The sequence below is a fragment of the Pseudomonas sp. MT3 genome (assembly GCF_054720805.1).
The window spans coordinates 1-54,007 of record NZ_JBTVPY010000030.1 but is presented as its reverse complement, the minus strand read 5'-3'; the positions used below and the strand labels follow the sequence as shown (position 1 = coordinate 54,007).

54 protein-coding genes, 1 tRNA gene and 1 pseudogene (1 of these 56 cut by a window edge) are annotated in these 54,007 nt (G+C 66.2%); 27 read left to right on the top strand and 29 right to left on the bottom strand.

All coding sequences use genetic code 11. The annotated features are described in order from the left end of the window. On the bottom strand, positions 1-100 hold the 5' portion of the coding sequence (locus tag ACYCAX_RS24085) for a DUF2897 family protein (protein WP_015477893.1). The gene continues 71 nt to the left of window position 1, outside the view; only the first 100 of its 171 coding nucleotides appear in the window; the start codon lies at positions 98-100; its stop codon lies off the left edge, out of view. Positions 101-368: 268 nt separating this feature from the next. Here ACYCAX_RS24085 and pyrF point away from each other — a divergent pair, with 268 nt between their 5' ends. Continuing rightward, entirely contained in the window at positions 369-1,067 is a 699-nt protein-coding gene (pyrF, locus tag ACYCAX_RS24080) for an orotidine-5'-phosphate decarboxylase (protein WP_294973576.1), read from the top strand. A gap of 147 nt (positions 1,068-1,214) precedes the next feature. Here pyrF and ACYCAX_RS24075 read toward each other — a convergent pair whose 3' ends face one another. Next, positions 1,215-1,661, bottom strand: coding sequence for a multidrug/biocide efflux PACE transporter (locus ACYCAX_RS24075; RefSeq protein ID WP_294973574.1), 447 nt, complete (start codon positions 1,659-1,661; stop codon positions 1,215-1,217). A 139-nt stretch (positions 1,662-1,800) separates the two neighbouring features. Here ACYCAX_RS24075 and ACYCAX_RS24070 point away from each other — a divergent pair, with 139 nt between their 5' ends. The 6 genes from ACYCAX_RS24070 to ACYCAX_RS24045 all read left to right on the top strand — a co-directional run bounded on the left by ACYCAX_RS24070 (position 1,801) and on the right by ACYCAX_RS24045 (position 8,395). After that, positions 1,801-2,661, top strand: coding sequence for a LysR family transcriptional regulator (locus ACYCAX_RS24070; RefSeq protein ID WP_460248995.1), 861 nt, complete (start codon positions 1,801-1,803; stop codon positions 2,659-2,661). Between the two features lie 112 nt (positions 2,662-2,773). Then, positions 2,774-3,691, top strand: coding sequence for an AAA family ATPase (locus ACYCAX_RS24065; RefSeq protein ID WP_015477889.1), 918 nt, complete (start codon positions 2,774-2,776; stop codon positions 3,689-3,691). A gap of 9 nt (positions 3,692-3,700) precedes the next feature. Beyond that, a complete protein-coding gene (locus ACYCAX_RS24060; RefSeq protein ID WP_460248994.1) occupies positions 3,701-4,654 on the top strand; it encodes a DUF58 domain-containing protein in 954 nt (317 codons plus the stop codon). Then, complete coding sequence (locus tag ACYCAX_RS24055; protein ID WP_460248993.1) at positions 4,651-6,639, top strand: transglutaminase TgpA family protein; 1,989 nt, start codon at positions 4,651-4,653, stop codon at positions 6,637-6,639. The genes ACYCAX_RS24060 and ACYCAX_RS24055 overlap by 4 nt, the downstream gene beginning before the upstream one ends. 75 nt (positions 6,640-6,714) lie before the next feature. Beyond that, positions 6,715-7,476, top strand: coding sequence for a CHAD domain-containing protein (locus ACYCAX_RS24050; RefSeq protein WP_015477886.1), 762 nt, complete (start codon positions 6,715-6,717; stop codon positions 7,474-7,476). A gap of 118 nt (positions 7,477-7,594) precedes the next feature. After that, the gene (locus tag ACYCAX_RS24045) at positions 7,595-8,395 is read left to right on the top strand and encodes an acyl-CoA thioesterase (RefSeq protein ID WP_015477885.1); all 801 of its coding nucleotides are present in this window, start codon (positions 7,595-7,597) and stop codon (positions 8,393-8,395) included. Here the strand turns inward: ACYCAX_RS24045 and ACYCAX_RS24040 are convergent. From ACYCAX_RS24040 to ACYCAX_RS24020, 5 genes are all read right to left on the bottom strand, one after another. Beyond that, entirely contained in the window at positions 8,392-9,957 is a 1,566-nt protein-coding gene (locus ACYCAX_RS24040; protein WP_294973566.1) for a GGDEF domain-containing protein, read from the bottom strand. The two genes, ACYCAX_RS24045 and ACYCAX_RS24040, sit on opposite strands and share 4 nt — an antisense overlap. A 5-nt stretch (positions 9,958-9,962) precedes the next feature. Further along, positions 9,963-10,367 (bottom strand): putative pterin-binding protein, encoded by a 405-nt coding sequence (locus ACYCAX_RS24035; protein WP_015477883.1) that lies wholly within the window; start codon positions 10,365-10,367, stop codon positions 9,963-9,965. Positions 10,368-10,547: 180 nt separating this feature from the next. Continuing rightward, entirely contained in the window at positions 10,548-10,907 is a 360-nt protein-coding gene (locus ACYCAX_RS24030) for an Mpo1-like protein (RefSeq protein WP_460248992.1), read from the bottom strand. Positions 10,908-11,020: 113 nt separating this feature from the next. Beyond that, the gene (locus ACYCAX_RS24025; protein ID WP_015477881.1) at positions 11,021-12,499 is read right to left on the bottom strand and encodes a methyl-accepting chemotaxis protein; all 1,479 of its coding nucleotides are present in this window, start codon (positions 12,497-12,499) and stop codon (positions 11,021-11,023) included. Between the two features lie 137 nt (positions 12,500-12,636). After that, positions 12,637-13,437 carry a TatD family hydrolase gene (locus tag ACYCAX_RS24020; protein WP_460248991.1) on the bottom strand — a complete coding sequence of 267 codons (801 nt, stop codon included), beginning with the start codon at positions 13,435-13,437 and terminating at the stop codon, positions 12,637-12,639. A 225-nt stretch (positions 13,438-13,662) separates the two neighbouring features. Between ACYCAX_RS24020 and ACYCAX_RS24015 the strand changes: the two genes are divergently transcribed. Then, a complete protein-coding gene (locus tag ACYCAX_RS24015; RefSeq protein ID WP_015477879.1) occupies positions 13,663-15,087 on the top strand; it encodes an MltF family protein in 1,425 nt (474 codons plus the stop codon). Between the two features lie 117 nt (positions 15,088-15,204). Further along, a complete protein-coding gene (locus ACYCAX_RS24010) occupies positions 15,205-15,639 on the top strand; it encodes a DoxX family protein (RefSeq protein WP_015477878.1) in 435 nt (144 codons plus the stop codon). A gap of 68 nt (positions 15,640-15,707) precedes the next feature. On the opposite strand, the gene ACYCAX_RS24005 is transcribed toward ACYCAX_RS24010, so the two are convergent. Beyond that, positions 15,708-16,739 carry a YeiH family protein gene (locus ACYCAX_RS24005; protein ID WP_460248989.1) on the bottom strand — a complete coding sequence of 344 codons (1,032 nt, stop codon included), beginning with the start codon at positions 16,737-16,739 and terminating at the stop codon, positions 15,708-15,710. 93 nt (positions 16,740-16,832) lie between these two features. Between ACYCAX_RS24005 and ACYCAX_RS24000 the strand changes: the two genes are divergently transcribed. Further along, positions 16,833-17,717, top strand: coding sequence for a LysR family transcriptional regulator (locus tag ACYCAX_RS24000; protein WP_460248988.1), 885 nt, complete (start codon positions 16,833-16,835; stop codon positions 17,715-17,717). Here ACYCAX_RS24000 and thpR read toward each other — a convergent pair. Continuing rightward, positions 17,703-18,221: an RNA 2',3'-cyclic phosphodiesterase gene (gene thpR, locus ACYCAX_RS23995; RefSeq protein WP_460248987.1), complete on the bottom strand. Its 519-nt coding sequence runs from the start codon at positions 18,219-18,221 to the stop codon at positions 17,703-17,705. The two genes, ACYCAX_RS24000 and thpR, sit on opposite strands and share 15 nt — an antisense overlap. 193 nt (positions 18,222-18,414) lie before the next feature. Here thpR and ACYCAX_RS23990 point away from each other — a divergent pair, with 193 nt between their 5' ends. Continuing rightward, the gene (locus ACYCAX_RS23990; RefSeq protein ID WP_015477874.1) at positions 18,415-18,735 is read left to right on the top strand and encodes a hypothetical protein; all 321 of its coding nucleotides are present in this window, start codon (positions 18,415-18,417) and stop codon (positions 18,733-18,735) included. A 127-nt stretch (positions 18,736-18,862) separates the two neighbouring features. On the opposite strand, the gene greB is transcribed toward ACYCAX_RS23990, so the two are convergent. From greB to ACYCAX_RS23975, 3 genes are read right to left on the bottom strand one after another with little or no spacing between them, the layout of a single operon-like run. Further along, positions 18,863-19,360, bottom strand: a complete 498-nt coding sequence (gene greB / locus ACYCAX_RS23985; RefSeq protein ID WP_015477873.1) for a transcription elongation factor GreB — start codon at positions 19,358-19,360, stop codon at positions 18,863-18,865. A 41-nt stretch (positions 19,361-19,401) separates the two neighbouring features. Continuing rightward, entirely contained in the window at positions 19,402-21,903 is a 2,502-nt protein-coding gene (locus tag ACYCAX_RS23980; protein WP_460248985.1) for an ABC transporter permease, read from the bottom strand. A gap of 13 nt (positions 21,904-21,916) precedes the next feature. Then, positions 21,917-22,600 carry an ABC transporter ATP-binding protein gene (locus tag ACYCAX_RS23975; RefSeq protein WP_015477871.1) on the bottom strand — a complete coding sequence of 228 codons (684 nt, stop codon included), beginning with the start codon at positions 22,598-22,600 and terminating at the stop codon, positions 21,917-21,919. 10 nt (positions 22,601-22,610) lie between these two features. On the opposite strand from ACYCAX_RS23975, the gene ACYCAX_RS23970 reads away from it, so the two are divergent. The 3 genes from ACYCAX_RS23970 (at position 22,611) to ACYCAX_RS23960 (ending at position 24,617) form a co-directional block, all read left to right on the top strand. Further along, positions 22,611-23,216 (top strand): arylesterase, encoded by a 606-nt coding sequence (locus tag ACYCAX_RS23970; RefSeq protein WP_015477870.1) that lies wholly within the window; start codon positions 22,611-22,613, stop codon positions 23,214-23,216. Between the two features lie 71 nt (positions 23,217-23,287). After that, positions 23,288-23,566 (top strand): hypothetical protein, encoded by a 279-nt coding sequence (locus ACYCAX_RS23965; protein ID WP_015477869.1) that lies wholly within the window; start codon positions 23,288-23,290, stop codon positions 23,564-23,566. 73 nt (positions 23,567-23,639) lie between these two features. Next, positions 23,640-24,617, top strand: a complete 978-nt coding sequence (locus ACYCAX_RS23960; protein WP_015477868.1) for a L,D-transpeptidase family protein — start codon at positions 23,640-23,642, stop codon at positions 24,615-24,617. 149 nt (positions 24,618-24,766) lie between these two features. Here the strand turns inward: ACYCAX_RS23960 and oprI are convergent, their stop codons facing one another. Both oprI and ACYCAX_RS23950 read right to left on the bottom strand, forming a co-directional pair. Continuing rightward, positions 24,767-25,018, bottom strand: coding sequence for an outer membrane lipoprotei OprI (gene oprI, locus ACYCAX_RS23955; protein ID WP_015477867.1), 252 nt, complete (start codon positions 25,016-25,018; stop codon positions 24,767-24,769). A gap of 398 nt (positions 25,019-25,416) precedes the next feature. After that, a tRNA-Ser gene (locus ACYCAX_RS23950) sits at positions 25,417-25,506 on the bottom strand. 161 nt (positions 25,507-25,667) lie between these two features. Here ACYCAX_RS23950 and earP point away from each other — a divergent pair. Together earP and efp are read left to right on the top strand one after the other, a co-directional pair. Continuing rightward, a complete protein-coding gene (gene earP / locus ACYCAX_RS23945; protein WP_460248983.1) occupies positions 25,668-26,795 on the top strand; it encodes an elongation factor P maturation arginine rhamnosyltransferase EarP in 1,128 nt (375 codons plus the stop codon). 42 nt (positions 26,796-26,837) lie between these two features. Continuing rightward, positions 26,838-27,404 carry an elongation factor P gene (gene efp, locus ACYCAX_RS23940; RefSeq protein WP_015477865.1) on the top strand — a complete coding sequence of 189 codons (567 nt, stop codon included), beginning with the start codon at positions 26,838-26,840 and terminating at the stop codon, positions 27,402-27,404. Positions 27,405-27,471: 67 nt separating this feature from the next. Here the strand turns inward: efp and ACYCAX_RS23935 are convergent, their stop codons facing one another. From ACYCAX_RS23935 to ACYCAX_RS23925, 3 genes are all read right to left on the bottom strand, one after another. Beyond that, on the bottom strand, positions 27,472-27,900 hold the full coding sequence (locus tag ACYCAX_RS23935) for an organic hydroperoxide resistance protein (RefSeq protein ID WP_015477864.1): 429 nt from the start codon (positions 27,898-27,900) through the stop codon (positions 27,472-27,474). Between the two features lie 147 nt (positions 27,901-28,047). Further along, positions 28,048-28,497, bottom strand: a complete 450-nt coding sequence (locus ACYCAX_RS23930) for a MarR family winged helix-turn-helix transcriptional regulator (protein WP_294973531.1) — start codon at positions 28,495-28,497, stop codon at positions 28,048-28,050. Between the two features lie 146 nt (positions 28,498-28,643). Then, on the bottom strand, positions 28,644-29,495 hold the full coding sequence (locus tag ACYCAX_RS23925) for a LysR substrate-binding domain-containing protein (RefSeq protein WP_460248982.1): 852 nt from the start codon (positions 29,493-29,495) through the stop codon (positions 28,644-28,646). Positions 29,496-29,592: 97 nt separating this feature from the next. Here ACYCAX_RS23925 and ACYCAX_RS23920 point away from each other — a divergent pair, with 97 nt between their 5' ends. The 3 genes from ACYCAX_RS23920 to ACYCAX_RS23910 all read left to right on the top strand — a co-directional run bounded on the left by ACYCAX_RS23920 (position 29,593) and on the right by ACYCAX_RS23910 (position 31,656). After that, entirely contained in the window at positions 29,593-29,823 is a 231-nt protein-coding gene (locus tag ACYCAX_RS23920; protein ID WP_015477861.1) for a DUF1127 domain-containing protein, read from the top strand. Between the two features lie 75 nt (positions 29,824-29,898). Next, a complete protein-coding gene (locus ACYCAX_RS23915; RefSeq protein ID WP_460248981.1) occupies positions 29,899-30,369 on the top strand; it encodes a DUF3291 domain-containing protein in 471 nt (156 codons plus the stop codon). 69 nt (positions 30,370-30,438) lie between these two features. Further along, on the top strand, positions 30,439-31,656 hold the full coding sequence (locus ACYCAX_RS23910; RefSeq protein ID WP_460248980.1) for a winged helix-turn-helix domain-containing protein: 1,218 nt from the start codon (positions 30,439-30,441) through the stop codon (positions 31,654-31,656). 35 nt (positions 31,657-31,691) lie between these two features. Here the strand turns inward: ACYCAX_RS23910 and ACYCAX_RS23905 are convergent, their stop codons facing one another. Both ACYCAX_RS23905 and ACYCAX_RS23900 read right to left on the bottom strand, forming a co-directional pair. Then, on the bottom strand, positions 31,692-33,038 hold the full coding sequence (locus ACYCAX_RS23905; protein ID WP_015477858.1) for a class II 3-deoxy-7-phosphoheptulonate synthase: 1,347 nt from the start codon (positions 33,036-33,038) through the stop codon (positions 31,692-31,694). A 69-nt stretch (positions 33,039-33,107) separates the two neighbouring features. Beyond that, complete coding sequence (locus ACYCAX_RS23900) at positions 33,108-34,439, bottom strand: flavin-containing monooxygenase (protein WP_015477857.1); 1,332 nt, start codon at positions 34,437-34,439, stop codon at positions 33,108-33,110. 194 nt (positions 34,440-34,633) lie between these two features. Between ACYCAX_RS23900 and ACYCAX_RS23895 the strand changes: the two genes are divergently transcribed. Further along, positions 34,634-35,380 (top strand): spermidine synthase, encoded by a 747-nt coding sequence (locus ACYCAX_RS23895; RefSeq protein ID WP_294980549.1) that lies wholly within the window; start codon positions 34,634-34,636, stop codon positions 35,378-35,380. A gap of 15 nt (positions 35,381-35,395) precedes the next feature. On the opposite strand, the gene ACYCAX_RS23890 is transcribed toward ACYCAX_RS23895, so the two are convergent. From ACYCAX_RS23890 to ACYCAX_RS23880, 3 genes are all read right to left on the bottom strand, one after another. Beyond that, positions 35,396-37,063: a ShlB/FhaC/HecB family hemolysin secretion/activation protein gene (locus tag ACYCAX_RS23890; protein WP_294980551.1), complete on the bottom strand. Its 1,668-nt coding sequence runs from the start codon at positions 37,061-37,063 to the stop codon at positions 35,396-35,398. Positions 37,064-37,146: 83 nt separating this feature from the next. After that, positions 37,147-38,757, bottom strand: coding sequence for a collagen-like triple helix repeat-containing protein (locus ACYCAX_RS23885; RefSeq protein WP_460248979.1), 1,611 nt, complete (start codon positions 38,755-38,757; stop codon positions 37,147-37,149). A gap of 256 nt (positions 38,758-39,013) precedes the next feature. After that, positions 39,014-39,805, bottom strand: coding sequence for a crotonase/enoyl-CoA hydratase family protein (locus tag ACYCAX_RS23880; protein WP_294980798.1), 792 nt, complete (start codon positions 39,803-39,805; stop codon positions 39,014-39,016). Positions 39,806-40,110: 305 nt separating this feature from the next. Between ACYCAX_RS23880 and ACYCAX_RS23875 the strand changes: the two are divergent. Further along, positions 40,111-41,834, top strand: a pseudogene (locus ACYCAX_RS23875) (DEAD/DEAH box helicase). Positions 41,835-42,012: 178 nt separating this feature from the next. Here the strand turns inward: ACYCAX_RS23875 and ACYCAX_RS23870 are convergent. After that, positions 42,013-42,783, bottom strand: a complete 771-nt coding sequence (locus tag ACYCAX_RS23870) for a DODA-type extradiol aromatic ring-opening family dioxygenase (protein WP_460248978.1) — start codon at positions 42,781-42,783, stop codon at positions 42,013-42,015. Between the two features lie 172 nt (positions 42,784-42,955). On the opposite strand from ACYCAX_RS23870, the gene ACYCAX_RS23865 reads away from it, so the two are divergent. After that, positions 42,956-43,612, top strand: a complete 657-nt coding sequence (locus tag ACYCAX_RS23865) for a thiopurine S-methyltransferase (RefSeq protein ID WP_460248977.1) — start codon at positions 42,956-42,958, stop codon at positions 43,610-43,612. Positions 43,613-43,666: 54 nt separating this feature from the next. Here ACYCAX_RS23865 and htpX read toward each other — a convergent pair whose 3' ends face one another. From htpX to ACYCAX_RS23850, 3 genes are all read right to left on the bottom strand, one after another. Continuing rightward, on the bottom strand, positions 43,667-44,542 hold the full coding sequence (gene htpX / locus ACYCAX_RS23860; protein ID WP_015477848.1) for a protease HtpX: 876 nt from the start codon (positions 44,540-44,542) through the stop codon (positions 43,667-43,669). A 150-nt stretch (positions 44,543-44,692) separates the two neighbouring features. Further along, positions 44,693-45,145, bottom strand: a complete 453-nt coding sequence (locus tag ACYCAX_RS23855; RefSeq protein ID WP_015477847.1) for a hypothetical protein — start codon at positions 45,143-45,145, stop codon at positions 44,693-44,695. Positions 45,146-45,173: 28 nt separating this feature from the next. Further along, positions 45,174-46,385 (bottom strand): pyridoxal phosphate-dependent aminotransferase, encoded by a 1,212-nt coding sequence (locus tag ACYCAX_RS23850; RefSeq protein WP_015477846.1) that lies wholly within the window; start codon positions 46,383-46,385, stop codon positions 45,174-45,176. A 291-nt stretch (positions 46,386-46,676) separates the two neighbouring features. Between ACYCAX_RS23850 and msrB the strand changes: the two genes are divergently transcribed. From msrB to ACYCAX_RS23835, 3 genes are all read left to right on the top strand, one after another. Continuing rightward, positions 46,677-47,072, top strand: a complete 396-nt coding sequence (gene msrB / locus ACYCAX_RS23845) for a peptide-methionine (R)-S-oxide reductase MsrB (protein WP_015477845.1) — start codon at positions 46,677-46,679, stop codon at positions 47,070-47,072. Positions 47,073-47,305: 233 nt separating this feature from the next. Beyond that, positions 47,306-47,788, top strand: coding sequence for a glutathione peroxidase (locus ACYCAX_RS23840; protein ID WP_015477844.1), 483 nt, complete (start codon positions 47,306-47,308; stop codon positions 47,786-47,788). Next, entirely contained in the window at positions 47,788-48,258 is a 471-nt protein-coding gene (locus ACYCAX_RS23835; RefSeq protein WP_294981080.1) for a MarR family winged helix-turn-helix transcriptional regulator, read from the top strand. Before ACYCAX_RS23840 ends, ACYCAX_RS23835 begins: the two co-directional genes overlap by 1 nt. A 2-nt stretch (positions 48,259-48,260) precedes the next feature. Here the strand turns inward: ACYCAX_RS23835 and ACYCAX_RS23830 are convergent, their stop codons facing one another. Further along, positions 48,261-50,582 carry an ATP-binding protein gene (locus ACYCAX_RS23830; protein ID WP_015477842.1) on the bottom strand — a complete coding sequence of 774 codons (2,322 nt, stop codon included), beginning with the start codon at positions 50,580-50,582 and terminating at the stop codon, positions 48,261-48,263. Positions 50,583-50,693: 111 nt separating this feature from the next. Between ACYCAX_RS23830 and ACYCAX_RS23825 the strand changes: the two genes are divergently transcribed. Both ACYCAX_RS23825 and ACYCAX_RS23820 read left to right on the top strand, forming a co-directional pair. Next, complete coding sequence (locus ACYCAX_RS23825) at positions 50,694-51,590, top strand: ATP-binding protein (RefSeq protein ID WP_460248976.1); 897 nt, start codon at positions 50,694-50,696, stop codon at positions 51,588-51,590. Beyond that, positions 51,587-52,069 (top strand): GAF domain-containing protein, encoded by a 483-nt coding sequence (locus tag ACYCAX_RS23820; protein ID WP_015477840.1) that lies wholly within the window; start codon positions 51,587-51,589, stop codon positions 52,067-52,069. Before ACYCAX_RS23825 ends, ACYCAX_RS23820 begins: the two co-directional genes overlap by 4 nt. Positions 52,070-52,274: 205 nt before the next feature. On the opposite strand, the gene ACYCAX_RS23815 is transcribed toward ACYCAX_RS23820, so the two are convergent. Together ACYCAX_RS23815 and ACYCAX_RS23810 are read right to left on the bottom strand one after the other, a co-directional pair. Then, complete coding sequence (locus tag ACYCAX_RS23815; protein ID WP_460248975.1) at positions 52,275-52,937, bottom strand: glutathione S-transferase family protein; 663 nt, start codon at positions 52,935-52,937, stop codon at positions 52,275-52,277. 37 nt (positions 52,938-52,974) lie between these two features. After that, a complete protein-coding gene (locus ACYCAX_RS23810; protein WP_015477838.1) occupies positions 52,975-53,748 on the bottom strand; it encodes a hypothetical protein in 774 nt (257 codons plus the stop codon). Positions 53,749-54,007 lie beyond the last annotated feature (259 nt).

Below are 54,007 nucleotides of genomic sequence, written 5' to 3'. Positions count from 1 at the left end.
CGGTGAGCGGGAGCTTCTTCGCCGTATCGCGCAGCAGCATCAGCGCCCCGACAATCGAGCCCAGGGCGAGGGCCATGATCAACCAGGCATACCAGGGCATGATCCCGTCTCCGACAGTGGCAGTGGCCTTTAACGATACGCCGCGAGGGCGGAGTTGTCAGGCGCGCACAGCCCGAGCCGAAGGTCGCGCGCCGCGCCGAGGGGCCGTGTGAGCAGCGCGAGCGGGAGAGGGGCGGCGGCCTGCTGAGATGCTCGCTCGCCTGTGCGAGCGCCTGAGCCGGCAGGGCATTCCTGCCGGGCGGGCTACGGAAGTCGGCGCGTTTCTGCGACAATACGCGCCGATTTTTTCGCAACCTCCGAGAGAGCCCATGTCCGCCTGCCAGTCCCCGATCATCGTCGCCCTGGATTTCCCCACCCGCGAAGCCGCGCTGGCGCTGGCCGACCAGCTCGATCCGAAGCTGTGCCGGGTGAAGGTGGGCAAGGAGCTGTTCACCAGTTGCGCCGCCGGTATCGTCGAGACCCTGAACAGCCGCGGCTTCGAAGTCTTCCTCGACCTGAAGTTCCACGATATCCCCAACACCACCGCGATGGCCGTGCGCGCTGCCGCCGAGATGGGCGTATGGATGGTCAACGTGCACTGTTCCGGCGGCCTGCGCATGATGAGTGCCTGCCGTGAGACCCTCGAAGCCTTCAACGGCCCCAAGCCGCTGCTGATCGGCGTGACCGTGCTGACCAGCATGGAGCGCGAGGACCTGGCCGGCATCGGCCTGGACGTCGAGCCCCAGGAGCAGGTGCTGCGGCTTGCCAGTCTCGCCCAAAGGGCGGGCATGGACGGCCTGGTCTGCTCGGCCCAGGAAGCGCCGGCGCTGAAAGCCGCGCACCCGTCGCTGCAACTGGTCACCCCTGGCATCCGCCCGGCCGGCAGCGCCCAGGACGACCAGCGGCGCATCCTCACCCCGCGCCAGGCGCTGGACAACGGCTCCGACTACCTGGTGATCGGCCGCCCGATCAGCCAGGCCGCCGATCCGGCCAAGGCGCTGCGGGATATCGTCGCCAGCCTGGCCTGAATCTTTCTCCAGGCATGAAAAAGCCCGCGCATCAGCGCGGGCTTTTTCGTTTCTGGCGGCCCGCTTTTCGTAGGAGCGAGCTTGCTCGCGAACCGCCCCCGTAGCGAAGCTCGTTCGCGAGCAAGCTCGCTCCTACAACAACGGCAGTCAGCCATTGGCCTGTGCCATCTGCGCCCGACCAACCCAGCGCTCGCGCACCACGTCGTACACCCAGTTGAAGACGATGGCGTAGGGCAGGAAGAACAGGATCAGGCCGATATCCAGGATGAAGGCTTCCAGCAGGCTCACCGACAGCCACCAGGCGGCCAGCGGCACCAGCAGGAAGATCAGCCCCAGTTCGAACAGCGAGGCGTGCAGCACGCGCACTGGCAGGGTGCGGGTGAAGCCCATGCGCTGCTGGGCACGGTCGAAGCCGGCGTTGAACAGCATGTTCCACAGGGTGGCGATGGCCGAGAACATCAGGGTCATGGCGCCCATGTGGCCCAAGGGACGGTCCATCAGCCAGGCCAGGGTCGGCGCACAGATGGCGACCGCCAGCAGTTCGAAAAGGACGGCATGGAACATCCGCTCTTTCAGGGTTTTGTTCGGGCTCATGGGATTCTCCAGTAAACAATTCTCTAGACAGCGATTCTCTAGATAGCGACAGGGCCGACTCCGCCCGCATTATCATCGGTCGACCGGTTGGATATAAGTTGGATACCATCGGTTAAACCGATGGAAGAGGGCGCCACCGATGCAATACTCCCCCGAATCCCTGCAGGCCTTCGCCGAGGCGGCCTGCCTCGGCTCCTTCAGCGCCGCCGCGCGCAAACTGGGCAAGAGCCAGTCCACCGTCAGCGAAGCCATCGCCCGCCTGGAGATCGACCTGGGCCTGCCCCTGTTCGACCGTGGCACCCGCCAACCACAACTGACCGAGGCCGGCTACGCGCTGCTCGGGCGGGTGGAGGAGGTGCTGATGGCCAACGACCGTCTCGGCCAGCTCGCCCAGCAGCTCGCCGGCGGGCTGGAGTCGCGGGTGACGCTGGCGATGTCCGATACCTACCCCTCGGCGCAGTTCGAGGCGCGGCTGGCGGAGATCGATGCGCGCTACCCGGACCTGGAGTTCGAATGGCTGATCGCCGAGCACGGCGATGTGCTCGACCTGGTCGTCCAGGGGCGCGCCAGCCTGGGCCTGCTGGCGGCGCAGCGGGAGTATCCGCCGGACATCGGCTCGGCCACCCTGAGCGAACAGGCCGAGTTCGGCCTGTTCGTCAGCCGCGACCATCCGCTAGCCAGCCGTGAGCGAGTGGAGCAGGAGGACCTGCTGGCCTTCCGCGCCCTGCGCCTGAATACCTACCTGGACGATGCCGCGCCCTCGCTCGGCGGACGCTGCTGGAGCGCGCCGAACTACCTGCTGTTGCTGGACATGGCCGTGCTGGGTTTCGGCTGGATCGAATTGCCCCGTTGGATGGTGGGACGTTTCGCCAGCGGCCGTATGCATGAGCTGAAGGTCGCCGGTTGGCCGCGGCGGGTGGCGGTGGACGTGATCTGGTCGCGGCAGCGTCCGACCGGGCCGGCGGCCAGTTGGCTGGTGGATCGGCTGCTGGGGCGCTAGCGTCAGTGGAAGCAAGCGCTGGGTCACAGGAATCGGGACGAAATGTGTCCGGACCTATGACGGCTGGCGCGGGGCCAGTAGGATCGGAGTTTTCCTATAGCGAGAGGTCAGGATGCGCGCCAAGTTGGAGAGCTGTCTGAAGGCGGTGGATCAGGTTCTGCTGGGCAAGGAGGTGCAGGTGCGCCTGGCCCTGACCTGTCTGTTGGCGCGCGGCCATCTGCTGATCGAAGACCTTCCCGGCATGGGCAAGACCACCTTGAGCCATGCCCTGGCGCGGGTACTGGGGCTGAGCTTCCAGCGCATCCAGTTCACCTCCGACCTGCTGCCCGGCGATGTGCTGGGGACCTCGGTGTTCGACCGGGACACCGGGCAGTTCGTCTTCCATCCGGGGCCGATCTTCGCCGAACTGGTGCTGGCCGACGAGATCAACCGCGCCACCCCCAAGAGCCAGAGCGCGCTGCTGGAAGCGATGGAGGAGGGCCAGGTGACCATCGAGGGCGCGACCCGTCCGCTGCCCGAGCCGTTCTTCGTCATTGCCACGCAGAACCCGGTGACCCAGGGCGGCACCTTTGCCTTGCCGGAGTCCCAGTTGGATCGCTTCCTCATGCGCCTGTCGCTGGGCTACCCCGGCCGCGCGGCGGAGAAGGCGCTGTTGCTGGGCGAGGCGCGCCGTGACCTGCTGCCGCGCCTGGAGCCGATGCTCGACCCGAAGGAGCTGCTGGCGCTGCAGGGCGAGGTGCTGGAGGTGCGCGCCAGCGACGCGCTGGTGGATTACGTGCTGCGCCTGGTCGAGGCCACCCGCAGCCAGCCGGCGTTCGCCCTCGGCCTGTCGCCGCGCGGCAGCCTGGGACTGCTCGCCGCCGCGCGCGCCTGGGCGCTGCTGGCCGGTCGCGATTATGCGATCCCCGAGGATGTGCAGGCGGTGTTGCCGTCGGTGGCGGGGCACCGTCTGCGCGACCAGGCCGACCCCACCGGGCACGGCGGTGGCGCGCTGGTGCAGTGGTTGCTGCGCGAAGTACCGGCGCTCTGAGGGCTCGCCATGCTGGTCAAGGTCAGGCCGTTGTGGCAGAGCTGGATCGCCCGGCGGATTCCGCCGTCACCGACGCTGCAACTCAACCAGCGGCGCATTTTCATCGTCCCCACCCGCCAGGGCGCGGCCTTCGGCGTTGCGCTGACACTGATGCTGCTGACGGCGATCAACTACCAGAACAGCCTGGCCTACGGGCTGACCTTCCTGCTGCTGTCGCTGTTCATCGTCGCCATCCTGCACACCTACCGGAACCTGGGCGGCCTGCGCCTGACCGCACTGGGCGCGACGCCGGTATTCGTTGGCGAGCAGGTGGGCTTTGGTGTGCGGCTGGACGCGGAAGGGCGTGCACGCCAGGCCATCGGAATCGGCTGGACGGCGGAGCAGTTGCACTTCGCCGACGTGCCGGCCGAGGGTGCCGAGGCGCTGCGGCTGGACATACCGGCGCAGCGGCGCGGCTGGCTGCGCCCGGGGCGCCTGCGGGTGGAGAGCCGTTTTCCGCTCGGTCTGCTGGTGGCCTGGAGCTGGCTGGATCTGTATCAGGCCGGCCTGGTCTACCCGAACCCGCTCGCCAGCGATCTGCCGCTGGACAGCGGTGCGGCGGCCGCTGACGAGGACGGCGTGCGACCCAGCGGCCGGGGCGTCGATGACTTCCAGGGATTGCGTGCCTACCAACCCGGCGATTCGCGCCGGCGCCTGCACTGGAAGGCCTATTCCCGCGGCCAGGGGCTGCTGGTGAAGGATTTCTCCGCGTTGGCCGGACGCAATCTCTGGCTGGACTTCGCGCTGCTCGGCGGCGATCTCGAGGGCCGCCTGTCGCGCCTGTGCTACTGGGTGCTGCAACTGTCGCTGCGCCAGCAGCCGTTCGGCTTGCGCCTGCCGGGTGTGCAACTGCCGGTCGCCACCGGCGACGCGCATCGCGAGGCCTGCCTGCGGGCGCTGGCGCTGTTCGGGGAGCGTCCATGAGCACGGCGCAGTCCATTCCCCGGGTGGCGCTGACCTGGTTGCTGGTGGCCCAGGCGGTGGTGATCCTCCCGCACCTGGGGCACCTGCCGCTGTGGATCGTCGGCCTCTGGCTGGGCTGCGCGTTCTGGCGCATCCAGGTGTTCCGCATGCGCGCCAACTATCCCAGTGGCCTGGCCAAGCTGGCGCTGGTGGGGGCCGCCGGGCTGGGCGTGTGGTTGTCGCGCGGCTCGCTGATCGGCCTGGACGCCGGCGTGGTGCTGCTGATCGCCGCCTTCGTCATCAAGCTGGTGGAGCTCAAGACCCGACGCGACGCCTGGGTGCTGATCCTGCTGGGGTTCTTCGCGGTGGTGACCAGCTACCTGTTCCAGGATGACATCCTCGCCGCCGCCTTCAGCGTGTTGCCAGTGGCGGCGCTGCTGGCGGCACTGATCGGCCTGCAGCAGAGCAACTTCGCCGCCCGTCCCGGCTCGACCCTGCGCCTGGCCGGCGGCCTACTGCTGCAGGCGTTGCCGCTGATGCTCCTGTTGTTCGTGCTGTTCCCGCGCCTGGGGCCGCTGTGGTCGCTGCCGATGCCGGGCAGCAAGGCCAGCACGGGCCTGAGCGACTCGATGATGCCGGGCGACATGGTGGAACTCAGCCAGTCGCCCGAGCTGGCGTTCCGCGTCCGTTTCGAGGGGACGCCGCCGCCGCGCTCGCAGCTGTACTGGCGGGCGCTGACCCTGGAGAACTTCGACGGCGAGCGTTGGACCCAGGCCGGCCAGAACCCCGGGGCGCCGCCCCCGCAGTGGCAGCGACAGGGCGCGGCGCTGGAGTATCAGGTGGTCATGGAGCCGAGCGGGCACCGCTGGCTGTTCGTGCTCGACGTGGCACAGAACGAGCTGAACGATGCCCGGCTGATGCGCGATTTTCGCCTCCAGCGCCGTTCTCCGGTGCGCCAGAGCCTGCTCTACAACGCGACATCGTGGCCGGGCGCGCTGCTCGAACCCACGGACAACCGCCGCGCCCTCCGCCTCAACCTGAACCTGCCGGCCGCCGGCAACCCGCGTGCGCGGGCCTGGGCGCGGGTGTTGCACGAGCAGTACCGGCAACCTCGGGAACTGGTGCAGGCCATGCTGCGGCACTTCCGCGAACAGCCCTTCGCCTACACGCTCAAGCCGCCGGCGACCGGACCGCAGCGGATCGACGGCTTCCTCTTCGACACCCGCGCCGGTTTCTGCGAGCACTACGCCGGCGCCATGACCTTCGTCCTGCGCGCGGCGGGAATCCCCGCGCGGGTGGTGACGGGCTACCAGGGCGGCGAACTGAACCCGGCCGGCAACTACCTGCTGGTGCACCAGTTCGACGCCCATGCCTGGGTGGAGTACTGGCAGGCGGGCAGCGGCTGGACGCGGGTCGATCCAACCGGGGCGGTGTCGCCCGAGCGTATCGAGCAGGGCCTGGAGCAGGCGATGAGCGACGAGGGCAGTTTCCTCGCCGGCGATCCGTTCTCGCCGCTGCGTTACCGGGGCTTCAGCCTGCTCAACGGCCTGCGCCTGACCTGGGACCAGGTCAACTACGGTTGGCAGCGCTGGGTACTGGGCTATCAGGGCGAGCAGCAGGGCGACCTGATCCGCCGCTGGTTCGGCTCGCCCGACAGCCCCTGGCTGGCGCTGTTGACGGTGGGCGGCGGAGCCTCGCTGCTTGCCGCGCTGGCATTGTGGCTGTTCAAGCCCTGGCGGCGTCGGCGAGATGTCCAGCTGCGCAGTTTCGAGCGCTTCGAGCAGTTGCTGACGCCGCACGGCCTGCGCCGTGACGCGGGGGAGGGGCATCGCGAGTTCAGTGGCCGGGCGATGCGCGCGCTGCCCGCGCAGGCGGAGGCGATCCGCGCCTACAGCGAGGCGTTCGAGGCGCAGCGCTATGGCGGCGGCGCAGCCGATCCTTCGGTGCTGCGCGCGCACCTGGCGCGGTTGCGGCGCGAATTGCCGTGGCGCTGGCGCCGGCGTTGAGGCATGACGCCGGTCACTTGCCGGCGGCCGCACGCCAACTAACCTGATAGCTCATCCCACTGTGCGGAGCCTGCCGTGTCCTCCTTCAGCGACTATCTGGTGACTCATCTGATCGAGCAGGAGGTCGCGCTGTTTTCCGCCTCCGCCCGTCTGAGCGCCGGCTCCGACCCCGAAGCCCTGCATGACCTGCGCATCGCCGTGCGGCGCTTGCGCAGCCTGCTGCACCCGGTGCGCGGGATGCCGGGCATCGATGAGCTGGAAGAGTCGCTGGGCGACGTGGGCCGGCTGAGCGGGCCGCTGCGCGACCTGGAGGTGCTGTTGCCGGTCCTGCAGGCCGAAGGCTACGAGCAGGCTGCGGCGCTACGCCGTCCGGCCTTGCTGTCGGGCTACATCGCGCTGCTCGCCAGTCCGCAGTGGGATCGCCTGCTGATGCGCCTGGATGGCTGGCCGCAATTGTGGCGCACGGCGCAACGCCATGCCGTGCTGGGCGGCCTGCACGGCAAGGTGCGCAAGCGCCTGGCCAAGGAGTGGCAGAAGCTGCGGCTGGCGCTGAAGGACCCCGCGCACGACCGTCACCGCCTGCGCCTGCTGATCAAGCGGGTGCGCTATTCGCTGGAGGCCTATCCCGAGGAGTCGGCGGTGCCGCAGCGCCTGCTCGTACCGCTGAAGAATGCCCAGACGGCCCTGGGCGATTGGCACGACTACGAGCAGTGGCTGATCCGCAGCGAGCGCGAGCTGGACCTGATGCCGCTGCAGCCACACTGGAGTGCCCTCCACGACCTCGCCGAGCGCGATGCCGACGACAGCCTCGAGGTCCTGCAGAAAGCCCTGGGCTGACACCATAGAAGGCGTTGATGACGCGTCATTTTTTCTGGAGCGAACAGCGCTTTGGAGGGTGTGCGCATGCCGGCCTTCGGCCTAAGATCGCTGCCCGAACCCACACTGGAAGCGATCCATGACTTTCACCGAAATGCTTCAGGCGGTGCGCGCCGCACCGCGTTCCGTGGTGATCCCGACGACCTGGGCGCAGGGCCGGGCGAGCTTCGGCGGGCTGGTGGCCGCGGCGGCCTACGAGGCGATGCGCGCGGTGACCCAGGCGGGGCGGCCGGTCCGCTCGCTGGCGATCACCTTCGTCGGCCCGGTCGAGGTGGAAACACCGGTGAGCTTCGAGGCCGAGGCGTTGCGCGAGGGCAAGTCGGTGAGCCAGGTGTTCTGCCGCGCGGTGCAGAACGGCCAGGTGGTGGCGCTGGTACAGGGCAGTTTCGGCGAGTCGCGCAGCTCCAGCGTCGAGGTGGAGAATCTGCCGGCGCCCGGCTTCCAGGAGCCCGAGCATTGCCAGGAACTGCCGTTCATCCGCAAGCTGATGCCGGCCTTCACCCAGCACATCGCCATGCGCTGGGCGCGTGGGCACATGCCGTTCTCCTCCAGCCGCGAGGTCGAAATGGGCGGCTGGATGCGTTTTCGCGGTGACGGCGTGGGCGCTGCGTCGATGGAGGTGTCGCACCTGCTGGCGCTGATCGACGCCTGGCCGCCGGCGACGCTGCCGCACCTCAAGAGCCCGGCGCCGTCCAGTTCGCTGACCTGGACCATCGAGTTCATCCAGCCACAGCCGGACATGCCCGTCGACGGCTGGTGCCAGTACCGGGCGACCATCGAACACGCACGCGATGGCTATGGCCACATCGCCGCGCATTGCTGGGCGTCCGACGGCCGTCTGCTGGCGATCAGCCGGCAGACGGCGACCATCTTCGGCTAGCCCGGCGCCCGCTCGGTGCGGTTACGGCCGCTGGCCTTGGCGCGATAGAGGGCGCGGTCGGCGCGGGCCAGCAGGTCCTCCAGGCGCACCTCGCCGGGCAGGCGCTCGGCCACGCCGATGCTCAGGGTCAGGCGCAGCTCGCTGCCGTCCTGGTCATTGAAGGACAGTGCCTGCACGGCGCGGCGCAGCCGTTCGGCGACCCGCAGTGCCTGTTGCGGATCGGTTTCCGGGAGGATCGCAGCGAACTCCTCGCCGCCCAGCCGGCCGAGCAGATCGATCTCGCGCAGGCCGTGGTTCAACTCCCTGGCCACGGCCTTGAGCACCGTGTCGCCGAAGGCATGGCCGTGGTTGTCGTTGATCCGCTTGAAGTGGTCGATGTCGAACATCAGCGCCGAGCATTGGCGCTGATAGCGCTGGGCGGCTTTGAGCAGGCTGACGCCGCGTTTGACGAAGGCGTGGCGATTCTGCAGGCCGGTCAGCGGATCGGTGCTGGCGAGCAGGCGCAGTTCCTGTTCCAGCGCCTTGCGCTGCTGGATGTCGAAGCTCCACACCAGGGACGCGGGTTGCCCTTCGACGTTCAACTGGCGTGCCCAGACCACCGCCCAGTACGGCGGATCGCCGGCCAGCCGGGTTTCCCAGCCATCCAGCCGACCGAGCTCGCCGAGCGCCTGGCGGAAGCGGCTTTCTTCATCGGGGTCGTCGAACAGGCGGGCGAGGTTGAAGCTGTCGTCGTCCGCGCCGGTGCGTTGCAGCAGGCTCGGGCTGACGTAATGGGCGTGGCTGTCGTGGTCGTTGAGCAGCGCCACGTCGCTGGGGCTGGTGTCGAGGATGTAGCGCAGCAGCGCCTTGCGTTCGCTCAGTTCCTGGGTGCGCTGCTCCACGCGCTTTTCCAGGGACTGGTTGAGGTCGTTCAGGCGTTGGGTGAGCCGCCGCTTGCGCCGCGAGTTGGCGATGACCCGCCGGATCAGCAGCACGCAGCACAGGCCCAGGCCGACGAGTACCCAGGCGAGCAGGATGAAGGCGTGCTGCAGGTCCTGGCGCTCCTCGTCGAGCTGGTTGGTCAGGGCGATGTGGGTGGCGACGATGAGGTCGTGGGTGGGTTTGAGCAGCGCTGGCAGCCGGCCGAGCATCTCCTGGGCGATCGTCCGTGCCGCTGCGGGCTGGCCCCAGGGCGCGCGTCCGGCCCAGTCCGCGCTGAGCCGGTCGAGCTGCTCCAGCGTTTCGCGGGTTTCCGGCCGTGGTTCGGCAAGATGGCTGAAGACCGTTGAGGTCCGCAGTGGCGCCAGCAGGCTGACCAGGACTTCGATGCGGGTGGCCAGGGCGTCGCTGTCGCTGCGGCCATCCAGCACGGCCTGGGCGGTGTCCAGCGAGCGCTCCAGTTCGGCGCGCACCTGATACGCCTGCCACAGCTCGCCGTGCGCGTTGGGATGCGCCAATTGGCGGGCATGCTGGTTGACCAGCAGCAGGGCGGCGCAGGCGCCCAGGGCGAGCCCCGCGATCAGCACGCAGAGCACGATGAAGGTCAAGCGGCGCCAGCGACGCCCGGAAGGCTGAGGGGGCAAGGCGATCACTCCAGGGTAATGCGGTTGACCTGCCAGACGGTCCGGTTGAAATAAAGCTGGGTGCGCAACTCGGGGTGGCGTACCAGCGGATAGATGATGAACAGCGGGCCGCGCTCGCTGATGCCGATGTAACGGTCATCGCGGCGATAGGCGAGGATCGGCTCGTAGGCGTTCAGGTCGCTCAGGGGGATCAGCGCGGAGTAGTCGTTCAGGGCGTCGATGCGCAGGCGTTGGGATGTCTCAAGATGGGCCTCATCGAACAGCAGGCTCAGGGGAACGCCCTGCCAGTGGGAGATGTGGCTTTCCTCCGGGAGCATGGCGGCATAGGTGCGGTGGGACAGACGCTCCAGCGCCGGCAGGGACAGGTGCCGGGTCGCCTCGGGGTGGCTGGCGATTTCCAGTGTGAGCACCTTACGTTCGGCGGGGCGGGGAGTGTGCTGGCTCGCCGATACCTGGCTGCCAATAATCAGGCAGACTGAAAAGCCAAAAAAATGACGAAAAACCGACATCTCGACAGCTCGTGACGTAATTTCGACGATTATATCGGCGAATGCCCGGCTGTCTTGAATGGCCGAAATGCCGCGCCCCCGTCAGCGCTTGCGATTTCGCCAGGCGCGCCACCAGGCGCCGCTGAGCACGAAGCGGGGGAAGGTGATGAATTGCTCGGCGAGCAGCCGGCCGATGGCGTCCTGGCGATTCGCGAAAGGCTCCGGCGGCTGTTCCTCGAGCTTATGCCCGCGCCCCTGGATCGCCAGCGAAGCGACGATACCGATCACGCCCAGGGCGACGCCGCTCAGGTGCAGGCGCAGCAGTCTGCTGACCAGGATCACGCTGGCGAGGATGAACAGCGGCACGGCGAGGATGTGCAGCGCCAGGTTGGTGGGGTTGCGGTGGTTGGCGGCATAGCCCCGCCATTGCCAGGCGAGCAGGTTGGGATGACGTTTGGCCATGAGCGCGCTCCTGTACGAAGACGGACCCGCCGCGGGCGGCGGGCACCTGTTCGAAGTCTAGGTCCAGGCTGGGAAGCGGCGCCAATCGGCGCTGGCTATGCGGTCGATAGGGATTACAGGCGCAGTTGGCGGATCGCGCGGCTGAGTTCGCCGGCGAGGTCCGCCAGTTGATGGCTGGTGCCGGCCGAATCCACGGTCTGCTGCACGGTGAGCTCGGTGACGTCGCGGATGCCGACCACCGAGCGGGTCATCTCCTCGGCGACCTGGCTCTGCTGTTCGGCGGCCACGGCGATCTGCGTGTTGCTCTCGCGCATCAGCGCCACGGCCGAAGCGATGGCTGCCAGGGCCTCGCCGGCCTCGCGGGCTTCCTCGACGCAACCGTCGGCCTTGATCGAGCTCTCCTGCATGAACTCCACGGCGTCGCGGGTGCCGGATTGCAGGGCGTTGATCATCTGGGTGATCTCGTCGGTGGAGTCCTGCACGCGCTTGGCGAGGTTGCGCACCTCGTCGGCGACCACGGCGAAGCCGCGGCCCATCTCGCCGGCGCGGGCGGCCTCGATGGCGGCATTGAGGGCGAGCAGGTTGGTCTGTTCGGCGATGCCGTGGATCACGCTGACCACGCTGCTGATCTTGTGGCTGTCCTGGGCCAGTTGCTGGATCATCTCGGCGGTCTGCTGCACGCCCTGGGACAGCCCGGCGATGGACTGGCCGACGCGACCGACCACTTGCTGGCCGTTGCCGGCGAGGCGGTCGGCTTCCTGTGACTGGTCACGGGTGTCGGCGGCGTGCTGGGCGATGTGGTGCACGGTGGTGGACATCTCGTTGATGGCGGTGGCGGCCTGGTCGGTCTCGCTCTGCTGGCCGAGCATGCCCTGGCGCACCTGGCCCATGCTGGCAGCGAGGCTGCGAGCGCCTTCGTCGAGGCGGCCGGCGGCCTGGGCGACGGTACTGACGACCCGCTGGTAGCCCGCCTGCATGGCATTGAAGGCGGTGGCCATCTGACCGACTTCGTCGCGGCTTTCCAGCGGCACGCGGGCGGAGAGGTCGCCGCTCTTTTCCACGTGCAGCATCACGTCGCGCAGGGTCAGCAGGTGGGTCAGGATGAAGCGGATCAGCAACTGCGAGGCGGCGAGCAGCGCGAGCATCAGCACCAGCACGGCGACCGCGTAGGCCGGCGCGCGGTCCTCGAATACGCTCCAGAGGCTGGCGCCGGGTGCCAGCACGGCGACGCGCTGGCCGTCGTTCAGGTTCTGGACGTAGGCGCCGGCCAGCGGGCCGAGGCGGCTTTCGGCGCCTTGCAGGTCGACCCAGCCGTTGGCGCGGGCGAGGGCGGAGGCGTCCAGGCCGGGAACCTGCGGTGCGCTGCCGGCGGCGAAGCCCACCAGCGTTGCGCTGCCGGGCAGCGGCGTGGCGGCAGGCCAGTCCTGCAGCAGACGAGCCTGGGCTTCGGCGCCCTGGCGCGCCTGCTGGTTACGGGCATCGAGCTCCTGGTGCATGGCGAACAGCACCAGCAGCAGGGTGGTGAAAAAGGTGACCGCGTTTACGGCCCAGAATTTGTATTTGAGGGAAATGTCGCGGATCCAGGCGGCCATGATGGTCTTCTTGTCGGTCGAATGGTGGCAATGCGCCGCCATTGTCGTGAAAAGGATGAAGGCTGGCTACTGATGGGGATCAAGCCACCTTCCACACCGGGGTTAACGGCCGCTGGGCGGTAATCTTGAGAGCGGCATCACACCTTTGGAAGATCGAAGAAGCGCCGTGCGCAATCGGTGGTGTGGGCGGCCACCTGCTCGGGGCTTTCGCCGCGATGTTGGGCCACGCAGGCCAGCACTTCCGGCAGGTAGGCCGGTTCGTTGCGGCCGTGCTTGGGCTTGGGCCGCAGCGTGCGCGGCATGAGATAGGGCGCATCGCTTTCCAGCATCAGCCGGCCAACGGGGATTTCCCTGACCAGCTCCTGCAGGTGGGTGCCGCGGCGTTCGTCGCAGATCCAGCCGGTGATGCCGATGTGCAGGTCCAGGTCGAGGTAGCGGTAGAGCGCGCGGCGCTCGCCGGTGAAGCAATGCACCACGGCGGCGGGCAACGTGTCGCGGAAATCCTTGAGGATCGCCAGCAGGCGTTCGGCGGCGTCGCGTTCATGGATGAACACGGGCTTCTGCAACTCGACGGCCAGCGCCAGTTGTTCCTCGAAGGTTTTCTCTTGTTGCGGACGTGGCGAAAAGTCGCGATTGAAGTCCAGTCCGCACTCGCCGACGGCGCGCACCCGGTCTTCCTTCAACAGGCCGCGCAGGGTGCGGGCGCTGTCGCCGTTCCAGTGGCTGGCCTCGTGCGGGTGGACGCCCGCGGTGCAGTAAAGGCGCTGGTTTTCGTCCAGTCGCCGGCACAGCTCCAGGGCTTGCTCGCTGTCGTCCAGGCTGGTACCGGTGAGCACCAGTTGGGCGACTCCGGCGTCGAACGCGCGGGCGAGGAGAGCTTCACGTTCCGGCGCAAAGCTCGGGTGCGTGAGGTTGACGCCGATGTCGATCAGTTGCATGGTGCTTCCCTTGGTTCGGGCGAGCAGCATAGCAGAACCTCTGTTTTTCCATAAAAACCCTTGAAAACAGATAGTTGAAGCCACTTCTGAAAGTGCTTCCGGAATTTCGGGTTGGCATACGGCCCTTGCTATGAGACCCTCGCGCGCCCTCGGCGGCCGGGAACTTGTGGCCAACGCCGCGCTCTGATTGGGCCGGTGCCGTGTGCAACCCCCCTGGAGAGCTGGATGACGCGACTGTTGCTGCTGATGCTGTGCCTGGTGGCCCTGATGCCACTGCCGGCGACTGCACGCCTGACGACCCAGCCGGAAAACTGGGAGCAGGACAGTGGCAGCAGCCATGATCTTGCCTCCATCCGTTCCGGTGGCGTTCTCCGCGTCCTGGTCAACCAGAGTCGCAACAGCTCCGGGGAGATCAAGGGCGAGCCCATCGGCATTGAATATCGCCGCCTGCGCGCCTTCGAGCAGTACCTGAACGACTCGGCCGCGGGCCGCAAACCGCTCACCATCAAATTCATTCCCAAGGCCAAGGATCAACTGCTCGGCGCGCTGCAGCGTGGCGAGGGCGATCTGGTCGCCCCCGGCGAGATCCTGCTGGCCCGCGATGGGCAGAATGTCAGCGCCAGCCTGCCGTGGAAGCAGGACGTACCGCTGGTGCTGGTGACCAAGCAGGGCAACCGCCGCTTCGTACGGCTGGAGCAGCTCGCCGGCCGCACCATCACCCTGCCGGCCGGCAGCGCGGCCGGGGAGGCCATACAGCGGGTCAACGAGCGTCTGGCCCAGCGCCGGATGGCGCCGCTGGTGCTGGAATGGACCGACTCCTCGCTGGCTGTGGAAGACGTGCTGGAGATGGTCCAGGCCGGTATCTTCAACTACACCGTGGTCGAGCAGCCCATCGCCGAGCGCTGGGCCAAGGTCTTCACCAAGCTGCGCGTCGACCGGCACCTGGTGCTGGACAACACCGAAAGCATGACCTGGTACGTGCGCCGCGATGCGCCGATGCTGCGCGCCAGCGTCAACGGCTTCCTCAAGGAATACCGTCCGCCGGCGGACCAGGACAGCGCCTTCCGGCGTCTCTATCGGCGCGCCTACCAGGTGCGCAACCCGCTGGTGGCCACCGATCGCAAGCGTCTGGAAGCGGTGCGCCCGACCCTGCAACGCTACGCCGAGCAGAACAAGGTCGACTGGCTGGCCCTGGCCGCGGTGGCGTTCAAGGAATCCAACCTCAATGCCAGCGCGCGCGGGGCCGGTGGCGCGACCGGCCTGATGCAGATCACCCCGGCGGCGGCGCGTGCCGTGGGAGTGGGCTCCGTGCACCAGAAGGAAAGCAATGTGCAGGCCGCCAGCCGCTATGTGGCGATGCTGCGCAAGCGCTTCTTCTCCAGTCCGCGGATCAACGAGCGCGATCGCATGGCCTTCGTGCTGGCGGCGTACAACGCCGGCCCTGAGCGGATCCAGAGCCTGCGCGCGGAGGCGCGGCGGCAAGGGCTCGACCCGAACCGCTGGTTCTTCCAGGTCGAGCGGGTGGCGGCCGAGCAGCTGGGCATGGGCGTGGTGAACTATGTCAGCAGCGTCAACAAGTACTATCTTGCATATCAGCGTGAACGTGATGGCCTGGAGCCACGGGAGAGCGTGGCAACGATCAAAAAATGATTGATTATTTCGATTGATTAAAGGGAATTTTTGCGCTTTTTGTATCGAGATAATTGTCTATATTGATCCCCAAGCAACCACGGTTGCGGCCCACTCCCTTCTGCACAAGGACTCACCATGAACCCGCTGATCAAATCCATCCTGTCCACCAACGCCGGCGCAGGCATCGCTGTCCTGCGCATCACCACTGGCCTGACCTTCATGGCACACGGCTCGCAGAAGCTCTTCGGCGCCTTCGGCGGCCCGGGGCTGCAGGGCATGGCGGGATGGCTGGAGTCCCTGGGTGTGACCCCGGGCTACCTGATGGCTGTCCTGGCCGGCAGTGCGGAGTTCTTCGGTGGCCTTGCGCTGGTGCTGGGGCTGCTGGTGCGCCTGGCGAGCATTCCGCTGATCGTCGCCATGCTGGTGGCCGTGTTCAGCGTGCACCTGGTCAATGGCTTCTTCATCACCGCCAACGGTTTCGAATATGCCTTCACTCTGATCATGATCAGCGTCGCGTTGCTGATCAGCGGCGCCGGTCCGTTCTCCCTGGATCGCAAGCTGTCCAGCTGATCGCCGCTGGGAAATGCAAAAAAAGGGCGGACACCGATGGTGTCCGCCCTTTTTCCTTGCTCGCCGGATCAGTGGAAGAGGTACTGCACGCCGCCATTGATCAGGCCGCCGCCGACCAGCAGGAAGACGAACAGCCCAGCACCCAGCAGCAGCGGCTTGGGTCCTTCCTTGCGCAGGTCGCCCAGGCAGGTCGCCAGTCCCAGGGCGGCCATCGCCATGCCCAGCATCACGTCGTCCATCTGTTGCAGCGGCGCCAGCCAGCTGTGCGGAACCCAGCCCAGCGAACGCAGCCCGGTGACCAGCAGGAAGGCCACGGCGAAACCGGGAACGTGCAGCTTGCGGCGTTGGCCCGGCTCGGCGACTTCGCTGCTGCCGACGCGGCCAAGGATCAGCAGCGCCGGGGCCAGCAGCAGGACGCGCAGCATCTTGCTGATCAGCGCCGCGTCGGCGGCGGCCGGGTCCATAGCCCGTCCGGCGGCGACCACCTGGGCGACTTCATGGATGGTCGAGCCGCTGAACACGCCGAAGGCCTGATCGCTGCCGAACAGGTTGGGCAGCGCGGCATAGATCATCGGGTGCAACAGCATCGCCAGGGTGCCGAACAGCACCACGGTGGCCACGGCGACGGCGGTGTGCTCGGCGCGCGCCTTGAGCACCGGGCTGCTCGCCATCACCGCCGCGGCACCGCAGATGGCGCTGCCGGCGCCGATCAGCAGGGCGCTTTCGCGCGGCAGCTTGAGCCAGCGCTCGCCGATCCACCAGGCGACGGTCAGGGTGCTGGCGACCATCAGCACGTCGATGATCAGGACGGCCGGGCCGAGGGCGGCGATGTCCTGGAAGGTCAGGCGCAGGCCATAGAGCACGACGCCCAGACGCAGCAGTTGTTGGCGGGACAGGTCCACGCCGGGACGAATGCCGCCGAAGCGGGCGAGCCCGAGATTGCCCGCCAGCAGGCCGATCAGGATGGCCAGGGTCAGGCTGCCGAGGCCCAGGTGTTGCAGTGCGGGAATTTCCATCAGTTGGCGCGAGCCGAAAGCGATGGCGAGGCAGAGCAGGGCGCCGGGCAGGTAGTAGGGCAGGCGGCGTAGGGCGGCGTTCATGAAGGGCTCCTTGTGTAAGGTGTCGTCATGGTGCCGTGGCGCCACTTAGTGTAAAAACGGATTGTTCTTATTGAGTTGAACGGTTTTATCGATATGGCTCCTCGCATCACCCTTCGCCAGTTGGCGACCTTCACCGCGATTGCCGAACTGGGCAATGTCACCCAGGCGGCCACGCGCATCGCGCTCTCGCAGTCGGCGGCAAGCCAGGCGTTGCAGGAACTGGAACGGGCGCTGGGGACACGTCTGTTCGATCGCAGTGGCAAGCGCCTGGCGCTGAACGACAACGGTCGCGCCTTCTATCCGAAGGCCAGCGCGTTGCTGGCCCAGGGCGAGGAGCTGGAGAACCTGTTCGGGGGCACGCCGGTGCAGCTCAGCCTGGGGGCGAGCCGCAGCATCGGCGGCTACCTGTTGCCACAAGTGATGGCGGGCTTTCTCGCTGAGTTGCCGGACAGCCGGCTGCAATTGCAGGTGGCCAACAGCCGCGATGTGATCGAGGCGCTGGCCGAGTTTCGTCTGGACGTGGCCTTCATCGAGGCGCCGATCCAGCATCCGCAGATCCAGCTCACGCCCTGGACCGACGATGAGCTGCTGCTGGTGGCCGCGCCGGACCATCCGCTGGCGCTGGCGCGGCAGGTCAGCCTGGAGGACCTGGCGGCGGCACGCTGGGTCTTGCGCGAGTCCGGATCGGGCACCCGCGTCACGTTCGAGCAGCAGGTGCTGCCGCGCCTGGGTAGCCTGAACGCGCCGCTGGAAATCAGCAACGCCGAGGCGATCAAGCATCTGGTGGGCCGTGGGGCGGGGATCACCTGCCTGTCGCAGCGCGTGGTCCACGCGGAGCTGGCGCGGGGAGAGCTGGTGCGCCTGGACAATCCACTGGGGCCGCTGCGGCGCACCTTCTTCCGCGCGTTGCACATCGACAAATTCCCCACGGCGGCGTTGCGTCGCTTCCTCGACTACGCGCAGTCAGGGGTGGTCTAGCGGCCATTCGCCGAGAGGGCGATAGCGCACGCCCGTCGGGCTGTTTTCCGAGCTGTACAGGGTGATCGCGCGGGCCGGCCATTCGAAGGACGGTTGCGCGGGCGGCAGGGTGTGGGCGTGGCGCGCCAGGGTCAGGTGTGGATGGAACGGCCGCTGCTCGACCTCGAAGGCATTGGCCTGCAGCGCTTCGCGCAGGGCCTGCGCCAGCTCGTGGAGTTCGTCGGGCACCGTGCTTGGCGCCAGGTGCAGGATGCCGTTCCGCCAGCGGGCCAGGCGGTCCAGTTGCAGGGTGAACGTGCGGCGCGGCAGGCTCGCGCCGATGGCCAGCAGGTCCGCCTTGCGGCCACGGGGGATGGCGCCGAGGAAGGCCAGGGTCAGGTGCAGATTGGCCTGCGCGACGCCCTGGCCATCCAGGTGCAGGCCGGTGCGCCAGGTGCAGATCGCTTCCGCCAGCTCCGGTGGACAGGGCAGGGCGAAGAACAGCCGCAGCGGGGGTGTGCTCATTGTGTTTCCCTCGACAGAAGTCGCCTTGACAGTATCGCCGGGGCTTATCTAGGATGCCGAACAGCGCCGATTTAAGTAGCAACTTGCGGGGCGCGGATGCGGCGAAGCCGACATCGAAATACCGCTAAAGCGCTGGTTTCGGTGTGCCTCTCGCCGCGTCCAGCAGGACTCAAGAGGCGGAAGACTAGAGACCATGACCTGCCCCAACCCGCATGTGCGCCTGGCCCCCATCACCACCAGCCTGGTGCGTCGCAACCCGAAGATCCTCCTGGGCGGCAATCACCAGCCCACTCTCGTTCGTTATCTCGATGGCTGGCCCAAGCGCTGGAACGGTTCGCGTACGTTCCTGGTCCAGTTCGCCGAAACCGTCGCCGACATCGCCCGTTTCCCATCCGACCGCTTCGACTTCGCCGTGGTCCAGGCGCCCAGTGCCGGGCAGTTGGAGTCCACGGTTCGCGAACTCACCCGTGTCGCCCGGCAGGGGCTGATCACCCGGCGGCCGCAGCCGTTCTGATCCCGGTTTATTCCTGTAGAAGCGAGCTTGCTCGCGAACGGATTCACCGGCAGCGCCGGAGCCGAGGCGGGTTCGCGAGCAAGTTCGCTTCTGCAAGGGCATATCCCTTCATCGTGCCGATGATGGTTCAGGGATACTCGATCTCGATCACGAACCACATCTTTTCACCGGCCGGGCTGCGCACCATCACCTCGGCGTCCAGCTCCTTGCCCACCAGGGCGCGGGCGAGTGGCGAGTCGATGCTGATGTGATTGTTGCGCAGGTCGAGTTCGTCCGGGCCGACGATGCGATAGCGTGCCTGCTCCCCGTCCTCGTCCTCCAGTGTGACCCAGGCACCGAAGTAGACCTTGTTCGGGTCGGCCGGACGCTCGCTCACCACCTTGCAGTTCTCCAGGCGCTTGCGCAGGAAGCGCACGCGGCTGTCGATCTCCCGCAGCATCTTCTTGCCATAGGTGTACTCGGCGTTCTCCGAACGATCACCCTGGGCCGCCGCCTCGCTGACCGACTGGGTCACTTGCGGACGGCGCACGTTCCACAGTTCGTGCAGCTCGGCGCGCAGGCGCGCTTCGCCTTCGGGGGTGATCAGCGGGGTACCGGCGGGGCGGGGAGGGCGATAACGGCTCATGGCTTCCGAGGTGACAGGAATGATGACCGGAGTCTACCCGATCAGCCTTCGCGCAGCAGGCGCAACGGGCTCACGCTCAACGCCCGCCGCGTGCCGAGCAGCCCGGCGCCGCCCACCAGCAGTGCGCCCAGCACGGGCAGTGCGAGCAGCCAGGGATGCGGGCTCCACGGCAGCTCGAAGACCATCCGGTAGAGCAGGTAGCTGATCAGTTCGCAGCCCAGCGCCGCGAGCAGTCCGCTGACCGCCCCGAGCAGGGCGAACTCGCTGCGCCGGGTGCGCATCAGCAGTTGGCGTTCCGCGCCCAGGGCGCGGAGCAGGGCGCCCTGGCGCAGGCGTTCGTCGAGGGTGGCCTGCAGGCCGGCGAAGAGCACCACGAAGCCGGCGGCGAGGACGAACACCAGCACGTACTCCACCGCCAGCGTCACCTGGTCGAGGATGCTGCGCAACTGTGCGAGCAACGCATCCACCGGCAGCAGCGTGACGGTGGGGAAGGCGCGCGCCAGTTCGATCAGGTCGCGCTCCTGGCTGATCGGCAGGTAGAAGCTGGTCAGGTAGGTTACCGGCAGGTCGGTGAGGGTGCCGGGTTCGAAGACCATGAAGAAGTTCGGCTGGAAGTTGTCCCATTTCACCGAGCGCAGGCTGCGCACCTGTGCCTCGCGGGTCTGGCCGGCAACGCTGAAGCTCAGGCGGTCGCCGACGTTCAGGCCGAGGTTGCCGGCGAGTTTTTCCTCCACCGATACACCGGGGAGCCCGTTGTTCTCGCCCGCCTGCCACCACTGCCCGGCGACGATCTGATTGCCCGCCGGCAGGCGCGCCGACCAGGTCAGCCCGAGATCGCGCTGCAGGGCGCGTTCGCTGCGGACGTCCTCGTTCAGCGCATGGACCGGCTGGCCATTCACCGCCACCAGGCGGCCGGGCACCATCGGGTAGAGGTCTTCGGCATTGGGCGAGAGTTTCTTCACCCGCTGCTCGAAGCTGTCCTTCTCGGCGGGCAGGATGTTCAGCGCGAAGTGATTGGGTGCGTTCGCCGGCAGTTGTGCGTGCCAGGTGTCCAGCAGCTCGCCGCGCAGCAGCGCGATGAGCGCCATCGCCAGCAGGATCAGGCCGAAGGCCAGGCTCTGTCCGGCGGCCGCCAGCGGGTGGCGCAGCAGTTGTCCGAGGCCGAGGCGCCAGGACAGGCTGGCGCCCTGCAGCGCGCTGCGAAGTCCGCGCAGGGCGAGCAGCATGATGAAGCCGAGGATCACCGCGGCGATGGCGCCGCCGCCGAGCAGGGCGAGGGTGAGCTTCAGGTCCAGGCTCAGGCGCCACATGATCAGGCCCAAGGCGAGCAGCGCGCAGGCATAGGCCATCCAGGTACGCATGGGCACGGGCAGCAGGTCGCTGCGCAGTACCCGCAGCGGCGGCACGCGGCCGAGGGCGGCCAGCGGCGGCAGGGCGAAGCCGACGAGGGCGACGAAGCCGGTGGCCATGCCGGCCAGTGCGGGGAAGATTCCGGCTTCGGGGATCTGCGGCGGCAGCAGGTTGCCCAGCAGGTGCATCAGGCCAAGCTGGGCGAGCCAGCCGAGGAAGGCGCCGCAGAGGCTGGCGAGCAGTCCCAGCGTGAACAGTTGCGTGCCGTACAGCAGCAGGGCTTCCCGGTGCGACAGACCGAGGCAGCGCAGCAGCGCGCTGGCGTCGAAGCGGCGGCTGGCGAAGCGGTTGGCCGACAGCGCCACGGCGACGCCTGCGAGCAGCACGGCGGCGAGGCTGGCGAGGTTCAGGTAGCGTTCGGCGCGACCCAGGGCGTCGCCGATCTGCCGGTTGCCGTGGTGGGCGTCCTGCAGTTGCTGGTTGGCGGCGAGGCTGTTCTTCGTCGCCTGGCGATAAGCCTGCAGCGCCTCGGGCGGGCCGCCCCAGAGGTCGCGGTAGCGCACGCGGCTGCCGGGCTGCACCACGCCGGTGGCATCCAGGTCCTGCAGGTTCATCAGCACCCGTGGCGTCAGGCTGTAGAAGTCGCCGGCGCGATCCGGCTCGTAGGTCAACACGCGAGCGATGCGCAGGGGCGTGCGGCCGATGTCGACACTGTCGCCGACCTTCAGCTCGAGGCTTGCCAGCAGTCGCGATTCGACCCAGATTTCCCCCGGCTGCGGGCGGCCGCCTTCGATCTCGGGCTGCAGGGGTTCCGGCGCGCTCTTGAGTTCGCCGCGCAAGGGGTAGCTGTCGCCCACCGCCTTGACGCTGCTGAGCTGGATGCCCTGGTCGGTGGCCACCACGCTGGAAAACTCGACGCTGCGTGCGTGCTGCAGGCCGAGCCTGAGGCCGCTGTCGACCTGCTCGCCGGTGGCGGGCCGGGTGCCGCTGAGCACCAGGTCGGCGCCGAGAAATTCGGCGGCGCGCACCAGCATCGCGGCGTTCAGCCTGGCGCTGAAGTAGCCGATGGCGGAGCTGGCCGCCACGGCGACCAGCAGGGCGAAGAACAACACCCGCAACTCGCCGCTGCGCCCTTCGCGCCACAGTTGGCGCAGGGCGAGGCGGAACAGGTTGGGCAGCGACAGTGACTTCATCGGTTCTCGTCCGTCAGGGTTCGGCGTGGTCGATCAGGTGGCCGCTTTCCAGGCGGATCAGACGTTGGCAGCGATGGGCCAGGCGTTCGTCGTGGGTCACCAGCACCAGGGTGGTGCCACGCTCGCGGTTGAGCTCGAACAGCAGGTCGCTGATGCGCTCGCCGGTGGTGGTGTCGAGGTTGCCGGTGGGTTCGTCGGCGAACAGCACGTCCGGCTCGGCGGCAAAGGCGCGGGCGATGGCGACTCGTTGCTGCTCGCCGCCGGAGAGCTGGCGGGGGTAGTGGGTCAGGCGCTGGCCGAGGCCGACGCGCTCCAGTAGCTCGCGAGCGCGTTGCCGGGCGTCCGCCCGGCCGTCGAGCTCCAGCGGCAGCATGACGTTTTCCAGAGCGTTGAGGCTGTCGAGCAGTTGGAACGACTGGAATACGAAGCCGACATGGGCGGCGCGGACGCGCGCGCGCTGGTCTTCATCCAGGCTGCCCAGCGAATGGCCGAGCAGGAGGATGTCGCCGCCCGACGGCAAGTCCAGCCCGGCGAGCAGGCCCAGGAGGGTGGACTTGCCCGAGCCCGAGCTGCCGACGATGGCCAGGCTGTCGCCGCGGGAAAGATCGAGGGAGAGGTCGTGGAGGATGGTCAGCTTGCCTTCCGCGCTGGAAACAACCTTGCTAAGGTTCCGCGCGGTGAGAATGCGTTCGCTCATGGAGAATCCGATGCGTGCATGGCTAATGGGCGGCTGCCTGGCGTTGCTTCTGATTGCGCAGCAGGCCGCGGCGCAGACGCTGTTGATCGTCGGCGATAGTATCAGCGCCGGTTTGGGGCTGGATACCAGCCAGGGGTGGGTGAGCCTGCTGGACAAGCGCCTGAAGGCGCAGGGTTTCGACTACCGGGTGGTCAATGCCTCGATCAGCGGTGACACCAGCGCGGGTGGCCTCGCGCGCCTGCCGGCGCTGCTTTCGGAGCAAAAGCCCGCGCTGGTGGTGATCGAGCTGGGTGGCAATGACGGGCTGCGCGGAATGGCCCCGGCGCAATTGCAACAGAATCTTAGCGACATGGTTCAGCAGTCGCGGAAGGCGGGGGCCAAGGTGCTGTTGCTGGGCATGAAGCTGCCGCCGAACTACGGCCCGCGCTACACCGATGCCTTCGCCCGGGTGTTCGAGAGCGTGGCCCGGGAGCAGCAGATCGCGCTGGTGCCGTTCTTCCTCGACGGGGTCGGCGGCGTGCCGTCGATGATGCAGGCGGACGGAATCCATCCGGCCACCGTCGCGCAACCTAAACTGCTCGACAACGTCTGGCCGACGCTCAAGCCATTGCTCTGAGAAACCGCAGTATCAAGGCTTCCCCGCGAACGGCCTTTCGGCTATGTTTGCGCACCCTTCTGGAACCCCCTATGCCGCGCCCCGCCTGGACCCACTTCGCCTACCAGTTGATCGAACCCGACGAGCAGCTGGATCTGTTCGCCTGCCGCGAGGTCCGGGTGCACCTCGTTGCGCGTCAGCTGGAGCTGGGGACGCCGGCCGACCGCACGCTCTGCGGCAGCCTGCTGCCGGCCCAGCCGCTCTGGCGCGGACTTGAGAAGCCGCTGCTGCGCGACCGGCGCATCTGCAGCGCCTGCCTGAAACAACTGGAACAGGAAAAGCGCGGCGCGCGGACCTCCTGGCTCGTCTGATATCTCCCAGTGACGTGGTTCGCAATGGTAAACTGTTACCCCTTTGCCCATTGCCCTTGTCAAGGATTCCCGGATGTTGTCGCGCGTTATTGCCGCCTGCTCGCTGTCCTTAGCCGCGCTGCTCTCGGCCGGCCCCGTTTCCGCCATTGAATTGCCATTGCCGGCTCAGGGCGACGATATCGTCGGCCAGGTCCAGGTGATCAAGGCCAAGTACGAAGACACTTTTGCCGACCTCGGCGAGAAGTACGGCCTCGGCTACTCCGAAATGCTGGCTGCCAACCCGGGCGTCGATGCCTGGCTGCCGGGCGTGGGCACCGAAGTCATCATTCCGACCCGCTTCATCCTCCCGGCGGGGCCGCGCGAAGGCGTGGTGATCAACCTGGCCGAGTACCGCCTGTACTATTTCCCCAAGGACAAGAACGTCGTCTACACCTACGCCCTGGGTATCGGTCGCGAGGGTTGGGGTTCGCCGGTCGGCAGTACCAGCGTGATCGCCAAGACCAAGGACCCGGCCTGGTATCCGCCGGCTTCGATTCGTGCCGAGCACGCTGCCGATGGCGATCCGCTGCCGTCCGTGGTGCCGCCGGGGCCGGACAATCCGCTGGGTCCGTACAAGATGAGCCTGGGCTTCCACGGTTACCTGATCCACGGCTCGAACAAGAAGTTCGGTATCGGTACCCGTACCAGTCACGGCTGCTTCCGTATGTACAACTGGGACGTGACCCAGTTGTTCTCGATGATTCCGGTGGGCACCAAGGTGCGCATCATCAACGAGCCCTACAAGTTCGGCCGCAGCGAAGGCAAGATCTATCTCGAGGCCCATGCGCCGATCGACGACAACGGCAATCCGTCGGTGGTCGACAAGCACACTGCGGTGATCAATGCGCTGCTCAAGCGTGAAGACATCGCCAGTCAGATGCAGATGGACTGGAACGTGGTCCGTGAAGTGGTGGCTGCCGAAGATGGCCTGCCGGTCGCCATTGCCCAGCCGCAAGCGGAGGGCGCTCCGGTGGCGGCCACTGTCGATCAGGACGCCATGTCGCTGCAGTAACTCGTACTGCTATGAAAGAGCCCGCTTCGAGCGGGCTTTTTCTTGCCCGTCATTTCCCGTGGGCATGCTTTCTGTCGGCGCAAGAGAAATCGCAGGCATAAAAAAACCGACCCCGGGGGGTCGGTTTTTCGAACAGATCCGAAGATCTATTACTTGCGGCTGGCTTTGTCCAGCATACGCAGGGCGCGCTCGTTAGCCTCGTCAGCGGTCTGCTGGGCTTTCTGAGCGGCGGCCAGAGCTTCGTCAGCCTTGCGATAGGCTTCGTCAGCACGGGCTTGAGCGCGAGCAGCAGCGTCTTCAGTAGCAGTCAGACGAGCTTCGGTTTCTTTGGAGTTGCTGCTGCAACCGGTGGCCAGAACAGCGGCCAGAGCCAGAGCAGAGAATTTCAGAACGTTGTTCATCGTGTTCCCCTTAAGGTGGACATTTCCATTAAAAGCAATCTCCCAGGACTGGGAAATTAGCCGGACTACATAGTACTCATTACTTGTAGTAAGTAAACTGACCGGACGCAAGTACGGCACTTTTTTTTCATGTTAGGACGGTCTTTGCAGTTGCCCGAGGCGGATTTGGGCAAAAACTGTCCAATCTGGCAAAGGAGTGTTTCCAATGGGTGTCAGCAGGGAGGATAGCCTGTTTCCGGTGGTGGGGAACCAAGCTGTCAGATGATTGTCACTAATCATCGAGCAACTGTTTAATCGCCGTAATGAGTTGTCCGAGTGACAACTTGCAGGGCGTGAAGAAAGTGTGATGGCATAACGAAAAAGCCCGGCTAATTGCTTAGCCGGGCTTTTTCATGATCTGGCGGTGAGGGAGGGATTCGAACCCTCGATACGATTTCTCGTATACACACTTTCCAGGCGTGCTCCTTCAACCGCTCGGACACCTCACCAGATTTCTCGACAGCGCTGTGTCTGTCGAGGCGCGCACTTTACTCAAAGGTTTGTCCGAACGCAAATGTTTTTTGCATGCTTTTTTCAACGGATTCATCGGCTTAAGGAGAATAGGCCGGATCGCGGGTACACTGGCGCCTTCTGATACCAGGGAAAGCGCATGGCGAGCTGGGACATCTTCTGCAGTGTGGTCGACAACTATGGCGACATCGGTGTCACCTGGCGCCTGGCGCGCCAATTGGCGGTCGAGCACGGGCAGGCGGTACGCCTGTGGGTGGATGACCTGGCGGCTTTCGTGCGCATCTGCCCCCAGGCCGATGTGCAGGCGCAATCACAGCGGCTGTCCGGCGTGGAGATTCGGCATTGGCCGCAGGCCTGGCGCGATACCGATGCGGCGGATGTGGTGATCGAAGCCTTCGCCTGTGCCATGCCGCCTGCCTATATAGAAGCGATGACCCGGCGGCCGAAGCCTTCGCTGTGGCTGAACCTCGAATATCTCAGCGCCGAGCCCTGGGTGGAGTCCTGCCACGGCCTCCCATCCATGCAGCCCAACGGCCTGCAGAAATACTTCTATTTCCCCGGCTTCACACCGCTCACCGGCGGGTTGCTGCGTGAAGGCGATCTGATCCGGCGCCGGGATGCTTTCCAGTCCGATCCCGATAGCGGCGCTCGTTTCCTCGAAAGCCTCGGCGTGCAGGTACGCTACGGGGAGCGGCGCATTTCCCTGTTCGCCTATGAAAACCCCGGGCTCGCCGGCTGGCTGGACGCCTTGGCCGAGGGGGCGACGCCAACCCTGCTGCTGGTGCCCGAAGGGCGGGTGCTGGGTGATGTCCGGCGCTGGGCGCAGCGGCCGCTGGGGGTAGGGCAGGGCTGCGAGCGTGGCGCTCTTCGCGTGCAGGTGCTGCCGTTCGTCCGCCAGGAAGACTACGACCCGTTGCTGTGGAGCTGCGACATCAACGCGGTGCGTGGCGAGGACTCCTTCGTCCGCGCGCAGTGGGCCGGGCGCCCCTTCGTCTGGCACATCTACCAGCAGGAGGACGACCTCCATCTGGAAAAGCTGGAGGCCTTCCTGGCGCTGTTCGCCGAGGGCATGGATGCGTCGCTGCGGGAGGCGTTGAGCGATTTCTGGCTGGCCTGGAACGGGCGGGGGGAGGCCGGTGAGGCCTGGCGAAGACTGGACGGGCGGCTGCCGGAATGGTCCGCGTGGGTTGGCAATTGGCAGCGGCGTTTGACCGAACCAACCGATCTTGCCGCGGGGCTGGTGCGTTTTTATACAAATTGGCTATGATATGGCCCCTGATTTTTGTCTCCAATCCAATCGGATAATCGTATGAAAACCGCACAAGAGTTCCGCGCTGGCCAGGTTGCCAACATCAATGGCGCCCCCTGGGTCATCCAGAAGGCCGAGTTCAACAAGTCCGGCCGTAACTCCGCGGTCGTCAAGATGAAGCTGAAGAACCTGCTGACCGGTGCCGGCACCGAGACCGTGTTCAAGGCCGACGACAAGCTGGAGCCGATCATCCTCGATCGCAAGGAAGTCACCTATTCCTACTTCGCGGACCCGCTGTATGTCTTCATGGACACCGAGTTCAACCAGTACGAAATCGAGAAAGACGATCTGGAAGGCGTGCTGACCTTCATCGAAGACGGCATGGCCGACGTCTGCGAAGCGGTCTTCTACAACGAGAAAGTCATCTCCGTTGAACTGCCGACCACCATCGTTCGCGAAATCGTCTACACCGAGCCGGCTGTCCGTGGCGACACCTCCGGTAAAGTGATGAAGACCGCTCGCCTGAAGAACGGTGCCGAGCTGCAGGTTTCCGCGTTCTGCGAAATCGGCGACTCGATCGAAATCGATACCCGCACCGGCGAGTACAAGTCCCGCGTCAAGGCCTGAGCCTGAACCGAGACAAGAAAAAGCCCGGCTGATGCCGGGCTTTTTCGTTTCTGCCGTCTGGCTTTTCTCAGACGCTCACGTTCAGGCGTACGTCGATGTTACCGCGGGTGGCGTTGGAGTAGGGGCAGACCTGGTGAGCCTTGGCGACCAGGTCCTGGGCATCGGCCAGATCCAGTCCCGGCAGGTTGATGTTCAGTTCCACTTCCAGGCCGAACCCGCCGGGGATCTGGCCGATGCCGACCTTGCCGGTGATCGAAGCGTCCGCCGGGATTTGTTTCTTGCTCTGGCTGGCGACGAACTTGATGGCGCCGATGAAGCAGGCCGAGTAGCCGGCGGCGAACAGCTGTTCCGGGTTGGTGGCTTCGCCGCCCGCACCGCCCAGTTCGCGCGGCGTGCTCAGTTTCACGTCGAGGATGCCGTCCGAGGAAACGGCGCGGCCGTCGCGGCCTCCGGTGGCGGTAGCGGTGGCGGTGTAGAGAGCTTTGATGGTTTGCATGGTGGTGTCTCCGATTGTCTTGCTGGTTAATATCTTGTGCGCTAAGCAGTGCGTGGGGATAAAGTTAGTTCGATTTAATTTAGTGCGCAAGATAAATGCTGGAAGATTTCGGACTAAAGAACGGTGCGCTCAGGCATAAGCCCCGGATCATGGGGCTTGCAGCTGTTCGCGCAGCTCCACCAATTCCTGTTGAAGTTGCTGGAGCTTTTCCAACGTTAGACGGCTGCTGGCGAGGATGCAGCCTGGAATGCTCTCCGCCTGTCGGCGCAGTTCGCGACCCTTGTCGGTCAGGCGCAGCTGCACCACGCGCTCGTCGGCCTGGCTGCGGGTGCGGGTGATCAGGCCTTCGGCTTCCAGGCGCTTGAGCAGAGGGGTGAGGGAGCCGGGGTCGGTGAGCATCCGCGCGCTGATTTCGCCGACGGTGATGCCGTCGCCTTCCCACAGCACCAGCATGGCGATGTATTGCGGGTAGGTGAGCCCCAGTGCCTGCAGCAGCGGCTTGTAGACTTTGGTCATCTGCAGGGAGGTGGAGTAGAGGGCGAAGCACAACTGGTTGTCGAGTTTGAGTGCTTCGCAGGTCGGGTCTGGCCGGGCCATCGCACGTCTCCTGGATAGAGAGCCTGGGGAGACGCCCTGGGGGAGCGTCCGGAGTGAGCAGATAATTGCGCATTAATTTAGCGCGATGGCTATTTGTTGAACAGCTGTCTCATCGATTCCCGCCGCGGACGCGCCCCGGTCTCCCGTCAGGCGCGGAAGCCTTCGACGATGTACTCCGCCAGCTTGTCGGTGACCGGCGTCATCTTTGCCCCGCGCAGCAGTACGATGCTGGCGTTGGGCAGCAGCGGCAGCCCCTCCTCCTCGCCGAGGATGCGCAGGTTGCCGGTCAGCAGGCTGCGCAGTTGCGCGGTCACCGCCAGGCCGGCGCTGGCCACCGCGAACAGCGCCGACAGGCTTGGGCTGCTGTAGGCGATGCGGTAGTCGATTTCCAGTGCTTCCAGGGCGTTGCAGGCCCAGGCGCGGCAGAAGCAGGTGGTATTGAACATCGCCAGCGGCAGAGGGCGCTGGTCCTGCGGGCAGAAGCCTTCGGCGGCCATCCAGACGAAGGGTTCCTGGCGCAGCAACTGGCCGATCTCGGTGCCGGGTTCGCGGGTCACGATGGACAGGTCGAGGTCGTTGCGCATCAGCAATTGGGCTGACGAGTCGCAGTGCACTTCCACCTGCACGAGCGGATAGGCCTGGGCGAAGCGCGAAAGAATCTCCGGCAGGAAGCGCATCACGTAGTCGTCCGGCGTGCCGATCTTCACCGCGCCGACCATGTGCGGCTGGCGCAGGGTGTTGAACACCTCGCCCTGCAGGCGCAGGATGCGCCGCGCAAAGCCCAGCAGTACCTGGCCCTCCGGCGTCAGGCGCACCTGCCGTCCATCACGCTCGAACAGCGCGCGTTCCAGCACGTCCTCTTCCAGGCGTTTCATCTGCATGCTCACCGCCGACTGGGTGCGGTTGACCACCTCGGCGGCGCGGGTGAAGCCGCCGTGATCGGCAATGGCGACGAAGGTGCGCAGCAGTTCGCTGTCGATGCTGGGGAAGCTGCCCATTCATCAATCTCCGAGATGGAATGCATAAGAATGATTCGTTGGATTGATCTTAGCGCCGAGGCGAGACTGCATCCAGGCCCACATGGAGGGATGCACGATGAAAGGTCAACCGGGTTTCGTATCGATGTTCCATCATGCTCACGAGGCGCCGGCCGCGCCGCTGTGGAAACGTGCCCTGAAGCGGTTGCTGCAATGGCACGAACTGGCTCGTCAGCGCCGCCTGCTGGCTGGCTTGAGCGATGAGGCGCTCAAGGATATCGGCCTGAGCCGTGCCGATATCCAGGAGGAAATCGAGCGTCCATTCTGGATCGATGCCCTGAAACGCTGAGCTGTACGGGCGGCACGCGAGATCGTCGTGCCGCCCGCTGTCGTGCTGGATCAAACACTTTGCCAGGGAATGCTCATGTCTTCGAACTACCACCTCGCCCAAGTCAATATCGCCAAGGCCCGCGCACCGCTGGACCAGCCCCTGATGAAAGGCTTCGTCGATCAACTGGACGCCATCAACCGGCTGGCCGAGGCGAGCCCCGGGTTCATCTGGCGCCTGCAGACCGATGAGGGCGATGCCACTTCGATCCGTGCCTTCGACGACCCGCTGATCATCGTCAACCTGTCGCTCTGGACGTCCGTCGAGGCGCTGCGTGAGTACGTCTACGGCGGTGAGCATCTCGCCGTGCTGCGCAACAAGCGCGACTGGATGGAGAAGCTGCCGACGCCGAGCCTGGCGCTGTGGTGGCTGCCGGCCGGAGAGTTGCCCGATGTATGGATGGCGCGGCGCAAGCTGGAGCTGTTGCAGGCGCAGGGAGCTTGCGATGAGGTGTTCACCTTCGCCAGGCCCTACCCGATGCCGGGACGTGTCGCGGTACCGTCCTGAGCGATCGGCGCGCCGGGACGTAGGGTTTGGCGCTAGGCTCTAGGGCCTGTCCGGTCGTGGAGTGTGTCGATGCCGATTGCCGAGTCGCTGTCCGTCAAACAGGCCCGCCGCCTGGCGCTGGCCGCCCAAGGGTTCACGCAGCGGCGGCCGGCCGAGGTCCAGCGCCGCCACGTCCGGGCGATGCTGGAGCGCCTGGGCGTGTTACAGATCGACTCGGTGAACGCGCTGGTGCGATCCCATTATCTTCCGCTGTTCTCGCGGCTGGGCACCTATCCCCTGGCGATGCTGGAGGAGGCCGCCTGGAGTTCGGGGCGCCAGCGGCGTCTGTTCGAATACTGGGGGCACGAGGCCTCGCTGCTGTCGCTGGAGCTCTATCCGCTGATGCGTTGGCGCATGCGCCGGGCGTCGGAGGGGCGCGGCATCTACCAACAGCTCGCCCGCTTCGGCCGCGAGCAGCAACCGGTAATCCGCCGGGTGCTGGACGCCGTGCGTGACCAGGGTGCCTTGGGCGCCGGCAGCCTGAGCAGCCGTGAGGAGCGCGCCGGCCCCTGGTGGGATTGGAGCGCGGAAAAACATGCGCTGGAGTGGCTGTTCGCCGCCGGCGAGGTGACGGTCGCCGGCCGACGCGGATTCGAACGTCTCTACGACCTGCCCGAACGGGTGTTGCCGCCGTCGATGCTGGCCGGAGCCGAGCCGGACGAGCCCGAGGCCCAGCGCCGGTTGCTGCTGCATTCGGCGCGCGCCCTTGGCGTGGCGACGGAAAAGGACTTGCGCGATTACTTCCGTCTCGAGCCCGGCGACAGCAAGGCACGCCTTGCCGAGCTGGTGGAGGAGGGTGCGCTGTTGCCGGTGCGGGTACAGGGCTGGCAGGCGCAGGCCTATTGCCCCGCGGATGCGGTGATCCCACGCAAGGTCGCGGCCAGTGCGTTGTTGTCGCCGTTCGACTCGCTGGTGTGGGAGCGCGCCCGTACCGAGCGGTTGTTCGACTTCCGTTACCGCCTGGAGATCTACACGCCGCAGCACAAGCGCGTCTATGGCTACTACGTGCTGCCGTTCCTCTTCGGCGAGCGCCTGGTGGCGCGGGTGGACCTGCGCGCCGAGCGGGCCAGGGGGCAACTGGTGGTGCATGCGGTGCATGACGAAACGCCGGGACCGGACGAGGCCGCCTGGAGCATGTTGGCCGAACGACTGGGCGAGATGGCTGACTGGCTGGGCTTGCAGCGGGTGACGGTGCATTGCCGGCGGCCGTCGGGCGTGCGTCTGAAGGCGTTGCTGCGGGCGCGTTGAGGAAGGGCGAGCGGAGGCCGCTCGCCGATATCGCTCTAGCGGCGCACCTGCTTCAGGGTTTCCGCGATGAGGAAGGCCAGTTCCAGGGATTGGTCGGCATTCAGGCGCGGATCGCAGTGGGTGTGGTAGCGATCGCTCAGCCCGGCCTCGGTGATGGGGCGGGCACCGCCGATGCACTCGGTGACGTTCTGCCCGGTCATCTCGATGTGGATGCCGCCGGCGTAGCTGCCTTCGGCCCGATGCACCTCGAAGAACTGCCGCACCTCGGTGAGCACGCGCGCGAAGTCGCGGGTCTTGTAGCCGCTGGAAGCCTTGATGGTGTTGCCGTGCATGGGGTCGGAACTCCACAGCACCTGCCTGCCTTCGCGCTGTACGGTCTGGATCAGGCGCGGCAGGCCGTCGCCGACCCTGTCGGCGCCCATCCGTACGATGAGGTTGAGGCGGCCGGGCTCGTTGTCCGGGTTGAGGAGGTCGATCAGGCGGATCAGCTCCTCGCTGTCCATGCTCGGGCCGATCTTCACGCCGATGGGGTTGCCAACGCCGCGCAGCATTTCCACATGGGCGCCATCGAGCTGGCGGGTGCGGTCGCCGATCCACAGCATGTGCGCCGAGCAGTCGTACCAGTCGCCGGTCAGGCTATCGCGGCGGATGAAGGCTTCCTCGTAGTTCAGCAGCAGCGCTTCGTGGGCGGTGAAGAAACTGGTTTCGCGCAACTGTGGCGCGGTGTCCAGGCCGCAGGCGCGCATGAAGGCGAGGGTTTCGTCGATGCGGTCGGCGAGCTGCTGGTAGCGCTCGGACAGCGCCGAGTTGGCGATGAAATCCAGGTTCCACTGGTGCACCTGGTGCAGGTCGGCGAAGCCGCCGCCAGCGAAGGCGCGCAGCAGGTTCAGCGAGGCGGTGGACTGGTGGTAGGCCTGCAACAGGCGCTCGGGGTCCGGCACGCGGCTTTTCTCGTCGAAGCCGATGCCGTTGACGATGTCGCCGCGGTAGGCCGGCAGCGTCACGCCGTCGACGGTTTCCTCGCCGGAAGAGCGCGGCTTGGCGAACTGCCCGGCCATGCGCCCGACCTTCACCACCGGGCAGCCGGCGGCGAAGGTCATCACCACGGCCATCTGCAACAGCACCTTGAAGGTGTCGCGAATCTTCGCCGCGGAGAACTCGGCGAAGCTCTCGGCGCAGTCGCCGCCCTGCAGCAGGAAGGCGCGGCCGGCGGTGACTTCGGCGAACTGCCGGCGCAGCTCGCGGGCCTCACCGGCGAACACCAGCGGGGGAAAGCCGGCCAGGGCGCGTTCGACGTCGCTCAGGCGCGCGCTGTCGGGGTAGGTGGGTTGTTGCTGGATCGGCTTGCTTCTCCAGCTGTCGGGACTCCAGGGCAGGCTCATCGGTGGCTCGTTCGCGGCTAGGGGCGGTGATCGCTCATGGTATCAGCTCGCCCCGTGCGCAGCGCGCCTTCAGTGTACCGGCAGCGGTGCGAGCGGCGCGGTGCCGGGCAGGTCGCGGCGCAGTTCGGCGATGTGCTCGCGTACGGTGCGGCGATAGCTGTCCTTGTCCACGTAATAGGCCATGCGTTCGAGCGGCAGGTACTGGTAGCCGCCGTCGATGCGTTGGCCGGCAAGCATCCGTTTCAATTGGCGGAAACGCTCGGCGACCGGGTTGCCCGCGGCCAACTGGCGGATGTAGAGCGCGACCAGTTCGGCCTGCTCGGCGCGCCCCTGCCAGCCAAGGCCCGAGGCCTCCAGCATGCCGAGCATGAACAGGTCGTCGTACTGCGGGTGGAAGGCGTTGAGGTACAGCTGCGGCGCGGCGCAGTCGTTGGGCCAGTTGAGCTGCGCGCGGTCGATGAAGGGGTAGTCCAGGCGGTAGCCGGTGGCGAGCAGGATCAGGTCGTAGTCCTGGCGTTCGCCATCGCTGAACACTACGCGTTGACCTTCCAGGCTGCGCACGTCGCGGCGCGCGCGGATGTCGCCGTGGGCGAGGTGGTGCAGCACCAGCGAGTTCACCACCGGGTGCGATTCGTACAGGCGGTGGTCGGGATCGGGCAGTCCGTAGTCCGACGGACGACCGATCAGCAGGCGCAGCAGTGCCGCGTCGAGCCGTTGCTTGAGCGGGCGCGGCAGGCGGACCAGGTTGCCGAAGGTGTCGATTGGCCGGCCCAGGCAGAACTTGGGCAGGAAGTGGTAGCCGCGACGCACCGAAAGGTCCACGGAGCGTGCGCGGTGCACGGCGTCCACTGCGATGTCGCAGGCGGAGTTGCCGCAGCCGACGATCAGCACGCGCTTGTCGGCGAAGCAGTCGGCGTTGCGGTACTGGCTGGCATGGAGGATTTCGCCGCTGAAGTCGCCCGGCAGCTCTGGCTGGTTGGGTGTATGCAGGGCGCCGTTGGCGATCAGCACGCCGTCGAACAGTCCTTCGTGCACCGTGCCGTCGCGCTCGCAGCGCAGCCGCCAGCCGCGCTCCTGGCGGAGCAGGGCGGTGACCCGTGTATTGAAGCGGTAGTGGCTGCGCAGGCCGTAGTGCCGCGCGTAGGCATGGAAGTAGTGGAGCACCTGCGTGTGGTGCGGATAAGGGGGGACGTCCATGTCCATTGGAAACTCGTCGAACTGGGTCGTGCCCTTGGAGGAAATCAGGTGGGCGGAGTGGTACAGGGTACTGTGGGGATTGCCGATGTCCCACAGGCCACCGACATCGCCGTGCAGTTCGAAGCCGGTGAAGGGGATACCGTACTTCTGCAACTGGCGGGCGGCGGCGAGGCCGGCCGGACCCGCGCCGATAATGGCATACATGCTGGGTTGTGCCTCTTGGGCTGTTATTCTTGCGGCTTTCGGGCCTGGCAGTCGGTTCCTGGCTGCTCGGGTTGTTCATGCCTGTTTTTGAAGGATTATCACGTGCTTCAGCCCTCGCTGTTCAATGGCAAACCGCGCCGTCTGTGCATCCTGGCGGACCGCAATGTCACAGTCGCCTTCCGGGAGGAACGCGCATGAGCGAGGAACGCCTGATCGTCGAGGAGCGCGATGCGTTCGGGGTGATCCGGGTCGTGGAGAGCGGCGACTTCCGCTACCTGGAGTTCGGCGACGAGGTCGAGCAGAGCTGTGTGCTGATGCAGGATCCCTGCTGGCTGGAGTACGACTACTCGCGGGCCATGCTGCTCGGCGGGTTGTGCCATGCGCACCCGCGCCGTGCCCTGTTCCTGGGCTTCGGTGCCGGTAGCCTGACCCAGGCCTGCCTGAAGTACCTGCCGCTGGAGGAGGTGGAGGCCGTCGAGCTGCGGCCGGCGATTCCCCGGCTGGCCCGCGAGCACCTGGGGCTGGGCGATGATCCGCGCCTGGACCTGCGCGTGGGGGACGCGGTGGAGGAGCTGGCGAACTGCGAGCCGGCGGACCTGATCTTCCTCGACCTCTATACCGACACCGGTCCCGCGCCTGCGCACATCGCCTGGGACTTCCTCGGCGCCTGCCGCGAGCGCCTGCGTCCCGGCGGCTGGCTGGTGATCAACCAGTGGAGCACCGACGATGGCCGTCCGCTGGGCGCCGCGCTGTTGCGCGGGCGCTTCCACCGTCATTACTGGGAGTGTCCGGTGCCGGAGGGCAACGTGATCGTCTTCGTGCCCGCCGAGCTGGACCAGGAGCTCAACCTGAGGGCCCTGAAGAAGCGCGTTGCGAGCCTGGAACCCAGGCTCGGTTATTCGCTGCGCGGTTACATCGACTCGCTGTGCCCGGCGCAGTGAACCGGGTGCGACTGCCTAGGGGATCTGGTAGCTGAAGGCGAAGTTGAGGCGCGGACTGCGCTGGTTGTTGTCCAGTGCGCGATCGCCGAACGGCTTGGCCACCTCCATCGACACCAGGTAGTGCTTGCGGTTGGACAGGCGTATGCCGACGGCCGCCGAGCCGAGCCGGGCATTGGGCAGGCCATCCTGGGTGTAGTGGGTGCGGGCGGTGTCCACCACCAGGTAGGGCTGGATCTGGTTGAGCACCGCGCTCTGGCGCAGGAAGGAGTAGTTCACCTCGTAGGCGGCGCCCCAGCCCTTGTCGCCGCTGGCCTGGTCGTCGGGGTAGCCGCGACCGAAGTTGTTGCCGCCATAGGTGACCTGTTCCGAGTCGGGCAGCACGTCGTCGGTCCACTGGAAGCCGGCGCTGACGACGCCTTGCCAGCGTTCGCCGAACTGGTCCTGCTGGGCGCCGTAGCCGAGCACGCGGGTGAAGTCCTTGCGGATGGGCTTCTCGGTTTCCGCGCCCATTCCGTTCAATCCCTGGTAGACCGCCAGGCTCCCGGCGCGCACGCGCTTGCTGGCGAACTGCTGGACCACCGTGTCCACGCCGACGACTCGCAGCTTGCTCTTCTGTTCGACGCGGTAGGGGATGTTCGGGTAGACCAGGTCGTAGCGGCTGGTGTCGTTCACCGTGTAGCCCCGCACGTTCACGTCCCAGGTCAGGTCGCGGCGCAGCAGCACGGGAATCCCGAGGCCGGCGCTGATCCGCTCGTTCTGCCGCTTGCGCGCGAACTCCAGGCCGTTGGCCAGGCGCAGGTTGTCGTCCGGGCGCGAGTTGTACTTGCTGTAGCCGGCCTGCAATTGCAGGCCGTTGTCGCCCAGCAGTTGGCTGTAGTTCCAGGCGCGGTAGTGCTCCTCGTCGTCGCCCGGCGGGTAGAGGTAGTTGAATTGCAGTTGCTCGCCCCAGCCGAGCAGGGACATCACTTGTGCGTTGAACAGGCCGCGCTGTTCGCCACGGCGCGAGTCGAGGTTCATGCCGGTGTTGAAGCGCTTGCTCTGGCCGGCCAGTTCCAGCACCGCGCCGCCGTCATTGGTGGTGGGCGGTTTGAGTGCCATTGCCAGTTGCAGGCCCGGTACGCGGTTCATTAGTACGCTGAAGCGCTCGAAGCTCGCGCGGGTCAGCGGTCGCTCGCTTTTCAGGCGGGCGATCCAGCGGTCCACGCGGGCCTGGTGCGCGCCCAGGTCGCCATTGCCGCGCACTTCCCTGATGTGGCCCTCCACCAGCACGATGCGCGCGCCGCCGCCACGAAAGTCCTGGTTGGGCACGTAGGCGAAGGAAATGAAGAAGCCGTCGTTCTGGTAGCGCTGGGTGATGGCCTTGGCCGCCGCTACCAGTTCGCTGACCTGGATCGGCCGCTGGGTCAGGGGCTCCAGCAGCGGGCGCCAGGTGTTCAGCGGGTAGTGGCCGCCGCCGGCGATCTCGATGCGCTTGAGCTGGATGCGTTGCTGCAGTATCTGGCCGGGTTGCCGGGCCGACGGCGCGGGTGCGCTGACCTTGGGCGCCGTCGGGCGAAGTTCGCCGCCTGGCACGTTGGGGCGGGGCAGGGTCTGTTCGATATCGGACCCCGGGAGCTGGATCGGACGCTCCGCCCACGCGAAAGGACTGGCCAGCAACAGGGTGAGGGTGGCGAGTGTGCGCATCTGGCTCCTCCGTGAGTCCGACTTCAGCGATGGCCAGGAGCCGCTCGTGGCTCCTGGCTACTGCGGTGTGGGTGAGATCAGGGTTATTGCCGGGGAGCCCCGATGCCAACTCCAAGACCCGCGCCCAGGCCGCCGAGCGCGCCGCCAACCGTGCCGAGCAGACCGCCCTGGGTCGTGCCGCCGCTGGTGGTGCCGACACCTGCGCCAACCGCAACGCCCGCGCCCTGCTCGGAGGTGCCTGCGCCGACGCCGGCCCCCGCCACCAGACCGCCCGTACCGAGCGCGCTGGTGACGCCACCCACCGCGCCGGTCACGCCGTTGAGCAGCCCGCCCACCGGGTTGCTGCTGCCCGTCGCGCCGCCCAGGCTACCGGTGACACTGCCGACCGCGCCGACCAGCCCGCCTACCGGGTTGCTGCCGCCCGTCGCGCCGCCCAGGCTGCCGGTGACACTGCCGACCGCACCGGTCACGCCGCCGACCAGCCCGCCCACCGGGTTGCTGCCGCCTGTCGCACCGCCCAGGGCGCCAGTGACAGTACCCACGGTGCTGGTGACGCCGCCGATGAGCCCGCCGACCGGGTTGCTGCCTGTCGTGCTGCCGCTGACCAGGCCGCCCGCATCGGTGACCACCTGCCCCGTATTGCTGACGATTCCGCCGACCGGGGCCAGCGCCGGGCTCTGGGCGGAGAGCTGATCGCCAGTCTGGGTCACCGCCGTGCCGACAGTGGTCAGCAGGTTGTTCACTGGCGCGCCCAGGCCGGTGGTTGTGCCGATGGTCTTGGTAGTGTTCTCCACGGCGCCCAACAGGTTCGTGGTGGTGCCGCTGAGCTGAGTGGTCAACTGGCTCAGCGGACCGGTGGTGACTGCTCCGGTGAGGGAGTCGCCGAGCATGGTGATCTTGCCGCCGACGCCGTCTACTACGCCACCCAGTTGCCCGGTGACGCCGTTGAGCGGGGTATTGGTCAGCAACGGGCCGTCGCCGATGGCGGCCACGGTATCTCCGAGGCTGCTGACAGCCTCGCCGGTGTGGCTGACCAGGTTGGTTGGGCCGGCCAGGGTGGTGCCGATGGCGTTGGGATTGTTGGCCAGGTTGCCCAGGCCGTCGGTGATGCCGTCGCCGACGTGATCCACGCCTGCGGCAAGCTGCTGGATGACGCCGCCGGTACCGTCGGTTACGCCGCTGCCGAGCAGCGGGACGTCGACGTTCTGGACCACGCCGCCGACGGTGCCGAGGGTGCCGCCGACGCTGGACACCACCTCGCCGGTTTCGCTCAGGATATTGCTGGTGGTGAGGTTAGGGGTGGTAGTGCCGCCGCCGGTGCCGCCGTCTCCACCGCCGGTGCCTCCAGTGCCACCGCCCGTGCCGCCAGTTCCACCGGTACCACCGCCGGTACCGCCCGTGCCGCCAGTCCCACCGGTACCGCCGCCGGTGCCACCGCCCGTGCCGCCAGTTCCACCGGTACCGCCGCCAGTTCCACCCGTGCCTCCCGTGCCACCGCCCGTGCCACCGGTACCGCCGTCAGTACCGCCGTCGCCGCTGCCTCCCGAGCCGCCGTCGCCGGAGCCCGCGCCGCCGTCCTGGCCGCTGTCGCTCGCGGAGCGATGATGACTACTGCCGCCGTGACTGCTGCATCCCTGCAGCGACAGGGCAACGACCAGAAGAGAAAGTGCGAAGACGCGAATCGGGCCTGACATGCGAGTTCCTCCATGAAGGATTAGATCCAGCGGAGGCTCGAACGGTACTTCCGACGAGTCACTGCGCTGCGCTCGATGTCAGTTGTAGAGATTTGTTTTCAATCGCGTAATTGGAACTTGTATATAGTCGTTTTGTTGTTATCAACTTATTGATTGGAAAGGATAATGTTTGAACTTGAATGCTTGCTTCGAGTGTTCTTAATACCTTGGATATAGTGCTTTTGATGCGGGCTCTGGAGTGAACTTACACGTTCATTCATTTTGCGTTGAAGCGGGCCTCGCGCTTTTCCTGCATGGCCCTGAAGCCTTCCTGGGCGTCTTCGCTGGAGAGCAGGCGGCTGGCCGTTGCCGGCAACTCGCGCGCGGCGGCCAGTTCTCCCTCGTCCAGGCACTGGCGGGCCGATGCCAGGGTGGCGCGGATGCCCAGTGGCGCCTGGGCAGCGACCCGCTGGGCCATCCACAAGGCGCGGGGCATCAGTTCCTCGGGCGCGGTGACTTCCTGCACCAGCCCCAGACGGCAGGCTTCGTGTGCATCGAACTGGTCGCCGGTGAGCAGCCAGCGCATGGCGTTGCCCCAACCGGCCACCTGGGGCAGGCGCAAGGTCGCGCCGCCGAAGGGGAAGATGCCGCGCTGTACTTCCAGTTGGGCGAAGCGTGCGTTGCTGGCGCACAGGTTGATATCGGCGGCGAGCATCAACTCGATGCCGAGGGTGAAGCAGTAGCCTTGGGCGGCGACCAGCAACGGCTTGCTCAGTCGGGGCCCGCCGAAGGTGCCCCAGGGATCCACGGCGCCGCTGGGCAATTGCCAGCCCGCCCGGAAGGTGTCGCTGACATCGGCCAGGTCGAGCCCGGCGGTGAAGTGCTCGCCGTGGGCGAACACCAGGGCGCAGCGCAGCCGGTCGTCACGCTCGTATTCGCCCAGGGCGAGCACCAGTTGATTGAGCATGTCCAGGTCGAATGCGTTGCGCTTTTCTACCCGGTTCAGGCCGAGCAGCAGAACGTGGTCGCGGTGCTCTCGGGTGATGCGGGGCTCGCGGCTGGGCTTCATCGATGGCCTCCGACGGGAAGGGGCCTGCTCGGTATAGTCGGCCTTGCCGAGCTCGTCCAGGTGGCGACCGTTCGCCGGGGCTTGTCTGAAAAGACGCACATGGCACAGGATTTTCCGGTATGATGCGCGCCGGCCAAGCTAAGGCCTCGTTTCGGACCCCGCATTTTTCCGCAGCTTTCACGCTCGGTCTGTGCGTCCGCTGTGCGGACTTCCTTGACGTATTCTTCCAATCTTCATTTCGCAAATCCCCGCTTCCAGCTGCCTGGGTGACTTCATTGTCGTACAGGGCATGCGCAGCTCGGCTCTTGGGTCTTTGCGGATGTATTTAGAGGCAAAACCCATGACCCAGGAAACCGGCGGCTTCGCCGCGCTCGGCATTCATCCCAATATCCTCGCGGCCATCGCCGCCGTCGGCTATGAAGAGCCGTCCCCGATCCAGGCCCAGTCGATCCCGGTGATCCTCGAAGGCCACGACATGATCGGCCAGGCCCAGACCGGTACCGGCAAGACCGCCGCCTTCGCGCTGCCGCTGCTGTCGAAGATCGACCCGAGCCGCCGCGTTCCGCAGGTGCTGGTACTGGTACCGACTCGCGAGTTGGCCCTGCAGGTCGCTACCGCGTGCGAAACCTACTCCAAGCAGATGCCGGGCGTTGGCGTCGTTGCCGTCTACGGTGGCGCGCCGATGGGCCCGCAGCTCAAGGCCCTGCGCCAGGGCGCCCAGGTCCTGGTAGCCACTCCGGGCCGCCTGTGCGACCACCTGCGTCGCGACGAGAACCTGCTCTCCACCGTCGAGCGCCTGGTCCTCGACGAAGCGGACGAAATGCTCAAGCTCGGCTTCATGGATGACCTCGAAGTGATCTTCGAGGCCATGCCGGCCAGCCGCCAGACCGTACTGTTCTCCGCGACCCTGCCGGCTTCGATCCGCAGCATTGCCGAACGTCACCTGAAAGAGCCCAAGCACGTCCGCATCGCCGCCAAGACCCAGACCGTCGCCCGCATCGAGCAGGTGCACCTGATGGTCCACGCCGACCAGAAGCCGGCCTCGATCCTGCGTCTGCTGGAAGTCGAGCAGTTCGACGCGCTGATCGGCTTCGTCCGTACCAAACAGGCCACCCTGGACATCGCCGAGCTGCTCGAGCGCCAGGGCTACCGTGCCGCCGCGCTGAACGGCGACATGCCGCAGGCCCAGCGTGAGCGCGTGATCGAGTCGCTGAAGGACGGCTCGCTGGACATCGTCATCGCCACCGACGTTGCCGCCCGTGGCCTCGACGTGGCGCGCATCACCCACGTACTGAACGTGGACATGCCGTACGACCCGGAATCCTACGTACACCGCATCGGCCGTACCGGCCGTGCCGGTCGTGAAGGTCGTGCGCTGCTGCTGGTGACCCCGCGCGAGCGCCGCATGCTGCAGGTGATCGAGCGTGTGACCGGTCAGAAGGTCGGCGAAGTTCGCCTGCCGGACGCCGACACCGTCCTTGAAGCCCGTCTGAACCGCCTGGCCACCGGTCTGCAGCCGCTGCTGGCCAACGCTGTTGCCAGCCGTGGCGCCGTGCGTGACGAGCTGTGCCGCCGCCTGGGTACCGACATGGACACCCTGGCTGCCGTGCTGCTGGCCAAGCTGACCGAAGGCAAGGCGCTGGACCTGGAATCGGTCCGCCGCGAACAGCCGCTGACCCCGGCCGCCCCGCGTGAGCGCAGCGACCGTTACGAGCGTGGCGATCGCGCCGAGCGCGGTGACCGTCCGGAACGCAGCGGCGAGCGTCGCCCGATGGCGCCGCCGTCGGAGGGCAAGTCCCGCTGCCGTACCGCCCTGGGCGCCCGCGATGGCGTGCAGGCGAAGAACCTGCTGGGCGCCATCCTCAACGAGGGCGGCCTGTCCCGCGAGGCCATCGGCCGCATCCAGATCCGCGAGACCTTCAGCCTGATCGAGCTGCCGGACGAGAACCTCGACCGTCTGCTGACCAAGCTCAAGGACACCCGCGTCGCCGGCAAGGCCCTGCGCCTGCGCCGTTACCGCGAAGACTGATCCTCAGTCGTTCGCGCATGAAAAAGCCCCGCCTCGGCGGGGCTTTTTCGTTTCCGGGGGGAGTTGCTGTCGGCACCTGGATGCCCTTGTAGGAGCGAGCTTGCTCGCGAAGCATTTCCCGGCGGCTCCGGTGTCGTGCGGTTCGCGAGCAAGCTCGTTCCTGCGAAAAGCCGCTTGTTCAGCCGAAGCGGTAGATGTCCATGCCCAGCGCGCCGAGGGTGAAGCCGGCGTGCTCCACGGTCATGGGCGCGCCGCCGGCGGCGCGTGCGAAGTACAGCGGCAGCAGGTGCTCATCGCTGGGGTGGTTGCGCATGGCCCAGGGCGCCTGCTGGCGATAGTCGAACAGGGCCGCGTCGTCATTGGCGGCCAGGCGTTCGGCCATCCAGTCGCGGAAGGCCTTGGCCCAGGGTTCGATGACGTCCGGCCCGGCGCGCCAGTCCAGCTCGCCGAGGTTGTGGGTAATGCTGCCCGAGCCGATCAGCAGAATGCCTTCCTTGCGCAGCGCACGCAGGGCCTTGCCGATACGATCCTGCATCGACGGGCCGAGGCGGCTGGGCAATGACAACTGCACCAGCGGAATGTCCGCGTCCGGGTACATCAGGCTCAGCGGCACCCAGGCGCCGTGGTCCAGCGGGCGCTCGGCATCGAGGATGGCGGGCAAACTGTCTTCGGCGAGCAGCTCGACGACGCGCGCCGCCAGCTCCGGCGAGCCGGGGGCGGGGTACTGCACGGCATAGAGTTCCGCCGGGAAGCCGTAGAAGTCGTGCCAGGTCGCCGGCCGGGCGGCGGCGGTGACGCGCAGGTCCGGGGTTTCCCAGTGGGCGGAGACCACCAGGATCGCCTTCGGCGTCGGCAGCTCGCCGGCCAGGCGCTTGAGTGGAGCCTCGCTGGCGCCGGGGGCCAGGGCCAGCATGGGAGAACCGTGAGAGATGAACAGGGTAGGGAGCATGGTGAACCTCGTTACAGGGATACCGCTATGTTCGCCCCTGGACTGATCGATAACCAGCATGGGTTTTTGACGATTTCGATCGAATTTGTCGATATCCGCCGTGAGGTGGCTGGCGCGGGGCGGGCCGATTGCGGATCATGTGGGACAACGCTTCTGGAATCGGGTCTTTCCCATGCAACACGACTTCTGGCAGGCGCGCTGGGCGCGCAATGAAATCGGCTTCCATCAGAACGAGGTGAACCCCGGGCTTGCGCGTCACTGGCCGGCGTTGCGGTTGCCCGAGGGGGCGCAGGTGCTGGTGCCGCTGTGTGGCAAGAGCCTGGACATGCTCTGGCTGGTGCAACAGGGGTACCGCGTGCTCGGTGTGGAGCTGGCGGAGCGCGCGGTACTCGACTTCTTCGCAGGGCTGGGCGTCGAACCCCAGGTGACCGAGGAGGGACAGGTTCGGCGCTATCGTCACGAGCGGCTGGAGATCCTCCAGGGGGATTTCTTCGACACCACCGCCGAGCAGTTGGGCGGGTGTGCAGCGCTGTATGATCGCGCCGCGTTGATCGCGCTGCCGCAGGATATGCGTCCGGACTACGTGGCTCATCTGCAACGCAATCTGCCGCCGCAGGTGCGCGGGCTGTTGGTGACGCTGGAGTACCCGCAGGCGGAAATGGACGGCCCGCCGTTCGCCGTCCTGGCCGATGAGGTACGCACGCATTTCGCCGAAGGCTGGCAACTGGTGGAGCTGGATCGCCTCGACGTGCTGGCGGAGAATCCCAAGTTCCTCAAGCGCGGCGTCAGCCGCTTGGACGAGGTGGTGTTCGACCTGCGACGCGGTTGAATCGCGGGCATGAAAAAGGGCGGCCCGAGGGTCGCCCTTTTTGCGTCTTGCGCCTTAGCGAGCCGCGGCGCGTAGGGCTTCGATGCGGTCTTCCAGCGGCGGGTGGCTCATGAACAGACCGGCCAGGCCGTGCTTGAGGCTGCCGTTGATGCCGAAGGCCTGCAGCGAGTCGGGCATCTGCACCGGCACGCCTTGTTCGGCGCGCAGGCGTTGCAGGGCGGCGATCATCGCGCCGCTGCCGGCCAGGTGGGCGCCGGCTTCGTCCGCGCGGTATTCGCGTTTGCGCGAGAACCACATGACGATGATGCTGGCGAGGATGCCCAGGACCAGTTCGGCGAAGATGGTCGCGACGAAGTAGCCGATGCCCGGGCCGTCTTCGTTCTTCAGGATGGCCTTGTCGACGAAGTTGCCGAAGATGCGCGCGAAGAACATCACGAAGGTGTTCACCACGCCCTGGATCAGCGCCAGGGTGACCATGTCGCCGTTGGCCACGTGGCCGATCTCGTGGGCCAGCACGGCTTTCACTTCCTCAGGGGAGAAGCGCTCCAGCAGGCCCTGGCTGACGGCGACCAGTGCGTCGTTCTTGTTCCAGCCGGTGGCGAAGGCGTTGGCTTCGTAGGCGGGGAAGATGCCCACTTCCGGCATCTTGATGCCGGCTTCGCGGGACAGTTCTTCCACGGTCTGCAGCAGCCACTGTTCATGACGGGTACGCGGTTGGCTGATGATCTCGGTGCCGGTGCTCATCTTCGCCATCCATTTGGAGATGAACAGCGAAACCAGGGAGCCGGCGAAGCCGAACACTGCACAGAATACCAGCAGGCTGCCGTAATTCTGGCCCGTGAATCGGTCCACGCCGAGCAGTTTCAGGGTGATGCTGGCGATCACCAGAACTGCCAGGTTGGTGGCCAGGAACAACAGGATGCGCATCATGGCGTAAAGCTTCTCCTCACGGCTGGATTAGGGGAAAACCGCTTGGGAGCGCGGCTTTCCGGATCGCCGGGCACAGCAGGGCCCAGGATCGCTGAATAGTATGCGGGGTATATACGGTTGCCCCCGAGGTGATTCAACTCGGGGACTATTTCAAACTGTGTCGCTTGGGCGCCCGAGGTCACTTTCGAAGAGTAGACGGGTCAAGCGGGCGATGCGGTCACTGTGACGACTGGCGAGGGCTTCGCGCAGCTGGTTGGCCAGGGAAGCCTGGTCGCGGCGCACGCTGGGCGGCAGGTCGTCGCTGGGCCGTACCGCGTGGGGGACGATGCGGGTCAGGCGGAGGAAGGCTTTTTCGCTGAGCACGGCCTGGTCCAGCGCTTCGTAACGAATGGTTGCGTCGAAGCGCAGGTAGCCTTCCTCGGCCAGCCACAGCAACGCGCCCAGGCAACTCTGGTGGCGGGTGCTGGGCAGGCCGAACTCGTCGGGCTCTTCCCGGCCGATCAGGTCCTCGATGTAGAGGGCGATCTTGCGCGGGAAGGCCTGGTAGAGCATCAGCAGGCCGGAAGCGGCATCCTTGTAGAAGTCGTCGATCTGCAGGTCCATTTATGCGCTGGGATTCACTGGCGATGATTTATTGGCGGTAGGCTTTCAGGAAGTTGCCGATGCGTCCGATGGCCTGTTCCAGGTCATCGAGACGGGGCAGGGTAACCACCCGGAAGTGATCCGGCCAGGGCCAGTTGAAGGCGGTTCCCTGAACGATGAGCAGCTTCTCGGAAAGCAGCAGGTCGAGGACGAATTTCTCGTCGTTGTGGATCGGGCAGACCTTCGGGTCGATGCGCGGAAACGCATAGAGCGCGCCCATCGGTTTCACGCAACTGACGCCGGGGATGTCGTTGAGCAGCTCCCAGGCGCGGTTGCGCTGTTCCAGCAGGCGCCCGCCGGGCAGTACCAGGTCGTTGATGCTCTGGTAGCCGCCCAACGCGGTCTGGATCGCGTGCTGGCTCGGCACGTTGGCGCACAGGCGCATGTTGGCCAGGATATCCAGGCCCTCGATGTAGCTCTGCGCCTTGTGCTTGGGGCCGGAAATGGCGATCCAGCCGGAACGGAAGCCGGCCACGCGGTAGGACTTGGACAGGCCGTTGAAGGTCAGGCAGAGCACGTCGGGCGCCAGGGAGGCGGTGGAGATGTGCTGGGCCTCGTCGTAAAGGATCTTGTCGTAGATCTCGTCGGAGAAGATCACCAGGTTGTGCTGGCGCGCCAGTTCGACGATGTCCTGCAGCACTTCCTTCGAATAGACCGCGCCGGTCGGGTTGTTCGGGTTGATCAGCACCAGGGCCTTGGTGTTGCTGGTGATCTTCGCCTTCATGTCGGCGATGTCGGGGAACCAGCCGGCCTGCTCGTCGCACAGGTAGTGCACCGGCTTGCCGCCAGCCAGGGCCACGGAGGCGGTCCACAGCGGGTAGTCGGGCGCCGGGATCAGCACTTCGTCGCCGTTGTTGAGCAGCGCCTGCAGGGCCATCACGATCAGCTCGGACACGCCGTTGCCCAGGTAGATGTCCTCGATGCCGACGCCTTCCACCTGCTTCTGCTGGTAGTACTGCATGACCGCCTTGCGCGCGCTGAACAGGCCCTTGGAGTCGCTGTAGCCCTGGGCGGTCGGCAGGTTGCGGATGACGTCCTGAAGGATTTCGTCCGGCGCCTCGAAACCGAACGGCGCCGGGTTGCCGATGTTCAGCTTGAGGATGCGGTGGCCTTCCTCTTCCAGGCGCTTGGCGTGCTTGAGCACGGGCCCGCGAATGTCGTAGCAGACGTTGGCGAGCTTGTTCGATTTGGTGACCTGCATGATCTGGGATTCCAAAATAGTCCGCGGCCGGCGACTTGGCAGGCTGTAACGCGGGTGACAGACTGGCGTCAAATGATCGGTTCGGAAGTGCTTTTCCCTGGCGTCGACACTAAAAATCGACAGGAAAACAGTGGATTTCTCGAAAAAGTAGAGTTTTTAAGGCTTTTATATCGCGAGAATGTCTCTGTGCGGCAGATTCTGAACCTGACGTTAACCACGCGCATCATACGTGCGGCCCGATTCGCGGAAAAGAGCGGGATCGGGCATTTTTTCGTTTATGGAGGCAGATCGATGGAAAAGCTGGAAAAGCCCCTGGATTCCTGGCGTGACGAGCTCACCGACGAGCAGTTTCATATCTGCCGCCTGGGCGGTACCGAGCGCGCCTTCACCGGCGAATACCACGACACCAAGACCCCCGGCATCTACCACTGCGTGTGCTGCGGCACCGCGTTGTTCGACTCCGACGCCAAATACGACTCGGGCAGCGGCTGGCCAAGCTACTTCCAGCCGGTGAACGGCGAGGTGGTCAAGGAGCTGGAAGACTTCAGCCACGGCATGCAGCGCATCGAAGTGCGCTGCGGCAAGTGCGATGCGCACCTGGGCCACGTCTTCCCCGACGGCCCGCGGCCGACCGGGCTGCGCTACTGCATCAATTCGGCATCCTTGAAGCTGGTACCCAAGGAGTGACCCCAAGGCCCGCCACCGAGCGGGCCTGTTCTTGGGGCTCTTCGTAGGAGCGAGCTTGCTCGCGAACAGCCCAGCTCCGTTATCCCCGGGAACCTTGTTCGCGAGCAAGCTCGCTCCTACAGGAGATCCCTGATGTGTCGCCATTCACTGGATGATTCGCGACCAATTAAATTGCGCACAATTCAATTGGTCACTATTCTTTGAGTTCCCACTTTCCGCCGGAGCCATCCACGATGAGCGACGCACTGCTGAACATTCCCGTGACCACCATCAAGGGCGAACGGAAAACCCTCGCCGATTTCGGCGGCAAGGCGCTGCTGGTGGTGAACACCGCCAGCCAGTGCGGCTTCACTCCGCAGTACCAGGGGCTGGAAACGCTGTGGCGCCGCTACAAGGACAAGGGCCTGGTGGTGCTTGGCTTTCCCTGCAACCAGTTCGGCAAGCAGGAGCCGGGCAATGAAGGGGAGATCTCGCAGTTCTGCGAGCTGAACTTCGGCGTCAGCTTCCCGCTGTTCAAGAAGATCGACGTCAACGGCGCCGCCGCCCATCCGCTCTACGTGCAACTCAAGCAGCGCGCGCCGGGCCTGCTGGGTAGCCAGGGCATCAAGTGGAACTTCACCAAGTTCCTGATCGGCAAGGACGGCAAGGTCATCAAGCGCTTCGCCCCGACCACCAAGCCGGAACAGCTCTGCGCCGAGATCGAAGCGCTGCTGTGATGAAGGATTCGGCAGTTCTGCAGCCGGAGCTGTTGCTGGACAACCAGCTGTGCTTCCGCCTGTACGCGGTGTCGCGCGCGGTGATCCGTGGCTACCGGCCGATGCTCGAGGCGCTTGGCCTGACCTACCCACAGTACCTGGCGATGCTGGTGCTCTGGGAGTGGCAGGCCGAGCCGCCGGAGCAACCCTCGGTGAAGGCGCTGGGCGAGCGGCTGATGCTCGATTCCGGCACCCTGACGCCGTTGCTCAAGCGCCTGGAGCAGTTGGGACTGGTCGAGCGCCGCCGGGCGCGGCACGACGAGCGGGAAGTGCACCTTCGGCTGACCCCGGCGGGCGGCGCACTGCGTGACAAGGTGCTGCCGTTGCGTGAAGACCTGCTGTGCCGCAGCGGCTTGGATCTGAGCGCCTCCGACGGCCTGCGCGAGCAACTGGATTCATTGCTGTTGCAGTTGGCGAGGCTGGACGGCTGAGCTCAACCGCGCGGGCGGTGATCCACCCAGCGCTCCAGGATTTCCGCCAGTTCGTCACGGTGGAAGGGTTTGGCCAGGTAGTCGTCCATGCCGGCGGCGCGGCAGCGCTCGCGTTCGTCGGGCAGGGCGTTGGCGGTCAGGGCGATGATCGGCAGACCCGGCCAGCGCCCGCTTTCGCGGATCGCCTGGGTGGCCTGGTAGCCATCCAGTACCGGCATGTTGCAGTCCATCAGTACCAGATCGAAGGTGCCATCGCCCAGTTGGGCGAGCGCCTCTTCCCCGTTGGCGGCGACGGCCACGACGCAGCCGAGCTTCTGCAGCAGCCCCTTGGCCACCAGTTGGTTGACCGGGTTGTCCTCCACCAGCAGCACCCGCGCCGAGAACTGCTCCGCGCGTGTGGCGTCGGCCTCGCTGGAGGCCGGCAGCGGCTGATGCTCGAACGCCTGTCTGAGCGCCTGGTAGAGCACCGTCCGTGACAGCGGCCGGGCCAGTTGGCGCAGGGGCGCCAGGCGTTGCGCCAGCGGCTGTTCGAGGAAGTTGCCGTAGGCGGTGACCAGCAGGACCGGCTTGGCCAGGTGCCGGCGCAGGGTGATCAGGCAGTCCGGGCAGTCCGAAAGCAGCGCATCCAGTTCCATGCCGGCCAGGCTCGCGTCGATGTCCAGGCGCCGGTACTCGATATTCCAGTGCGGCAGCCAGCGTTCCAGCAGTGCGGCCAGGCCGCTGCTGGCGGCGCATTGCACGATCAGCCGGCCGCTCAGGGGCGGTGGCGGCGGGGCGGGCTCCAGCGCCGGAAGGGGCAGGGTGGCGATGAACTCGCTGCCAAACCCGGGTTCGGACTTGACCACCAGTTCGCCCTTCATGGCGTCGCACAGCTTGCGTGTCAGCGCCAGTCCAAGACCGGTGCCGCCATACTGGCGGGCGATGCCGGCGTCGGCCTGGGTGAAGGGTTGGAAAATCTTCTGCAGGGCCTCGGGCGCGATACCTATGCCGGTGTCGCGCACGCTGATGCGTACGCCATCGCCATGCGGCTCGACATTGACATCGACGCGGCCCAGCCGGGTGAACTTGAGGGCATTGGACAGCAGGTTGCTGACCACCTGGCGCACCCGCGTCGGGTCGCCCGAAAGCTGCGCCGGCAAGCGCGGGCTGACCAGGCAGGTGAGTTCCACCGCGGGCGAGGCGTTCTGCGACAGCAGGCTGGCGGTGTCCTCCACCAGGGTGCCCAGGTCGAAGGGGATCTGCTCCAGCTCCAACTGGCCGGCCTCGAACTTGGACAGGTCGAGCACGTCGTTGAGCAATTCCAGCAGCACCTTGCCCGAGTCATGGGCGATGGACAGCTGCTGGCGCTGTTCGGTGGTCAGCGGGCCGTCCAGCGCCAGGCCGAGCATGCCCAGCAGGCCGTTGAGCGGAGTGCGGATCTCATGGCTCATGTTGGCGAGGAAGCTGCCGCGCGCCTGGGCCATCGCCAGGGCGGTCTGCCGGGCCTGCTCCAGCTCCTGGTTGGACAGGGTGAGGCGTGCGTTCGCCGCCTTCAGCTCGGCGGTACGGGCGGCGACGATGCTTTCCAGTTCTTCCAGGTACTGGGTCAACCGGTCCTCGGCCTCGCGGCGCTGCTCCATTTCCACCGAGATGCGGTTGAGCTGGCGGTTGGTGACCTCCACCAGCACGCCGATCTCGTCGCGTTCGTGGCCGTGTGGATAGGGCAGGCGCAGGCGCGAGGGCGAACGCGGGTCGTGGCGGCTGAGGACGTCGATCAGGCTCACCAGCGGCTTGGTCAGCAGCGCGTAGAACAGCACCAGCAGGATCAGCGACAGCAGCAGGCTGCGGATGAAGCCGGAAATGAAGGTCATGCCGGCGCGGCGCAGGAAGTCGTTGCCGAACACGAAGGTGTCGATCTCCAGGCGCAGCACGCCGAGGGATTCGCTGGGGGCGTGATCGACGAACAGCGGCTCTTCGTAACTGCGCTGTTCGCCGAAGAGGAAGTCGCTCAACTCGCGCAGATGGCTTTCGGCAAGCGGCCGGCTGGCACTGGCCAGGGGCGTGCCGGCGTTGTCGATGATCTCGGCGCGGATCACCGCCGGCGAGCGCAGCAGGCCGACCACCAGTTCCTGGGCCAGTTCGGCGTCGATGTTGTAGGCGATGCGCGCGGCGGGGTTGTGGCTGACGTCCAGCAGGGCGCGCACTTCGCGGTTGATGGAGGCGTCCTGGCTGGCATAATCGACGGCAACCTGGACAAGGCTGAGCAGCGTCCCCAGCAGGAACGCCACCAGCACGGTCAGGCTGGCCTGCTTGAACGAGAGGCGATGGGTAAGCGCAATATCCATGGAGTGCGGAGCGTCGCCTCGCGAGAGCTTTTCTGCGGCGTAGCATAGCCCATCGGCACCGTCTGTCGGCATGGCCTGCCGCCCAACTTCGAACGATCCGTGGAGATCAGCGTGGATTCCCGTCTGAACGATTTTCTCGCGCGCGCCGAATCGGTGCTTGCGCGTCTGGAGCCTTTGTTGCCGGCCTTGCGCGCGCCGGTCGACTGGCAGCGCAGCCTGGCCGCGCGCTGGTACCGCGATGGGCGCAGCGGGTACCTGCAGCCGCTGGAGGTCAGCCTCGACCTGCGCCTGGGCGACCTGCTGGGTGTCGACACCCAACGTGACCAACTGGCGCGCAACACTCGCCAGTTCGTGGCCGGCAAACCGGCCAACCACGCCTTGCTGTGGGGCGCGCGAGGTACCGGCAAGTCTTCGCTGGTGCGTGCGCTGCTGGCCGAGCTGGCCGGCGAGGGACTGCGCCTGATCGAGATCGAGCGCGATCACCTGGCCGACCTGCCGCGGGTGGTCGAACAACTGCACGGTCTGCCGCAGCGCTTCGTGCTGTTCTGCGACGACCTGTCGTTCGACGCCGGCGAGGGCGACTACCGCGTGCTCAAGAGCGTGCTCGACGGCTCGCTGGAGCAGGCGCCGGACAACGTGCTGCTGTATGCCACCTCGAACCGCCGTCACCTGGTCTCGGAAAAACAGAGCGACAACGAGAACTGGCAGATGATCGACGGCGAGCTGCATCCCAACGAAGCGGTGGAGGACAAGATCGCCCTGTCCGACCGTTTCGGTCTTTGGCTCTCTTTCTATCCCTTCACCCAGGAGCACTTCCTGAGCGTGGTCCGCCACTGGATCGATGCGCTGGCGCAGAAATCCGGCCTGGCCTACTGGCACTGGGATGATGCACTGGAGAAAGAGGCCATCCGCTGGGCACTCGGACGCGGCAACCGCAATGGCCGCTGTGCCTATCAATTCGCCCGCTACTGGGTGGGCCGCCAATTGCTGGAAGGAGAAACCCCATGATCGATCTGCAGCAGGCCGGCGCCGGCCTCGATGGATATGCGCTGCTGGCCGCGCAAGCGGAGTCGCTGTTCGCCGACGAGCGCGATTTCATCGCCAACGCTGCGCAGTTCTCGGCATTCCTGTTCAACGAACTGACGGACCTGAACTGGGCCGGCTTCTACCTCAACCGCAACGAGGAGCTGGTGCTCGGCCCGTTCCAGGGCAAGGTCGCCTGCGTGCGTATCCCGTTCAGCAAGGGCGTGTGCGGTGCGGCGGCGCGTACTCGGGAGAGCCAGCGGGTCGAGGACGTGCATGCCTTCCCCGGCCATATCGCCTGTGACAGCGCCTCCAGCAGCGAGCTGGTGGTGCCGCTGGTGAAGGACGGTCGGTTGATCGGTGTGCTGGACCTGGACAGCCCGAAGGTCGGTCGCTTCAGCGAAGCCGACCAGGCTGGCATCGAGCGTCTGGTGGCGATTTTTCTGCGGCTGACGGACTGCTGATCCCCGGTCCAACGAAAAAGCCCCGCAATGGCGTTTTTTTCGTTTCCGAGGGCCGGGTTCGCGAGCAAGCTCGCTCCTACGAAGAGCGCTGCCAGTTTCCTCCTGTGCTCGCGAATCGACCCCACGCCGGCCTGACCGGCGAATATATCCGCCATGATGGGTGTCGCTTCGCTCCACGCCACCCTACGGGCTTGCCAGGGATGGATCAGCGCTTGGCCAGGATCTTGGCGATGATCTGCTGCTCGCCTTCAAGGATGGCCGCCAGGGCGGGACGGCTGGCGATGCGCTCGAAGTGCGCCGCCAGTGCCGGCCAGCGCTGGGTATCCAGTTTCTCGCCGCCGTGGCCCATGTTCACCAGTTGGCTGGCAATGGCGATGTCGGCGAGGCTGAAGCGGTTGTCGATGAAGTAGTCGTTCGCGGCCAGGCATTTTTCCAGGTAGTCGAAATGCTCCGGCAGTTTTTCCTGCATGGCGCCCTTTACCGCGTCTTCATCGCAGGGCTTGCCCATCAGCGGCTTGAGCAGGCGGTTGCGGAAGACGGTGAAGGTGGCCAGCGGCGCGACTTCGTAGTCGGCGTACTTCTCCAGCCAGCGGATGCGGGCCTTTGCCTGCGGAGTCTCGCCGCACAGCGCGGTGCGTTGCGGGTCGCGGTCTTCCAGGTAATGGCAGATGACGCTGGAGTCGGCGAGGGTGAAGTCGCCATCGCGGATCGCCGGTACCCGGCGCAGCGGATTGAGCTCGCGGTACCAGTCGGGCTGGTTGAACGGATTGACGTTCTCCAACTGGTAGTCCAGGCCTTTCTCGGCACAGAACAGGCGGACTTTGCGAACGAACGGGGAGAGCGGGGCGCCGAAGACTACGAGGCTCATGGTGGGCTCCTGGGGCGAGGTATGCAGATTCGACGTGTCAGTCGTCGTAAAGGTTCTTCTTCTTCCACAGATCGTCGTCGTCGAGGGCCTTGAGGCCATCGTTCAGCGCGCTGTTCTCGTCGGCGGCGGGCTGGGTATTTTCCAGCACCATCGCGTTGGCGCGGGCCAACTGGTTCTCCATCTGTTGCAACTGAGCCTGGTAGCGGCCGATGTCCTGCTGTTTGCGCAGGTACTGGGCGCCGCGCTCGAAGGCCAGTCGCGCCTGCCCCGGCTGGCCCTGCTGCAGGGCTTGCTGGCCGAGGTTGCCGAAGAACTCTATATGAAGGAGTGCGAGCAGGTGGCGGATCTCCTTCACCCACTGCTGGGCTTCGTTGCGCGGCAGCAGGCCGTCCTGGGCGCAGCGGGTGAGCTGGGCGTGCAGCGCTTCGAACAGGAAGCGGACGTCCTTGGCCTTGGCTTCGGTGAGGATGGCCTGCGGCGCATTGCGCACGGGAATGGATTCGCCCTGGGCGATGAGCGGGCGCAGTTCGGCGATCCGTTCCTTTATCTGGGTATTCTGCTTGTCGACGGTCAGCAGGCGTTCACCCAGGCTCAGCTCGAAACGACTGAGCAGCAGCTTCAACGCCGGCGACATGAACTGGCCGGGCATGGACTCGGAAATATCGGCACAGCGCCGGCAGCGGTCGAGCAGGTCGGCTTTCTGCCGGGCCTGTTCCAGCTTGCGGTTCTCGACCAGATGGTTGATATAGCCGATGGCAACCAGCAGGGCGATGCCGACGAGGACCAGGACGGTAATGACGAGTGGCGACACCTGGAAAGCTCCCCAAGGTTTTTTCGCGAGTGTAATGTCTTAGTGCTACCGCTGATAGCAGTCGCTCGCTTTTTAGCCAGAAGTCTTTGATTTAAAAAAATTTTCTTCTGAGGGTTGACGACCCCTCAAAGGCTCCATAGAATGCGCGCCACTTCGACGCGAAACGCTGAAACAGCAAGGCGGCGAAGTCGGAAAGATGTTGAAGTTCCGGGCCGCGTCCCCTTCGTCTAGTGGCCTAGGACACCGCCCTTTCACGGCG

Excerpts from the sequence above, each read along its gene's own strand:
- pyrF (WP_294973576.1), top strand. The coding sequence starts at position 369 with ATGTCCGCCTGCCAGTCCCCGATCATCGTCGCCCTGGATTTCCCCACC.
- ACYCAX_RS24075 (WP_294973574.1), bottom strand. The coding sequence starts at position 1,661 with ATGAGCCCGAACAAAACCCTGAAAGAGCGGATGTTCCATGCCGTCCTT.
- ACYCAX_RS24070 (WP_460248995.1), top strand. The coding sequence starts at position 1,801 with ATGCAATACTCCCCCGAATCCCTGCAGGCCTTCGCCGAGGCGGCCTGC.
- ACYCAX_RS24065 (WP_015477889.1), top strand. The coding sequence starts at position 2,774 with ATGCGCGCCAAGTTGGAGAGCTGTCTGAAGGCGGTGGATCAGGTTCTG.
- ACYCAX_RS24060 (WP_460248994.1), top strand. The coding sequence starts at position 3,701 with ATGCTGGTCAAGGTCAGGCCGTTGTGGCAGAGCTGGATCGCCCGGCGG.
- ACYCAX_RS24055 (WP_460248993.1), top strand. The coding sequence starts at position 4,651 with ATGAGCACGGCGCAGTCCATTCCCCGGGTGGCGCTGACCTGGTTGCTG.
- ACYCAX_RS24045 (WP_015477885.1), top strand. The coding sequence starts at position 7,595 with ATGACTTTCACCGAAATGCTTCAGGCGGTGCGCGCCGCACCGCGTTCC.
- ACYCAX_RS24030 (WP_460248992.1), bottom strand. The coding sequence starts at position 10,907 with ATGGCCAAACGTCATCCCAACCTGCTCGCCTGGCAATGGCGGGGCTAT.
- ACYCAX_RS24025 (WP_015477881.1), bottom strand. The coding sequence starts at position 12,499 with ATGGCCGCCTGGATCCGCGACATTTCCCTCAAATACAAATTCTGGGCC.
- ACYCAX_RS24020 (WP_460248991.1), bottom strand. The coding sequence starts at position 13,437 with ATGCAACTGATCGACATCGGCGTCAACCTCACGCACCCGAGCTTTGCG.
- ACYCAX_RS24015 (WP_015477879.1), top strand. The coding sequence starts at position 13,663 with ATGACGCGACTGTTGCTGCTGATGCTGTGCCTGGTGGCCCTGATGCCA.
- ACYCAX_RS24010 (WP_015477878.1), top strand. The coding sequence starts at position 15,205 with ATGAACCCGCTGATCAAATCCATCCTGTCCACCAACGCCGGCGCAGGC.
- ACYCAX_RS24005 (WP_460248989.1), bottom strand. The coding sequence starts at position 16,739 with ATGAACGCCGCCCTACGCCGCCTGCCCTACTACCTGCCCGGCGCCCTG.
- ACYCAX_RS24000 (WP_460248988.1), top strand. The coding sequence starts at position 16,833 with ATGGCTCCTCGCATCACCCTTCGCCAGTTGGCGACCTTCACCGCGATT.
- thpR (WP_460248987.1), bottom strand. The coding sequence starts at position 18,221 with ATGAGCACACCCCCGCTGCGGCTGTTCTTCGCCCTGCCCTGTCCACCG.
- ACYCAX_RS23990 (WP_015477874.1), top strand. The coding sequence starts at position 18,415 with ATGACCTGCCCCAACCCGCATGTGCGCCTGGCCCCCATCACCACCAGC.
- greB (WP_015477873.1), bottom strand. The coding sequence starts at position 19,360 with ATGAGCCGTTATCGCCCTCCCCGCCCCGCCGGTACCCCGCTGATCACC.
- ACYCAX_RS23980 (WP_460248985.1), bottom strand. The coding sequence starts at position 21,903 with ATGAAGTCACTGTCGCTGCCCAACCTGTTCCGCCTCGCCCTGCGCCAA.
- ACYCAX_RS23975 (WP_015477871.1), bottom strand. The coding sequence starts at position 22,600 with ATGAGCGAACGCATTCTCACCGCGCGGAACCTTAGCAAGGTTGTTTCC.
- ACYCAX_RS23970 (WP_015477870.1), top strand. The coding sequence starts at position 22,611 with ATGCGTGCATGGCTAATGGGCGGCTGCCTGGCGTTGCTTCTGATTGCG.
- ACYCAX_RS23965 (WP_015477869.1), top strand. The coding sequence starts at position 23,288 with ATGCCGCGCCCCGCCTGGACCCACTTCGCCTACCAGTTGATCGAACCC.
- ACYCAX_RS23960 (WP_015477868.1), top strand. The coding sequence starts at position 23,640 with ATGTTGTCGCGCGTTATTGCCGCCTGCTCGCTGTCCTTAGCCGCGCTG.
- oprI (WP_015477867.1), bottom strand. The coding sequence starts at position 25,018 with ATGAACAACGTTCTGAAATTCTCTGCTCTGGCTCTGGCCGCTGTTCTG.
- earP (WP_460248983.1), top strand. The coding sequence starts at position 25,668 with ATGGCGAGCTGGGACATCTTCTGCAGTGTGGTCGACAACTATGGCGAC.
- efp (WP_015477865.1), top strand. The coding sequence starts at position 26,838 with ATGAAAACCGCACAAGAGTTCCGCGCTGGCCAGGTTGCCAACATCAAT.
- ACYCAX_RS23935 (WP_015477864.1), bottom strand. The coding sequence starts at position 27,900 with ATGCAAACCATCAAAGCTCTCTACACCGCCACCGCTACCGCCACCGGA.
- ACYCAX_RS23930 (WP_294973531.1), bottom strand. The coding sequence starts at position 28,497 with ATGGCCCGGCCAGACCCGACCTGCGAAGCACTCAAACTCGACAACCAG.
- ACYCAX_RS23925 (WP_460248982.1), bottom strand. The coding sequence starts at position 29,495 with ATGGGCAGCTTCCCCAGCATCGACAGCGAACTGCTGCGCACCTTCGTC.
- ACYCAX_RS23920 (WP_015477861.1), top strand. The coding sequence starts at position 29,593 with ATGAAAGGTCAACCGGGTTTCGTATCGATGTTCCATCATGCTCACGAG.
- ACYCAX_RS23915 (WP_460248981.1), top strand. The coding sequence starts at position 29,899 with ATGTCTTCGAACTACCACCTCGCCCAAGTCAATATCGCCAAGGCCCGC.
- ACYCAX_RS23910 (WP_460248980.1), top strand. The coding sequence starts at position 30,439 with ATGCCGATTGCCGAGTCGCTGTCCGTCAAACAGGCCCGCCGCCTGGCG.
- ACYCAX_RS23905 (WP_015477858.1), bottom strand. The coding sequence starts at position 33,038 with ATGAGCCTGCCCTGGAGTCCCGACAGCTGGAGAAGCAAGCCGATCCAG.
- ACYCAX_RS23900 (WP_015477857.1), bottom strand. The coding sequence starts at position 34,439 with ATGTATGCCATTATCGGCGCGGGTCCGGCCGGCCTCGCCGCCGCCCGC.
- ACYCAX_RS23895 (WP_294980549.1), top strand. The coding sequence starts at position 34,634 with ATGAGCGAGGAACGCCTGATCGTCGAGGAGCGCGATGCGTTCGGGGTG.
- ACYCAX_RS23890 (WP_294980551.1), bottom strand. The coding sequence starts at position 37,063 with ATGCGCACACTCGCCACCCTCACCCTGTTGCTGGCCAGTCCTTTCGCG.
- ACYCAX_RS23885 (WP_460248979.1), bottom strand. The coding sequence starts at position 38,757 with ATGTCAGGCCCGATTCGCGTCTTCGCACTTTCTCTTCTGGTCGTTGCC.
- ACYCAX_RS23880 (WP_294980798.1), bottom strand. The coding sequence starts at position 39,805 with ATGAAGCCCAGCCGCGAGCCCCGCATCACCCGAGAGCACCGCGACCAC.
- ACYCAX_RS23870 (WP_460248978.1), bottom strand. The coding sequence starts at position 42,783 with ATGCTCCCTACCCTGTTCATCTCTCACGGTTCTCCCATGCTGGCCCTG.
- ACYCAX_RS23865 (WP_460248977.1), top strand. The coding sequence starts at position 42,956 with ATGCAACACGACTTCTGGCAGGCGCGCTGGGCGCGCAATGAAATCGGC.
- htpX (WP_015477848.1), bottom strand. The coding sequence starts at position 44,542 with ATGATGCGCATCCTGTTGTTCCTGGCCACCAACCTGGCAGTTCTGGTG.
- ACYCAX_RS23855 (WP_015477847.1), bottom strand. The coding sequence starts at position 45,145 with ATGGACCTGCAGATCGACGACTTCTACAAGGATGCCGCTTCCGGCCTG.
- ACYCAX_RS23850 (WP_015477846.1), bottom strand. The coding sequence starts at position 46,385 with ATGCAGGTCACCAAATCGAACAAGCTCGCCAACGTCTGCTACGACATT.
- msrB (WP_015477845.1), top strand. The coding sequence starts at position 46,677 with ATGGAAAAGCTGGAAAAGCCCCTGGATTCCTGGCGTGACGAGCTCACC.
- ACYCAX_RS23840 (WP_015477844.1), top strand. The coding sequence starts at position 47,306 with ATGAGCGACGCACTGCTGAACATTCCCGTGACCACCATCAAGGGCGAA.
- ACYCAX_RS23835 (WP_294981080.1), top strand. The coding sequence starts at position 47,788 with ATGAAGGATTCGGCAGTTCTGCAGCCGGAGCTGTTGCTGGACAACCAG.
- ACYCAX_RS23830 (WP_015477842.1), bottom strand. The coding sequence starts at position 50,582 with ATGGATATTGCGCTTACCCATCGCCTCTCGTTCAAGCAGGCCAGCCTG.
- ACYCAX_RS23820 (WP_015477840.1), top strand. The coding sequence starts at position 51,587 with ATGATCGATCTGCAGCAGGCCGGCGCCGGCCTCGATGGATATGCGCTG.
- ACYCAX_RS23815 (WP_460248975.1), bottom strand. The coding sequence starts at position 52,937 with ATGAGCCTCGTAGTCTTCGGCGCCCCGCTCTCCCCGTTCGTTCGCAAA.